This is a genomic window from Roseovarius confluentis, assembly GCF_002917925.1.
Taxonomy (GTDB): Bacteria; Pseudomonadota; Alphaproteobacteria; order Rhodobacterales; family Rhodobacteraceae; genus Roseovarius; species Roseovarius confluentis.
Window position 1 is genome coordinate 1 of record NZ_PPFE01000016.1, and the last position, 57,671, is coordinate 57,671.

General features: G+C 62.0%; 38 protein-coding genes and 2 pseudogenes (1 of these 40 running past the window's edge). 9 read left to right on the top strand and 31 right to left on the bottom strand.

Translation table 11 applies throughout. The annotated features are described in order from the left end of the window. Positions 1-801: 801 nt before the first annotated feature. The 3 genes from C2I35_RS21155 to C2I35_RS21165 are packed head-to-tail and all read right to left on the bottom strand — an operon-like array spanning position 802 to position 4,560. Positions 802-1,374, bottom strand: coding sequence for a hypothetical protein (locus C2I35_RS21155; protein ID WP_146050107.1), 573 nt, complete (start codon positions 1,372-1,374; stop codon positions 802-804). Continuing rightward, positions 1,358-3,376, bottom strand: a complete 2,019-nt coding sequence (locus C2I35_RS21160) for a glycosyltransferase (RefSeq protein ID WP_103765036.1) — start codon at positions 3,374-3,376, stop codon at positions 1,358-1,360. The genes C2I35_RS21155 and C2I35_RS21160 overlap by 17 nt, the downstream gene beginning before the upstream one ends. Further along, on the bottom strand, positions 3,376-4,560 hold the full coding sequence (locus C2I35_RS21165; protein ID WP_146050108.1) for an HlyD family secretion protein: 1,185 nt from the start codon (positions 4,558-4,560) through the stop codon (positions 3,376-3,378). The genes C2I35_RS21160 and C2I35_RS21165 overlap by 1 nt, the downstream gene beginning before the upstream one ends. 275 nt (positions 4,561-4,835) lie before the next feature. Here C2I35_RS21165 and C2I35_RS21170 point away from each other — a divergent pair, with 275 nt between their 5' ends. Continuing rightward, on the top strand, positions 4,836-5,927 hold the full coding sequence (locus tag C2I35_RS21170) for a HAMP domain-containing protein (protein WP_082631019.1): 1,092 nt from the start codon (positions 4,836-4,838) through the stop codon (positions 5,925-5,927). A gap of 287 nt (positions 5,928-6,214) precedes the next feature. Here C2I35_RS21170 and C2I35_RS21175 read toward each other — a convergent pair whose 3' ends face one another. After that, positions 6,215-6,352: a YegP family protein gene (locus tag C2I35_RS21175; protein WP_103765038.1), complete on the bottom strand. Its 138-nt coding sequence runs from the start codon at positions 6,350-6,352 to the stop codon at positions 6,215-6,217. Positions 6,353-6,660: 308 nt separating this feature from the next. Here C2I35_RS21175 and C2I35_RS21180 point away from each other — a divergent pair, with 308 nt between their 5' ends. Together C2I35_RS21180 and C2I35_RS21185 are read left to right on the top strand one after the other, a co-directional pair. Then, positions 6,661-7,854: an efflux RND transporter periplasmic adaptor subunit gene (locus C2I35_RS21180; RefSeq protein ID WP_425442956.1), complete on the top strand. Its 1,194-nt coding sequence runs from the start codon at positions 6,661-6,663 to the stop codon at positions 7,852-7,854. 12 nt (positions 7,855-7,866) lie between these two features. Continuing rightward, the gene (locus tag C2I35_RS21185) at positions 7,867-11,001 is read left to right on the top strand and encodes an efflux RND transporter permease subunit (RefSeq protein WP_103765039.1); all 3,135 of its coding nucleotides are present in this window, start codon (positions 7,867-7,869) and stop codon (positions 10,999-11,001) included. 312 nt (positions 11,002-11,313) lie between these two features. Here the strand turns inward: C2I35_RS21185 and C2I35_RS21195 are convergent. Further along, a pseudogene (locus tag C2I35_RS21195) lies at positions 11,314-11,525 on the bottom strand (ISKra4 family transposase); the annotation flags it as partial. Between the two features lie 487 nt (positions 11,526-12,012). Here C2I35_RS21195 and C2I35_RS21200 point away from each other — a divergent pair. Beyond that, the gene (locus tag C2I35_RS21200) at positions 12,013-13,791 is read left to right on the top strand and encodes a sensor histidine kinase (protein ID WP_103765040.1); all 1,779 of its coding nucleotides are present in this window, start codon (positions 12,013-12,015) and stop codon (positions 13,789-13,791) included. Positions 13,792-13,944: 153 nt separating this feature from the next. Next, positions 13,945-14,466: pseudogene (locus tag C2I35_RS21205) on the top strand (transposase); the annotation flags it as partial. 78 nt (positions 14,467-14,544) lie between these two features. Here C2I35_RS21205 and C2I35_RS21210 read toward each other — a convergent pair. The 12 genes from C2I35_RS21210 to C2I35_RS21270 form a co-directional block, all read right to left on the bottom strand. Next, positions 14,545-18,144 carry a hydantoinase B/oxoprolinase family protein gene (locus C2I35_RS21210; protein ID WP_103765042.1) on the bottom strand — a complete coding sequence of 1,200 codons (3,600 nt, stop codon included), beginning with the start codon at positions 18,142-18,144 and terminating at the stop codon, positions 14,545-14,547. Between the two features lie 93 nt (positions 18,145-18,237). Continuing rightward, entirely contained in the window at positions 18,238-18,993 is a 756-nt protein-coding gene (locus tag C2I35_RS21215; protein ID WP_103765043.1) for a GntR family transcriptional regulator, read from the bottom strand. Next, positions 18,986-20,440 (bottom strand): FAD-binding oxidoreductase, encoded by a 1,455-nt coding sequence (locus C2I35_RS21220; RefSeq protein ID WP_103765044.1) that lies wholly within the window; start codon positions 20,438-20,440, stop codon positions 18,986-18,988. The genes C2I35_RS21215 and C2I35_RS21220 overlap by 8 nt, the downstream gene beginning before the upstream one ends. A gap of 12 nt (positions 20,441-20,452) precedes the next feature. Next, the gene (locus tag C2I35_RS21225; RefSeq protein ID WP_103765077.1) at positions 20,453-21,541 is read right to left on the bottom strand and encodes an ABC transporter ATP-binding protein; all 1,089 of its coding nucleotides are present in this window, start codon (positions 21,539-21,541) and stop codon (positions 20,453-20,455) included. A gap of 17 nt (positions 21,542-21,558) precedes the next feature. Continuing rightward, entirely contained in the window at positions 21,559-22,332 is a 774-nt protein-coding gene (locus C2I35_RS21230; RefSeq protein WP_103765045.1) for an SDR family NAD(P)-dependent oxidoreductase, read from the bottom strand. A 1-nt stretch (position 22,333) separates the two neighbouring features. Continuing rightward, positions 22,334-23,917 carry a class I adenylate-forming enzyme family protein gene (locus C2I35_RS21235; RefSeq protein ID WP_103765046.1) on the bottom strand — a complete coding sequence of 528 codons (1,584 nt, stop codon included), beginning with the start codon at positions 23,915-23,917 and terminating at the stop codon, positions 22,334-22,336. Continuing rightward, entirely contained in the window at positions 23,905-24,972 is a 1,068-nt protein-coding gene (locus C2I35_RS21240; protein ID WP_103765047.1) for a hypothetical protein, read from the bottom strand. Before C2I35_RS21240 ends, C2I35_RS21235 begins: the two co-directional genes overlap by 13 nt. Positions 24,973-24,999: 27 nt before the next feature. Further along, positions 25,000-25,812 carry an ABC transporter permease gene (locus tag C2I35_RS21245; protein ID WP_103765048.1) on the bottom strand — a complete coding sequence of 271 codons (813 nt, stop codon included), beginning with the start codon at positions 25,810-25,812 and terminating at the stop codon, positions 25,000-25,002. Between the two features lie 9 nt (positions 25,813-25,821). After that, positions 25,822-26,640, bottom strand: a complete 819-nt coding sequence (locus C2I35_RS21250; protein WP_103765049.1) for an ABC transporter permease — start codon at positions 26,638-26,640, stop codon at positions 25,822-25,824. Positions 26,641-26,736: 96 nt separating this feature from the next. Further along, on the bottom strand, positions 26,737-27,795 hold the full coding sequence (locus C2I35_RS21255) for a polyamine ABC transporter substrate-binding protein (RefSeq protein ID WP_103765050.1): 1,059 nt from the start codon (positions 27,793-27,795) through the stop codon (positions 26,737-26,739). Positions 27,796-27,826: 31 nt separating this feature from the next. Further along, the gene (dapA, locus tag C2I35_RS21260) at positions 27,827-28,744 is read right to left on the bottom strand and encodes a 4-hydroxy-tetrahydrodipicolinate synthase (RefSeq protein WP_170067272.1); all 918 of its coding nucleotides are present in this window, start codon (positions 28,742-28,744) and stop codon (positions 27,827-27,829) included. A gap of 879 nt (positions 28,745-29,623) precedes the next feature. Next, complete coding sequence (locus tag C2I35_RS21270) at positions 29,624-29,830, bottom strand: hypothetical protein (RefSeq protein WP_103765053.1); 207 nt, start codon at positions 29,828-29,830, stop codon at positions 29,624-29,626. Between the two features lie 186 nt (positions 29,831-30,016). On the opposite strand from C2I35_RS21270, the gene C2I35_RS21275 reads away from it, so the two are divergent. Continuing rightward, a complete protein-coding gene (locus C2I35_RS21275; RefSeq protein WP_103765054.1) occupies positions 30,017-30,307 on the top strand; it encodes a hypothetical protein in 291 nt (96 codons plus the stop codon). Between the two features lie 139 nt (positions 30,308-30,446). Continuing rightward, positions 30,447-33,743, top strand: a complete 3,297-nt coding sequence (locus C2I35_RS21280) for a CapA family protein (RefSeq protein ID WP_103765055.1) — start codon at positions 30,447-30,449, stop codon at positions 33,741-33,743. Here C2I35_RS21280 and C2I35_RS21285 read toward each other — a convergent pair. The 5 genes from C2I35_RS21285 to C2I35_RS21300 all read right to left on the bottom strand — a co-directional run bounded on the left by C2I35_RS21285 (position 33,728) and on the right by C2I35_RS21300 (position 41,250). Further along, positions 33,728-35,170 (bottom strand): UDP-N-acetylmuramoyl-tripeptide--D-alanyl-D-alanine ligase, encoded by a 1,443-nt coding sequence (locus C2I35_RS21285; protein WP_170067273.1) that lies wholly within the window; start codon positions 35,168-35,170, stop codon positions 33,728-33,730. The genes C2I35_RS21280 and C2I35_RS21285 overlap by 16 nt on opposite strands. 106 nt (positions 35,171-35,276) lie before the next feature. Further along, complete coding sequence (locus C2I35_RS22345) at positions 35,277-36,884, bottom strand: hypothetical protein (protein ID WP_211286209.1); 1,608 nt, start codon at positions 36,882-36,884, stop codon at positions 35,277-35,279. A 647-nt stretch (positions 36,885-37,531) separates the two neighbouring features. Further along, complete coding sequence (locus C2I35_RS22245) at positions 37,532-38,569, bottom strand: hypothetical protein (RefSeq protein ID WP_170067274.1); 1,038 nt, start codon at positions 38,567-38,569, stop codon at positions 37,532-37,534. Next, positions 38,554-39,429, bottom strand: coding sequence for a BapA/Bap/LapF family prefix-like domain-containing protein (locus C2I35_RS22250; RefSeq protein ID WP_170067275.1), 876 nt, complete (start codon positions 39,427-39,429; stop codon positions 38,554-38,556). The genes C2I35_RS22245 and C2I35_RS22250 overlap by 16 nt, the downstream gene beginning before the upstream one ends. Positions 39,430-39,678: 249 nt before the next feature. Continuing rightward, positions 39,679-41,250 (bottom strand): BapA prefix-like domain-containing protein, encoded by a 1,572-nt coding sequence (locus C2I35_RS21300; RefSeq protein ID WP_146050109.1) that lies wholly within the window; start codon positions 41,248-41,250, stop codon positions 39,679-39,681. Between the two features lie 295 nt (positions 41,251-41,545). Between C2I35_RS21300 and C2I35_RS21305 the strand changes: the two genes are divergently transcribed. Together C2I35_RS21305 and C2I35_RS21310 are read left to right on the top strand one after the other, a co-directional pair. After that, positions 41,546-43,483: a hybrid sensor histidine kinase/response regulator gene (locus C2I35_RS21305; RefSeq protein ID WP_103765058.1), complete on the top strand. Its 1,938-nt coding sequence runs from the start codon at positions 41,546-41,548 to the stop codon at positions 43,481-43,483. A 172-nt stretch (positions 43,484-43,655) separates the two neighbouring features. After that, positions 43,656-44,312, top strand: a complete 657-nt coding sequence (locus C2I35_RS21310) for a response regulator transcription factor (RefSeq protein ID WP_245890588.1) — start codon at positions 43,656-43,658, stop codon at positions 44,310-44,312. Here C2I35_RS21310 and C2I35_RS21315 read toward each other — a convergent pair. From C2I35_RS21315 to C2I35_RS21355, 9 genes are all read right to left on the bottom strand, one after another. Then, on the bottom strand, positions 44,303-44,770 hold the full coding sequence (locus C2I35_RS21315) for a hypothetical protein (RefSeq protein ID WP_103765060.1): 468 nt from the start codon (positions 44,768-44,770) through the stop codon (positions 44,303-44,305). The genes C2I35_RS21310 and C2I35_RS21315 overlap by 10 nt on opposite strands. Before the next feature lie 717 nt (positions 44,771-45,487). Next, positions 45,488-46,741 carry a BamA/TamA family outer membrane protein gene (locus C2I35_RS21320; RefSeq protein ID WP_170067276.1) on the bottom strand — a complete coding sequence of 418 codons (1,254 nt, stop codon included), beginning with the start codon at positions 46,739-46,741 and terminating at the stop codon, positions 45,488-45,490. 153 nt (positions 46,742-46,894) lie between these two features. Beyond that, positions 46,895-48,067, bottom strand: coding sequence for a beta-barrel domain-containing protein (locus C2I35_RS21325; RefSeq protein WP_103765062.1), 1,173 nt, complete (start codon positions 48,065-48,067; stop codon positions 46,895-46,897). After that, positions 48,064-50,199 (bottom strand): type I secretion system permease/ATPase, encoded by a 2,136-nt coding sequence (locus C2I35_RS21330; protein ID WP_103765063.1) that lies wholly within the window; start codon positions 50,197-50,199, stop codon positions 48,064-48,066. The genes C2I35_RS21325 and C2I35_RS21330 overlap by 4 nt, the downstream gene beginning before the upstream one ends. A 27-nt stretch (positions 50,200-50,226) precedes the next feature. Beyond that, positions 50,227-51,567, bottom strand: a complete 1,341-nt coding sequence (locus tag C2I35_RS21335; RefSeq protein WP_103765064.1) for a TolC family protein — start codon at positions 51,565-51,567, stop codon at positions 50,227-50,229. Between the two features lie 207 nt (positions 51,568-51,774). Then, on the bottom strand, positions 51,775-54,417 hold the full coding sequence (locus C2I35_RS21340) for a hypothetical protein (protein WP_146050110.1): 2,643 nt from the start codon (positions 54,415-54,417) through the stop codon (positions 51,775-51,777). A gap of 381 nt (positions 54,418-54,798) precedes the next feature. After that, on the bottom strand, positions 54,799-56,280 hold the full coding sequence (locus C2I35_RS21345; protein ID WP_103765066.1) for a tripartite tricarboxylate transporter permease: 1,482 nt from the start codon (positions 56,278-56,280) through the stop codon (positions 54,799-54,801). 26 nt (positions 56,281-56,306) lie between these two features. Continuing rightward, positions 56,307-56,822 carry a tripartite tricarboxylate transporter TctB family protein gene (locus tag C2I35_RS21350; protein ID WP_103765067.1) on the bottom strand — a complete coding sequence of 172 codons (516 nt, stop codon included), beginning with the start codon at positions 56,820-56,822 and terminating at the stop codon, positions 56,307-56,309. 95 nt (positions 56,823-56,917) lie between these two features. Beyond that, positions 56,918-57,671 carry the 3' portion of a Bug family tripartite tricarboxylate transporter substrate binding protein gene (locus C2I35_RS21355; RefSeq protein WP_245890589.1) on the bottom strand. Its footprint extends 203 nt past the window's final position, so 754 of the gene's 957 nt are visible here — the last part of the coding sequence; its start codon lies beyond the right edge, outside the window — the gene reads right to left on this strand; its stop codon occupies positions 56,918-56,920.

The following is a 57,671-nucleotide window of genomic DNA, read 5'->3' on the forward strand; positions in this document are numbered from 1 at the left end:
GAAACAGACAATCCGAAAGCGCCGGTTGCAGCACAAAGCCGCGGCCGCCTAAACTCAAACAGAAACCGAACCAGAGCCTCCGTTACCAAAACAAACGACTTGTCCGAAAAACTCTGAAGACGGACAGGACTGGTAAAAGGCCTCGATCCACGCTGAAATTGTGGAGTTTAGTGGGAATATGAAAAAAGAGTTGGATAGAGCTCTATGTAGATCAGGCATTCTTCTATTCGCCAATCTCAAGAAAATCGCTTGCACGAAAATCCATACCCACCTTAGCCGACACTAAAGTTTAATGCAGCGAAAGGCAGTTCTCCACCCCATCCTCGTCGATCGTCCCGTCGCCCCAATTTCTGACACGTATGCAACAAGCTGGCGTTTATCTGCGCTTCAAATGCGTCCCACAAGGTTCCCCGCTGTCCGAAATTTGATACTCCTCGGAAAATACTGACAATACGGTGCACATGAACCTCGCCTCAAAATGCTTCCTGAGGTTCCTGGGCGATCCTCTCGGCCGACAACCAAGATCATTCACGTTGCAGGAAATGGGTATCGCGGCGCGCGGGGCTGGTTCGCCTTGGATTGGAAGCTATCGCGACGCGCCCATCGGTGAGGAATCGTGACGCGGGCGGCTTGAGCGCGTCGGTGGAGACAGTACCACTCTGTCGCCAGTCGAAGTCCAGTCGGAAAGGCGGGAATTTTGCAGTCAAAAATAGTAGGTTCGGCGGAGCGCTGCCGTTCGCTGCTCAGGTCAAGAATGTCGGCTTTGCGGGTTGAGCAACCGGATTGTCACGATCTTTAAACTCAGAAGGTATTGATCGAAATCCCAATAAAACTTTCCTCGGAATCGAGCTTGTAGCCGGCACGGAAACTCGCCTTGGTATTCGGGATCCCGAATGCCACGGCCGCGACCTTGTCGCGGAAGCCGTCGTCGTCCCCGAGATAGCTGAACTCGAAAGTCACATCCGGCTTGTCGAAGCCGATGGCGGCAAGGGCGAAGTAACCTCGATCGATCGTCGTTGCCTCGCCGAGCAGGAAGACGCTGCCGAAACTTGTGGGCTGGTAATGCTCGGCCACGAACCGTATCCCGCCCTTGACCGTTTCGAGCCCCTCAAGCTGGATTGCCGGTCCGGCGCGGAAGGTGACCGGCGTCCCTAGCGAGAACTTGTAACTGGCCGTCAGGTTCAGATCCTCCGGCCCGGTGTAATCGCTGAACACCATGCCGTATGACAGGCGGTCGCGCTCGACCGAGATCACGGCCGTCGTGGTGTCTTCGCCGAGATCCAGTTGATAGAACTCTCCGTCGGCCTGTGCCGCCGGGGCCGCGAACACAAGCATCGCGGCGGCGTAGCGCATGGTCTTATTCCCTGCCGTCAAGTGTTGTTCCTTTCCTGGCTGTCCTGTCCCGGCTGATGCGCGATATGCGCCGCGCCATGTCACCTAGCATGTTCCAGGTGTTCACGACGCTGATACCGGGTGTATTGTCTTCGGTATAGAACCTCATGAAAAGCGCGTCGCGCTGTTCTTCGTCGGGCATCAGTTCCACGCGCATTCCGTCGGCTGTCGGCGCAAGTACGAACACCGACAGTTCACCAACCCCCGGCAGGTCGATCATTCCGTAGGTGCCGGCGTCGAATTGTCCGCCCCGCAACCGTGCGGTGTCCTGCGTCAGGCTGGTCACCCACATGCGCTGTGAAACCTTGCCCGAGGTGAAGGTGACGCGCTCGGGCGTGTCGGCAACATGGCGTTCGCGCCGGGGCAGTTCTACACAGGCGATGATCGTCAGTGCCAGCACGATCATGTTGTAGATCGTCCAGAACAGTATGACCCATTTGCCTTCGCCCGCGTCGTTGAAGGCAAAACGGTCGGTCACGATACCCATCAGAAGCCCGACAATCGTAAGTCCAAGCAGGATGGCGAAAGGGGCCAGCATGTTCCATTGCACCACGATGCGGCTGCGGTCCCCACCCTTGGCCGTCACGCTAAAAGGGTGGCCCCTTGGCTGCACCAGCCCGGTGAACGCCGCGCGGGTGATCGGCAGAGCGCCCAGCAACTGGCTGACATCGGTCAGGATCGGCACCACGTTGCCGCGCGACATCAGGTTGATGGCCATCAGGTTCCAGGCGAAGAAACAGCCGAAATAAGTTATCACATCGGCCGGACTGGCATCCACGACGGTGATGTTCCCGTACCAGTAGAGCAACGGGAAAACCATGGCTGCGACCCGGAAGGGAAATGTCGTGATCCAGTAGAGGCTGGCGTCGATGACGCTCCAGCGGTCGCGCAGGCGCAGCCCGTTATTGCGGAACGGTCCGACCCGGCTGCGCGCGATCTGCATCATTCCCAGGCACCAGCGCGAGCGTTGCGTGACGTATTCCTTCAAGCCTTCCGGGGCGAGCCCCTCGGTCAGCGGCTCGTTGAGATAGGCGGTGTGCCAGCCCGCGTTCTGCAGGCACAGCGTGATCATGTAGTCCTCGGTGATGCTGTCGGTGGGGAAGCCGCCGATATCTTTCAAGGCGTTCAGCCGCATGATCGAGGATGTCCCACAGCAGAAGGCGACGCCCCAGCCATCGCGCGAGGGCTGCATGTCGTCGAAGAAGAAGCGCTGCTCGTCGGGATAGGACCGGCTTATCCCGAGGTTGTGCTGTATAGGATCGGCGTTGAAGAAGTGCTGCGGGGTCTGGACAAGACCCACCGCCGGATCGTGAAAAAGGGCCAGCGTGCGTGAGAGGAATCCGCGATGCGGCACGAAATCGGCATCCAGAACGGCCACGTAATCCGGGGGCGTCTCCCGCGCCCAGAGAACCTGAAGCGTGTGGTTGATGTTGCCGGCCTTTGCGTGCTTGTTGTCGGGGCGCCGCATGTAGGTGACGCCCTCTTTCTCGCAATAATCACGCAACCAGTCGCGGCGTCCGTCATCGAGAACCATGACTTCCTTGGCGGGATGGCGCAGAGCCTTGGAACCAATGATGGTACGTTCAAGCACCTCCAGTTCCTCGTTATATGTCGCGATCAGGATCGCAACCTTCGGCGGCGTGTCCCCCCACCAGCCGGCGTTGCGGTCGGCGTCGGGGCTTCGGTCACGGTGACGCATGAGGATGAAGAAAGCGCTGATCGAACTTACGATTGCCATCAACTCCAGCCCCAGCAGCAGCCCACTTGCCAGGAAATCAATGGTCCAGCCCACCGGGGCGATCGTTTCGGTCGTTCGCCACCATGCGTACCTGATCGCGAAAATGATCGCGATCACGAACAGGAAGATACGGTGATGGGTGTCCTGACGGTCGATGACATACGGCAGAATCAGTGCCAAGCCGAGTATCGGAACCACGTGCACCAGGCTCGCGCCCATATCGCCGAGGTAAAGGTTAGGCAGCATTACTCCCAGAACTTCCACAATATATCGAGTGGGCGGTCATCAAAGAACACGCGGCCCGTTCTGCCTATGCTGCAACCGTCCACCGGATCCGTCCTCAGTTCCGGAACGACGAGCGCTACATCGTAGCGTTGCAGGTGTTCTTCGCTCGGAGCCACCGCCATGCCTTCGTATACAGAGGCCGCGCCGGAGCCCGCGAGGCGGGCGACCGTCCCCTGCATCGCCTCGTCGCCGCCAAGCGGGCGGAACGTCGCGGTGTCGCCGGTGGAAAGCGAATTATAGATGGTTTCCGACACCGACAACGTGACCAGCACCGAGGCGCAGTCGGCGATGTTCATGATAGGATCACCCCGTTGGACGTTCACGCCGTTTGCAGTCAATTCCTGCCAGAGAACGCCGTTGACCGGCGAAGAAAGCGTATCTCCGCGCAGCTTGACGAGACGCGACAACTCCCGCTCTATGCGGATTTCGTAAGCCGTCAGCTGTTCTTCGGTCCGGGCGATATTTGCCTCGACAAGTGTCAACGAGGTCTCTGCTTCGCGCTGCCTCAGTGCCATATTCCATGCCGCGCCTGCGGAGTCGTCAAGATATATCGCGCGCCGCGCTGCGAGCAGTTGCAGAGCCTCCAAACCGGCGAAGTCCTCGATGGCGCCATCCAGAAACGCGCCTGAAAGTTCGAGAAAGCGATCGGGGTCGTTTTCATCGGGCGCCAGCTTGTTCTCGTCGACGGTAAGGCTGCCAGATTCCGAGGGTGGCTGGTCCCGATTTGGCGAGGTGTCTGGATCGGACGGTGCTCCACCTGCGGTGATCTCAAGTTCCCGAGTTCGTGCAGCCGCGTACTTTCCGGCCGTCGATTCGATCCAGCGCAACGCTTCCCGTCGTGCATCGCGTTCGGTTTTGTAGCTTGTCAGATCCGCAGCCAGAAGGTCTCGTTCCAATTGCAGGTCGTTCAGGCGCACCTGGTCGGCCCTCGCATCTTCGACGGAGAAGAGTGTTGAGCCCTCTTTGATAAAAGCACCAGGCGCGCGATCCGGAAGATCAACGTCCCCGGCGACGGGAGCACGCGCGGTCAAGAGAGGCGCGTTAACAAATGCATTCGCGCTGGCCCCGGTCATCTGCTCCACGACAATGACGTAGAGCGCCCCAAACAGGAGAAAAAAACCAATACACAGGCGAAGATACCGCAATGTCGGCCCCTCTTGCAATTACAAGCATAGTTTAACCTTTATACGCACAACCAAATTAACGATACTATGGTGTAGGAAGATTTCGCTCGTCTGTGAGTTGTGTATGCAACTCCATCTTTGCTCCTGTTGTGGAACGAAATTTGGAAAGTTGCACATACTGCTGCCAGAATTCGAAGTTATGCGGCTGTGAAAAGTATCGGGTGGTCGTCTTGGATGTCCGTGGTGAGAGTCAGAGCGCACCCCGTTCATGAGTAAAAGTAAGTGGAATTCGACAAATGGTTAAGCCTGATTTGACAAGTTCCGGCAGGGAAAACGTTCACGCTCCACGACTAGCAACATCTATCTTCGGCTTTGTCATGATTTGCGGCCTGCTGGGCATGGTTGCAATTTGGTGGCCTATACATCAGCACGCGCGAAGCTTCGAAACACGGGTCGAATCCGAGAATGCCATCCGCGGAGTGAAGGCACTTCGGCTCGCGGTTTCCCGGGCGGTTGAACGGGAATGGGAAAGCCTTCAAGCCGTCGCAGGACAGATCGCTCCAATGGAAAACGAAGAGATCCGCGCATTCACCGACGCTGTACTCGTCGCCGGTGGACGTGTCGCCTGGGCTGGGCTCGCCGATCTTTCCGGCACCATCAGAGTCGGCTCCAATGGGAGCCGCGTGGGCACCTCCGTATCAAGCACAGACTGGTATCGACAGGGTCTTCGCGGTCCGTTTTTTGGTGACATAACATCGTCCAACCCCACCGCGGCGCATGAGCAGAACGATGTGTTGAACATTGCCGTGCCAGTCAAATCCGCCGATGGAGATGTTACTGGAGTATATGTATACAGTCTGAAAGCAAGTTGGCTTCAGGATTACGTTCAGGCTGCTGCGGACGACCTTGGCTTGCTGGCTTATGTCGTCGACAAGCGCGGCCGCTCAATCTTTCCGACGCAACAGCAGACCAGCGTGGACCTTACACCAGCCAGTCTCAGTTCCCTTTCTCTCAATATCGAATCCGCACAGGTCGTCGAGGATGCAAACGGCGTGAGAAACATCTACGCCGTTGCGCCCGAGCTCACGGTCGGCAACGCGCCCCCCACTGGCCTCTCTCTGGTTGCGCGCGTTCCGCCGGCTTCTTTCGGTCAGGATGTATCGGACCTGTCGGTCGCAATGTGGATCAGTCTGCTCAGCTTGCTCGGTGTCTTGGGAGCGTTTTCGATCCTGTTCACACGGCATTTCGTGCGCCCGCTGGAGCGCCTGTCCGAGACCGCCCGAGAGATAGCAGATGGCAAGGAACCTTATCCGGAGGAATTCAATTCCAGCCGCGAAAGTGAGCAGCTCTCGCATGCGCTCAGCCGTATTCAGAGCCGATACTATTAGAGCACTGCAATCGCTTGGCACCGGTAGCGGGCACCTTGGCAGGTGATCATTATGATCACCAAGCCGTCATTCGTTGCAAGAGAGGCGAAAATCGGTTTTGGGCCGTTCCTGCCGGTAACGATAATGGCCCTCCTTATCGGTCCCGGCAGCTATCCCCGGAAATTGGGGATAAGCTCCAGTGCCCAGGCAAGCCCACTGTCGAGCCCCAATTTTTGGAACTCTAGGCCGTAATCGACACGGATTTTGTTTCGAAGATTTTCGACAGCTAGAAGCTGAAGTCCCCGACTTCAGCTTGTCTGGTCGTCGACCCGCGCACCGGGTGCATTGGATTTCACTGACGTGATTCCATTTTCGCGTCCCGACGCGCTGCTATAGGATTCGCTGGTTCCAACGACTTGGCCGTTGCTGGCCTTGAGATTGAACATCGGCTTATCCTGTCACACTTGTCGCGTTTGCGGAGTTTACAAGATAGCCGGAGGCACGAAAATGCAGTCAGCCGGAGCGGATCCGGCTTTCGTTGCTGCATTGCTCCTTTGGAGAGGTCACAATTGTCCGTTTCGGAAACAATGGCTCGGCAGCTTAGGCAAGAAGTTCAGTGCCCAATTTATCAGTCGATTAGGCTGAAGTTATCACCATCAGTAATGGTTTCTATGGATACCCCGGAGCGAAGAGGCTATGAGGCATGCAGTGTATATGTAACTTGGCAAGCATCCGCCATCGGGGGTCAAAACGCATGATGAACCGTTCAATCCTAGCCATCGCGACAGTGAGCTTGGGTCTGGCCGTATCGGGCATGTTTGCCGGGCGGGCACTGGCTCAGCAGGCGCAAGAGCCGACGCCGGTCGTGGTTGTCAAGTTACAGGCGCAGACGGTTACGCTGACTTCGACGTTGCCCGGCCGGGTTGCAGCCTCGGCGGAGGCAGAGGTGCGTCCGCAGGTCAACGGAATCATCACGGAGCGGCTGTTTCGGGAGGGGGGCTTTGTCGAGGAGGGCGACGCGCTTTACCGCATCGACTCCGCCACCTATTCCGCCGCGGTCGAACAGGGGCAGGCCGCGGTGACGCAGGCCAGGGTCCAGCTGGATGCGGCGGAGGTCGAGGCCGATCGGCTGGTGGAGTTGCGAGAGCGCAACGTGACGAGCGAGCGGGCCTTTGACGAGGCCAAGGCGGTGCGCGACACCGCGGCGGCTGCGGTCGAGGTGGCCGAGGCGCAGTTGCGGTCGGCCGAGATCGAGCTGGAACGCACCACGATCCGCGCACGCCTTTCGGGCGAGATCGGCCTGGCGCGGACCAGTCCGGGCGCGCTGGTGACGGCCAGCCAGGCCGAGCCCCTGGCGGTTATCCGGGACATCGACCCGGTTTACGTGGACGTGACACAGTCGGCGGCGGATCTGCTGCGGTGGACCCGCGGACAGACCGAGGACCAATTGACCAATGCCGACACGACGGTGCGTCTGACGCTGGCGGACGGATCGGATTTCGATGAGACAGGCACGATCACCGCCGCGGAGCCAAACGTTGACCCGCAGACCGGCGTGGTGGTGCTGCGCATGCAGTTCGACAATCCCGACCGGTTGCTCTTGCCGGGGATGTACGTGCAGGTTGAGATGCCTGTGGGCACCGCCGAGAACGTTCTGTTGGTGCCGCAGGAAGCGGTGCAGCGCGACAGGCGCGGCCGCCCGTTTACCTGGGTGGTGACTGCAGAGAATGTCGTCGAGGAGCGCCAGGTGACCATCCTTCAGGACCGCGGCGCCGACTGGGTGGTCAGCGGTGGGTTGCAGGACGGCGACCGGGTGATCGTCGCCGGGTTCCAGAAGACCGGGGTCGGTGCGACCGTCGCCCCGGAGGAGCGCGAGGCGCCCCAAGCCGAGGCGACCGGCGACGCAAACGAAGACCCCGCCGAGGCGGACGACCAGAAATCCCCATAAGGAACCACTCCCATGGCGCGCTTTTTCATTGATCGCCCGGTGTTTGCCTGGGTTATCGCGATCCTGATCATGGGAATCGGGGTGCTGGCAATCCGGATCCTGCCAATTGCGCAGTATCCGGAAATCGCGCCGCCCTCGGTCACCATCAGTGCGAATTATCCCGGCGCGTCGGCCGAGACGGTCGCCAACACGGTGACGCAGGTGATCGAACAGCAGATGACCGGGCTGGACGGGTTGCGGTATTTCTCGTCCAACTCGACATCGGCGGGCCAGTCGAGCATCACGCTGACCTTCGAGACCGGCACGGATGCCGATATCGCGCAGGTGCAGGTGCAGAACAAGCTGTCGCGCGCCACGCCGCTGCTGCCGGAAACCGTGCAGCGGCAGGGTGTCACGGTCGAGAAATCCTCGGCCGGCTTCCTGATGGTTATCGGGATGATCTCGCGCGCGAACGGGTTCGACCAGGTGGACCTGTCGGATTACATGGTCACCAACCTTGTCGACGAACTGAGCCGGGTCGAGGGAGTCGGGTCGGTCCAGGTCTTCGGCGCGCAATACGCTATGCGGATCTGGCTGGATCCCTCCAAGCTCGCGGCCTTCGAGCTGACGCCTGCAGATGTTGTGAACGCCGTGTCGGCACAAAACGCCCAGATCTCGGCGGGGGCGTTTGGCTCGCGGCCGACGGTCGAGGGGCAGCAGCTGAATGCCACGATCACCGCGCAGTCGCTTCTGAACTCGCCCGAGGACTTCCGGCAGATCGTCCTGCGGGCCGAGACTGATGGCGGGCTGGTGCTTTTGGACGATGTGGCGCGTGTGGAGATCGGCGCGGAGAACTATGCCACCATCGCGCGCTTCAATCAGGATCCGGCGGCGGGCCTTGCTGTCAGCCTAGCACCTGGGGCCAACGCGCTGGACACCGCCGAGGCCGTGAAGGCGCGGATGGCCGAATTCGCGGAGTTCTTTCCCGAAGGCGTGGAATACGTCATTCCCTACGACACCACGCCCTTCGTGCTGATCTCGATCGAGGAGGTCATCAAGACCCTGTTCGAGGCGATCATCCTGGTCTTCCTGGTGATGTTCCTCTTCATGCAGAACCTGCGCGCGACGCTTATTCCGACGCTGGCGGTGCCGGTGGTTCTACTGGGCACGTTTGGCGTTCTTGCGGCGGCCGGCTTCACGATCAACACGCTGACGATGCTGGCCATGGTACTGGCGATCGGACTGCTGGTCGACGACGCGATCGTCGTGGTCGAGAATGTCGAGCGGATCATGGAGGAAGAAGGCTTGCCCCCTCGCGAGGCGACCTACAAATCCATGGGCCAGATCACCGGTGCGCTGATCGGGATTGCACTGGTGCTGTCGGCGGTGTTCGTGCCGATGGCGTTCTTTCCGGGCTCGACCGGCGTGATCTACAAGCAGTTCGCGATAACGATCGTGTCGGCGATGGCGCTGTCGGTGGTGGTCGCGCTGACCCTGACGCCCGCGCTGTGTGCGACGATCCTCAAACACAAAGATCGCGACAAGAAGAAAGGCGCCTTTGGTTGGTTCAACCGCGGGTTCGATGCGGTCCTGAGCCGGTATTCCGGCACGGTCGCCTGGAGCGTCAAACGTCCGTTCCGGGTGGGGCTGGTTTATCTTGCGCTGGCCGTAGCGATGGCGTTTCTGTTCACACGCACGCCGACCGCGTTTCTGCCGGACGAGGACCAGGGCATCCTGTTCACTCTGATCCAGACACCGACCGGCGCAACGGCCGAGCGGACGCTAGACGTGCTGGAACAGGTCGAGGACTATTATCTGACCCAGGAGACCGACACGGTGAAATCCATGTTCGGAGTGGTCGGGTTCAGCTTTGCTGGCCAGGGCCAGAACATGGGCATCGCCTTTGTCCAGTTGAAGGACTGGGACGAACGCAAATCGCCCGGGCAAAGCGTGCAGGCCCTTGCCGGGCGCGCCTTCGGGGCGCTGAGCGGAATACGCGACGCGATGGTGTTTCCCATTGTGCCGCCCTCGGTGATCGAGCTTGGTAACGTGTCGGGGTTTGACGTCTATCTTCAGGCGCGTGGGGGGCAAACCCACGAGGAATTGCTTCAGGCGAGAAACCAGTTGCTGGGGCTGGCGGCGCAAAGCGAACTGATCGCGTCGGCCCGGCCCAACGGGCTGGAGGACGCGTCACAGTTCAATCTGGATATCGACTGGCGCAAGGCGGGCGCGATGGGCGTGACGGCCAACGACGTGGGCCAGTTGCTGACGGTGGCCTGGGCCGGATCCTACGTGAACGACTTTATCGACCAAGGCCGGATCAAGCGTGTCTACGTGCAGGGCGACGCGCCAGATCGTTCGATCCCGTCGGACATCGACAAGTGGCGGGTCCGCAATGCTAGTGGCGGTCTGGTGCCGTTCTCGAATTTCGCAAAAGGCTCGTGGAACTACGGGCCGCAGGGCCTCTATCGCTTCAACGGCATCCCCTCGATGCAATTGCAGGGCGCGCCGGCCCCCGGCGTGTCCACCGGTGCCGCAATGGCCGAGATGGAGCGGCTGGCTGAACAATTGCCGCCGGGCTTCGCGCTGTCGTGGACCGGGCTGTCCCTAGAGGAACGGCAATCGGGCAACCAGGCACCGCTACTATATGCGCTATCGCTTGCGGCGGTGTTCCTGTCGCTTGCGGCCTTGTATGAAAGCTGGTCAATCCCATTCGCAGTCATGCTGGCCATGCCGATTGGCGTGGTAGGAGCATTGTCGGCGGCCTATTTCGGTGGATTTGACAACGGCGTCTTCTTCCAGGTTGGGTTGCTGACGGTGATCGGCCTGACCGGCAAGAACGCGATCCTGATCGTGGAGTTTGCGCGCGACAGGCACGTGGCGGGTGAGCGTGTCATCGACGCGGTGGTGGAGGCGGCAAGGCAACGCTTTCGTCCGATCATCATGACCTCGATGGCGTTCTCGCTTGGGGTGCTGCCTCTGGTGCTGAGTTCCGGCGCCGGGTCGGGCGGGCGCAACGCGATTGGTTCGGGCGTTCTGGGCGGGACGATATCCGGCACGGTTCTTGGGGTCATTTTCGTGCCGCTGTTCTTCGTGATCGTGACCAGATTGTTCAGGTTCGGACGCGGTACACCGAAAGGGTCCTTACGTGACAAGGGCACCGGTTGATGCCTGCTGGCGGCCGGTTTGCACGCAAAGCTGACGTGGGCTGTGAACGGTAGGTAGCAGCCGAAGGGCGCGGGGCGGATTTGTCAGGTTGTTTTGCCTCCGCGAATTGTTTCGCAAGGGCGAGGGTTCTATACAGTCAGTTTGCTTGTGTATTCGCTCCAGAGTGCGAAGGCATCGCTGCGAGCGTGGCGATATGATCTTGCGGAAAGACGGTGGCGTTCGGGCGAAACAGGGCGGCGGTTTGATCATGGACGGACAGGAAGCGTTGCACCTGACCGAATGTCGCTGGGGAGTGGAAGGACCTGGAGATAAAGCGGCTCGGAGATGCCCTTCGTCAAGCCTTCCGTCCAAGACCGCGGCTCTGACCGTTGCCACCGGATGTGCGCCCTGCGGGGACCAAAGCACCCGGCGTTTTTTGGCCATGCGAGCGTTGGCTATCTCATTGACCAAACCCCAGCACGCGATGTCGAAACCGCCTTTCCTCTTCGACGTCGTAGATTGTAATCGACGAGCGCCACACGGTTGTATTGCACGTGCAACAGTTCGGCCATGCGCTTTCGGTGAATGCGCCAGTCGATGCAGGTGCCAAGGTCACGCAAGATCAGTCGTTGTGACAGTAGAGGTTCCAGGCGGCCTACAGTCAGGCGCGTCAGCAGACCGGACAGACGCAGTCGCCTGCTCAGGGCCACGGCGATGCGAAATCCTTGGCCGTAGGCTTGAAGCAATCGGTCAAGTTGATTCGCTCCATACGAATTACCGGCAGGACCTTGCCTTGCGATGGGACCGATTGCCTCCGCATGTCGAAATATCCACAACTCACGCGGAACCTCGCATGGATCCTTAGTCGTAAGTAACTGCATTTTCGCAAATCTTTGATATTAACGGAAACGTAACGCGAATGACGTCATTTCGACCCACTTCACGTGCGCTGATTCAAAAGGCCACCTTGACGCCGTATTATAGGCAAATTCAAATGATTTATCTCTGTAGTATCTTGCAGTTGGGGGATTCATGACTTGCTTTGAAGGAGCATTCTCAAGCCCGGTCTTTCTAGTGGCCGCGGCGGTGATCGCACTTGCTGCCTTGACCATGATTTGGACCCTGAAATCGCAGGATTTCAACGGAAAGCGTTTCTACGCGCTCACCTTCATCGGTGTCATGTGGACTCTTCTCAGCGTTGGTCTCGAAGCTGCGTCAGCGACTTATGCCTGCAATATGCAATGGGCGACGGTCGCTTGGCTGGGGCACGGATTGGTGACCACCTCGTGGTGTTACTTTGTCTTCAATTACGTCGGAAACGCCGATTGGGTCCGCACACGTCGCGCAACTGCGCTTCTGCTTGGCACTACGCTGGGAATATTCGCCCTGGTCGCCACAAATTCGTTGCACCATCTCGTCTATACCGAGGACACGATGCTTCCGGTCGGCAGCAATCAGATCGAATACGTTCACGGGCCGGGCTTCTACACGATCATCGCCTTACTCTACACCTTCGTCATGGCCACCTTCGTTTGCCTGATAAGGGGTGTTGTCCGCGCCAAGCGGAGCGCCTGGCCACTGCTGAGCATGCTGACCGCCATCACCTTGTCCCCGCTGGTCGTGAACGCCGCCTACATCGGTCTGGACTTCACCTTCTTCGGTCTCGACCCCACCGCCTTCATGTTCTCGCTGGGCGTGCTGGCGTTCTCCTGGATGCTGCTGGTGAGCAAAACCATGGACATGGCCGCAATCGGTCAGTCGGTCCTCTTCGATACGAGCAGCGAACCGGTCGTCCTGATCGACCGCAAGCGAAACATCGTGCTGATGAACGCCGCTGCCCGCAAGCGCGGGCTGAGCCATGGCAACAATCAAGTGCTGCGCGACCTCTTCGACGGGCATGATGACTTGGCCACTGCGGCCGATGGCTCTCATCTGCGCATTGGCGACCAGGCCTACGAACCTCGAATACAGAAGGTCCGTAACCCTCTGAACCCATCCGCCGAAATTCTGGGATGGAGCGTGACCCTGGTCGACGTCACCGATCGCATGGCGATTAACGCGTCGTTGCAGGAGGCCCTCAGGACCGCCGACGCCGCCAATCGCGCCAAGGACGAGTTCGTCTCTGTGGTCAGCCACGAGATGCGCACGCCGCTGACTTCTCTTAAAGGCGGTCTTGCGATCGCCCTTAGCGGTCGTGTCGGCGAGATGAGCGACCAGATGCGCTCTTTGCTGGAAATTTCCCACCGCAACGGTATTCGCCTCTCGCGCCTGATCGACCAGATTCTCCTGGCGCAGAAGATGGACATCGGAGCGCTTCAACTCGAGGAAGACGCTGTCGATCTCGATCGCCTGCTCACAGACAGCATCGAGGAAAACCGCGTCTTCGCCTCAGAGCGCAAGATAACGCTTGTGAAGAAGTCCACTGTCTCGCACGCGTTAGTTCAGGGCGATGCCTTCGCCATTCGCCAGATCATCGACAACCTTCTGTCCAACGCCATCAAGTTCTCGCATGAGAACGGCACTGTCGAAGGCACGTTGCATATGACTAACGGCAAGCTGCGCTTGTCGATCAAGGATGCCGGCCACGGCATTCCTGAGGGGATGGAAGACCGCGTTTTCGGGCGCTTCGAACAGGTCGCCAACCAGAGCCAGCATTCGACGCAAGGCTCGGGCCTAGGCTTGCACATTTCCAAACGGCTGGCCTGTCAGATGCAAGGCGACTTGACCTATGAAAGCGCCATGGGCGTTGGCACGAATTTTCATCTGGAGTTCACCGCGATGGAGCAGAATGAAGACCGTTTGGCTGGCTAGCGCGTGCGATTTATACGTTTGAAGCAATGGTTTCATATTTGTGAATATCTAATCTTATAATGTCCTAGAACCGCGATACAGGTTAGGCCATACGGTCACTCTGAAGCTTGAAGCTTGTAGCTGCCTACCTGAATGACAAACAGCCACAGCTGATGGTTCTATCTCAGCACCGTCCTCGATGATTACAGCCGATACGACGTGGCATGGCGACTGTGTACCACCTTGAGAGCAGACGATGTGACCGCCACTCTCGAGGAGGCCTTAGCGGCCTCGGGATGTGACCGGGCAACGGTGGCGTACCGGCCGAGGCGGCTCAGCGATAACGGCAGCAGTTACATCTCTGGCGATCTCGCGAAATGGCTCGAGGAACAGCGCATGGATCACGTCCGCGGTGCGCCGAACCACCCGCAAACCCAAGGCAAGATCGAGCGCTGGCACCAGACCCTGAAGAACCGCATCCTGCTGGAAAACCATTATCTGCCTGGGGCGCTCGAGCAGGCGATCGGTGACTTCATCGAGCACTACAACAACCAGCGCTACCACGAGAGCCTAGGCAACCTGACCCCGGCCGATGTCTACTGCGGCCGGGCAAAAACCATCCTCGCACGACGAAAGGAGATCAAGGCAAAGACAATCTGGAAACGCCGCTTGCTGCACCGACAGACAGCGGCATAGACTGAAACCACAACGAGCCAGATCCTCCGCTACCGATTAGGCCGCCCTGTTCCAAATCATCTGACGACGGACAGGCTCTCACTTTGACTTGCATGGCCCGAAGCCACCTCCCCCCGGTGTTTCCAGAATGAAGATATCGCCCACGGCCATCTCTCTGGAATCATTTCCCAAAAGCGCCTCTTCGGTACCGTCGGCGCGGATCACCCGGTTTTGGCCCGGCAGGCCATCGGCCCCACCGGCAAGGCCAAAGGGTGCGGTTTGTCGGTGCGAGGAGAGAACCGTCGCCGTCATCGGCTCGAGGAAGTGCATCTTGCGCACCACACCTTCACCACCGGGGAACAGACCTGCCCCGCCGGATCCTGCGCGGAGACCAAAATGCTCCAGCCGAACCGGGTAGCGGTCTTCCAGAACCTCAGGGTCGGTCATGCGGGTGTTGGTCATGTGCGAATGCACTCCGCTTGCGCCTACGAAGCCATCGCCGGCGCCAGTGCCGCCGCAGATGGTTTCGTAGTTCTGGTGCGCGTCATTGCCGTAGACGAAGTTGTTCATCGTCCCTTGCGAGCCCGCGACCACACCCAGCGCGCCATAGAGCGTTTCGGTGATGGACTGGCTGACTTCCGTATTTCCGGCGATCACCGCGGCCGGGTAGACCGGATTGATCATCGAGCCGTCGGGCACCGTCATCTCGATCGGTTTCAGGCAGCCTTCGTTCAGCGGGATGTCAGAGCCGACAAGCGTGCGGAAGACGTACAGAACAGCGGCGCGGCAGATCGCCAGAGGCGCGTTGTAGTTGCCCGGATCCTGCTTGGACGTGCCGGTAAAATCCACCTTGGCCGAGCGGCTGGCATGGTCGATGGAGATGCTAACAGCGATCTGCGCGCCGGAATCCAGAGTGTATGTGAATTGACTGTCCTTGAGCACGTCGATCACCCGGCGCACACATTCCTCGGCATTGTCCTGCACGTGGCCCATATAGGCATGCACCACGTCCTTGCCAAACTGATCGACGATGCGCAGCAGCTCCCGCACGCCGGTCGCGTTGGCCGCGATCTGGGCGGACAGGTCGGCGATGTTCTGGTCGATATTGCGGCACGGGTACGGGCCGGAGGCCAGAAGCTGGCGCGTGGCCGTTTCCTGGAAGGCGCCGCCTTGCACCACGAAGAAATTGTCGATCAGAACGCCTTCCTCGTCGATATGGCTGCTGTCCGGCGGGGCGGAGCCCGGCGTCTTGCCACCGATATCTGCATGGTGCCCGCGAGAGGCCACCACGAAGAGGATATTCTCCCCCGCCGTGTCGAAGACCGGGGTGATGATCGTGACATCCGGCAGGTGGGTGCCGCCGTTGAACGGGTTGTTCATCATCACAACGTCGCCGGGCTTCAGCTTGCCCTCGTTCTGGCGCAGCACGGTAGCCACGCTTTCGCCCATGGAGCCAAGATGCACCGGCACGTGCGGCGCGTTGGCCACCAGCCCGCCTTCGGGATCGAAGATCGCACAGGAGAAATCCAGCCGCTCCTTGATGTTCACCGAATAGGCGGTATTGGCGAGCGTCGCGCCCATCTGCTCGGCAATATTCATGAAGAGGTTGTTGAACACTTCAAGCATCAGCGGATCGACCTGCGTGCCGATCGCCTCCGACCGGGTAAGGGCGATGACGCGGCGCAGCATCAGGTTGCCGTCGGCCATCGCCTCCGCTTGCCAGCCATGTTCGACGACGTTGGTGCCGGTCGGCTCGGTGATGATCGCCGGACCGTCGACGGTGGCGCCGGGGGCGATATTGGCCCGGTCCACGATCGGCACGGTGCGACGGCTGCCTTGGGTGTACATCTGCGCCTCGGTCATACAGTGACCGCTCGGCTCCATGCCGCCCGCCTCGGGCACCGCACCGGCTGCGCCGATAGCCTCCACCGTCAGCAGCTCGATAATCAGATCGGCGCCGGTCGGGGTGTAGCCAAAGCGCTGCTTATGCGCCTCGTGGAAAGACGCAGTCATGATCTCGGCACCGTCGAAGGGCACCTCGATGGTCTGGTGCGCGCCGGAGGTGCGGATATGCGCCATGCGCTTCACCTCGACGATCGACGCGTCGATCCCCTGTGAGATCACCTCGCCCCGCGCATCCTCCCCCAACGCGGCCAGCGCGGTCTCGGCGGCGCAAGTGGCATCGATCGGCTCACCAAATTGCTGCTCGCGCAGGGCGCGCACATCGGCAAGGCCCATGCCGAAGGCCGAAAGGACACCGGCGAAGGGGTGAACGAAGATCTTCTCGACCCCCAGCACGTCGGCCACCAGACAGGCATGTTGCCCGCCCGCGCCGCCGAAGCAGTTAATCGTGTACTGGCTGACATCATAGCCACGCTGGACCGAGATCTTCTTGATCGCGTTGGCCATATTCTCCACCGCGATGCGCAGGTAACCCTCGGCCAGCTCTTCCGGTGTCTTGGCCGGCTGGCCGCTTTCCTCGGCGATCTGCTGCGACAGGGCGAGGAACTTCTCGCGCACCACATCCACGTCCAGCGGCTCGTTCGCCTCCGGCCCGAAAACATGCGGGAAGGCGTCAGGCTGCAGCTTGCCCAGCATGACGTTGCAATCGGTCACCGTCAGCGGACCGCCTCGGCGGTAGCTGGCCGGGCCGGGATTGGCCCCGGCGCTTTCCGGGCCGGCCTGCATACGGCCATTGCGATAGCTCAGGATGGAGCCACCACCAGCGGCGACCGTGTGAATACTCATCATCGGAGCGCGCATCCGCACGCCGGCCACTTCCGTCTCGAAGGAGCGTTCATATTCGCCCGCATAGTGGCACACATCGGTAGAGGTGCCGCCCATGTCGAAGCCGATCAGCTTGTCCTGCCCCGCCATCTCGGCGGTGCGGACCATGCCCACGACGCCGCCCGCCGGACCGGACAGGATCGCGTCCTTGCCCTGAAACAGCCGCGCATCGGTCAGCCCGCCATTCGACTGCATGAACATCAGCGCCTTGCAGGCCCCGCTATCGGCGTCGAGCGCATCGCTCACCTGCTCCACGTAGCGGCGCAGGATCGGGGAGAGATAGGCATCCACCACGGCGGTATCGCCCCGGCCCACCAGTTTGATGAGAGAGCTGACCTTGTGGCTCAGAGAGATCTGTTCGAAGCCGACTTCCTCGGCGATGCGGCCGACCAGCTGCTCGTGCTCGGGGAAGCGGTAGGAATGCATGAAGGCCACGGCCAGCGCGCGCACGCCGCTGTCATAGACTTTCTGCAGCTCGGTCCGGATTAGGACCGGATCCGGCGCGGCGATCTTCTCGCCCCGGGCGCCGACACGCTCGTTCACCTCGATGACGGCATCATACAGCAGTTCCGGCAACACGATGTTGAGATCGAACAGGCGCGGGCGGTTCTGGTAGCCGATGCGCAGCACGTCGCGCATCCCTTTGGTGGTGACGAAAACGGTGCGGTCGCCCTTGCGCTCCAGCAGCGCGTTTGTGGCCACGGTCGTGCCCATGCGGACCGTCTCGATCGTGTCCTGCGGGATGGCGTCACCCTCGCCCAACTCAAGCAGTTGCCGGATGCCGTACACGGCAGCGTCCTGGTAGCGTTCCGGGTTCTCGGACAGCAGCTTGTGGGTCTTGAAGTCGCCTTCGGGTGAACGCGCAACGATGTCGGTGAAAGTACCACCGCGATCAACCCAGAACTGCCACATTTCCTATATTCCTTCTTGGTTCTTGCAGCGCCCTCCCGGGAGGGGATCCGGACGCCTGGTTTAAGTCGATCCGCTGTCGCGGAGTTCGGGCGGTCAGCCGTTCCGGTCAGATGTTGCGGCCTCAAGCGGGAAGGCGTCGAAGGCGTCGCTGTTGTGACCGAAGACGGCCTGCTGAAGCCGGGTGCGTGACAGGCGCTGGTGTTCCACAGCCAGATGGTCGGCGAGGTCGGAATCGCGGTCGCGGATCGCCTCGAACATGCTGTGGTGCTGCTTGCTGGTCTCGGTGAGGTGCTGTTCGAGCGATTTCTGCTCTTCCGAGCGGCGCTCTAGGTCGATCCGGTTGGAGAAACAGGCTTGGTGCAGGCGGCTCGCCGTCAGCAGCATCCGCTCGTAGAAGTTGGAGAAATACTCGTTCCGGCCCGCCTCTGCGATGGCCATGTGGAATTCGAGGTTCACGTCCTGCCGCTGGATGCCGGTGCCGTTCGGGCACAGCTCGTCGAATTTCAGCATTTGCACGCGGATCTTCTCCAGATCCGCCTCGGTGCGGTTCTTCGCGGCGGCGCTGTTGACCACGCGACTCGACAGCAAAAGCGCGTCGAAGATCGAGGACAGATTGTCGAAGTTAAGCGGCGCCACCAGCGCCACGCGCCCGTCGCGGACCACAAGTCCTTCGGAGATCAGGTGGATGAACGCCTCTCGGATCGGCGTGCGCGACACGGAATAGCGCGCGGCAATCGCGGCCTCGTCCAGCACGCTGCCTGGTTTGAGGTTGAGGCGCAGGATGTCCTCGCGCAGGCCGCTATAGACCTTTTCACCCCCCCGGTTCGATTTGCCCTTGGTCTCATTCATTTTCGATCTCCCCGCCTAAAGCATTTTCATCAATGGAAAATTTCAGCATCCGGCCCGGGTTCGCAATCCCGAGCGGGTCGAATGCCGCCTTCATGTCGCGCATCATGCGCAAGGACGAGGAGGACTTGTACCGCTCCATGTCGCCGGTGTGGATCGAGCCCACGCCATGCTCTGCGCTGAAGGTGCCGCCAAGGCCCACGGCAATGTCGTAGAACATGTGGCCGACATGATCGCGCACGGCTTCCTGCGCGGTCTGCGCGGCCCATGCCTCATGCGTGAACATAGCGATGTAATGCAGGTTGCCGTCGCCGATATGGCCCACGACCACCGGAACCGCGTCCGGATAGGCCTCCGCCAGCTCGGCCTCGGCCTGTTTGATGTACTGGTCCAGCTTGCCGATCGGCACCGCAATGTCATGGGTCAGGCCCATGCCGGCATGCATGTTGCACTCGGTCACCGAATGGCGCACGCCCCATATCTCGCCCCGCTGGCGCTCGTTTTCGGCCAGGATCGCATCGGTCAGAGCGCCGCTTTCCAGCTCCGGCATGAGCAGGGTTTCAAGGATATCGCGATACTCCGCCTCGGTGCTGCGCCCGCCGACCTCTACGATCAGGTACCAGGGCGCCTGCCGCATACGCAGAGCGCCTTCGGCTCGGAACTCTCGGACGATCTCCATCTCGCTATCCGACAGAAGCTCCAGCGCGGAAATCTCGCCGGGCAGCGCGCCGCGCAGATCGCGCGCGATGTAAAGGGCCGTGTCGATATCCCGGATCGCCAGCGCCGCCGTGGTCATGCCGCGGGGCCGGGCGAAAAGCTTCAGCGCGGCGCCGGTGATGATGCCGATCGTTCCTTCGGAGCCGATGAAGAGATGCTTGAGGTCAAAGCCGGAATTGTCCTTCCGGACGGTCTTGATCGCGTCGATGATGGTGCCGTCGGGCAGCACCACCTCCAGCCCCAGTACCAGGTCGCGCATCACGCCATAGCGCACGGCGGCGGTGCCGCCCGCATTGGTCGCTATATTGCCGCCGATCTGGCAGGAGCCTTCAGCCCCGAGGCGGAGCGGGAAGAGCCGGTCTACATCCGCCGCGGCCTGCTGAACATTGGCAAGGATGCAGCCTGCGTCGACGACCATGCTGTCATCGTCGGGATTGATCTCCCGCAAGCGGTTCATGCGGGACAGGTTCAGCACGATGGAGCCGCCCTGCCCGTCCGGCACCGAGCCGCCGCAGACGCTGGTATTGCCGCCCTGCGGGAAGACCCGGATGCGGTTGGCGTGGCAATAGGCCATCACCTCCGACACGGCTTGTGTGGTTGACGGAAACACGACGCACTCCGCCTGGCCGGTATGGCGCTTGCGCCAGTCGATCAGGTGCGGCGCCATGTCCAGAGCCGCAGTCAGAACGGTGACATCCTTGATATGCCCCAGGGTGCTTGCGTGATCCGTCATGATTTCAATCCGTTACTTGTCGAGAATGACCGTGTTTTCCGGCAGCCAGCCCACGGTGACCTCATCCCCGATTGCCGCCCGCGTGGTGGAGGTTTCGGAAATCGTGGCCACGAGCATCTCCATCCCGCCCGCAGCCTGAACCGTGAGACGCGTGGTGCTGCCGACAAAGGCGATTTCGGTCACCTTGCCAGTGATCCTGTTCTCGGTCGATGCCGCATCCGCGGCCCCAGCATGCACGAGGTGCAGGCGTTCCGGGCGGACCATGGCGGCAAGACGCGTGCCGGCGGCCTGCGCGAAGGTCGGCACGTGGATCACGTCGCCGCTGTCGATCTTCAGAGTGTTGCCGTCCTGCGCGGTGCCTTCCATCATGTTGGATTCACCGATGAACCCGGCCACGTATTTGCTGTTCGGCTCGAAATAAAGCTCGTCCGGGGTGCCGAGCTGGGCGATCTCACCCACATTCATCAGGCAGACCCGGTCGGAAAGGTTCAGCGCCTCTTCCTGGTCGTGGGTCACATAGATGAAGGTGGTGCCCATCTCCTGGTGAAGGCGCTTGATCTCGCCCTGCATCTGCTCGCGAAGCTTCTTGTCGAGCGCGCCCAGCGGTTCGTCCATCATGATGATCTCGGGCGAGTAGACGATGCAGCGCGCGATGCCGACCCGCTGCTGCTGCCCCCCAGAAAGCTGGCGCGGCTTGCGGTCCTCGAAGCCTTTCAGACCGACACGCTCAATGGATTCCATCACCCGCGTCTTGATCTCCGCCGAGGGCACGCGGCGGGTGCGCAGCGGATAGGCCACGTTGTCGAACACGGTCATATGCGGCATGAGCGCGTAGTTCTGGAACACCATGCCGATGCCCCGGTCGCGCGGCGGCACATTGGTCAGGTCGCGACCGTCCAGCATGATCTTGCCAGAGCTGGGCGCGATGGCGCCAGCGATCAGGTTTAGAAGCGTACTCTTGCCGGAGCCGGACGGCCCCAGCAGGGTCAGGAATTCGCCCTGCCGCACCGCGAGATCGGTGGGTTGCAGGGCCACGGCATTCCCGAAGGACTTGGAAAGCCCTTCAAGGGAAATGCTGATCGGCGCTTGGCTGTCGGTCATGGTTGGCCCTTTCACGGTCAGTCTTTTACCGGCACGGTATAGGCAAGCCGCAGGCGGCCACCGTCCACATACATCGTCTGTCCGGTCATGTAGCTGGCATCGTCGGAGGCAAGGAACACGCAGGCCCGGCCGATTTCCCGCGCGGTTCCGAGCCGGCCCATCGGGGTCCGGGCAAGGATGCCCTTCATCGCCGAGGGATCGGTGCTGAAGATCTTGCTGAGCAGCTCGGTTTCGATCGAGCCGGGGCCGACGCCGTTCACCCGGATGCCATGCGGCGCAAGGCCGAGCGACATAACGGATGTGAGCTGGTTGATGCCGCCCTTCGACACCGCGTAGGGCACGATGGTGGGGCTGCAAACCTCTGCGTTGATCGAGCTCATGTTGACGATTGAGCCCTTCACTTCATGGGCGACCATCCAGCGCGCGGCGGCCTGCCCCACAAGGAACGCGCCCTTGAGGTTGACGGCCATGACGCGGTCGAAATCCTCTTCCTCGATTTCGAGGATGGTGGCGTTGTGGTTGATCCCGCTGTTGCACACGGCGATGTCGATCGACCCGAAGGCCTTTTCCGTGGCAGCGATCAGCGCTGCTACATCTATGGATTTTGTCACGTCGCAATGGGTGTAGCCGCAGACATCCGTGCCCAGCTCTTCCGCCAAGGCCTGGCCTTTTTCATCCTGGATATCCGCGATCATCACGCGGGCGCCCTCTGCCACGTATTCGCGCGCGATACCTTCGCCGATACCCTGCGCCGCGCCGGTCACGATGGCGGTCTTGCCTTCAAGCTTCATGTCAGCTCCTTTCGGTGTTCTTGGTGCAAGCCGTGTCGAAATCGCCGGCCTCCTGTGTTTGCGGAAGCAAGTGCTTCTGAATCCGCTGTGTCGGTGTCTTCGGGAAGCTGTCCACCACGGCCCAGAACCGCGGCACCTGGAAGGCGGCCATCTGGCCCTTGCACCACTCGGCAATCGCCGGGATGTCCAGATCCGCCGGATCGGCGGGCAGCACGTAGACCTTCAGCTCCTCGTCGCCCATGTCGTCCTTGACGCCAATCACGGCCGTCTCGGACACCTGCGGGTGATCGTTGATCGCCATCTCCACCTGCGCGGAAGAGATATTCTCCCCCCGGCGACGGATGCTGTGCTTCTTGCGGCCCTTGAAGCTGATATAGCCGTCCGCATTGCGCACCCCGAAATCACCGGTCAGGAACCAGTCGCCCCGGCGCGCCTCGGCGGTGGCCGCGTCGTTGTTGTAATAGCCCACGGTCAACACGCCCGGCTCCCGCTCGCGCACGCAGATCTCGCCAGTCTCGCCATCTACGCAGGGGGTGCCATCCTCGGCCATCACCTCGACGTCGAAAAAATCTGCTGCCTTGCCGACAGAGCCGACCGGTCCGCCGATATTGATGGTCGAGAAGCTGGAGGTTTCGGTCATGCCATAGCCCTCACGGATTTCCACCGCGTAGCGGCGCGCGAAATCTTCCCACACTTCAACGGGGCATCCCCCGCCCCATGCAATGCGCGCGCCATGGGTCTTGTCGATCTCGGCCTCGGGCTGCTTGAGCAGAAGCTGCAGCATGCCACCCACGAAATGCACATGGGTCGCGCCGCATTCCTTCACCTCGTGCCAGAAGCGCGAAGCGCTGAAGCGGGGCACCATGTGGAGCCGCACGGGCACCATCAGCGCCATGACCAGCACCTCGGTGCCGAAGACATGGTAGATCGGATCCCAGAAATGCAGCACATCGCTCTGCTGCACATCCGACAGCCAAGCAGAGCTGAGCGCGCTGGCCTGCACCATCCGATCGGACATCTGCACGCCCTTGGGCATGCCGGTCGTGCCGGAGGTGTAGAGGATGATCCGCAGGTCGGACCAATGCCGCGCCGCGCCGGTGAAGTCGGCGATTTTGGCGCCGTAAGTGGCGCCATCGGAGAAGGCGAACTCCCCCGCCCCGTCGCGCCACAACACGCGGGGCGCCTCTGCCTCGGCCAGGGCTTCTTCGTACATGCGATCGGCGATCAGCAGCGCCGCTTGTGAATGGGAGAGCTGGTAGCTCAGACTCTTGCCGCGCAGCGCCACGTTGATCGGCACAAGCACCGCGCCCATCTTCGCCAGTGCGAAGAAGGTGATGACATGGTCCGGGTGATGGCTGAGCATCACGCCCACGCGGTCACCGGATTTGATCCCCGCGCCTGCAAGCCGGCCGGCCATCTCCCCCGCCGCGGCGTCAAGGCCGGCATAGGTCAGCTGGCCGTCATCCCACGACAGGTAGACATGGTCCGGATTGTCCCGCGCCGCCGTCTCGAGGAGGGACGCAACCGTCTCCTCCTCGTCGAAGTACGGTGGTCCCGCATGTTGTGCGAGGGTTACCAAAGCCATTTCCCTTCATCCGTCACGGTCCAGCGCTCGATGCAGGTGGTCTCGTCGAACTCCCGCGTGATGGAGCAATGGCCATTGCGCTGGCGCACCACCATCTTGGCGAATTCGAACACCGCCTCGCGCAGCGCCGGATCGGGCTGGTCGGTGAAGGGCACGAGGCCGTCGAGCACCACAGTGGCCGACCTCTCGCCAGTCTCGACGGAGACATCGTTGCGGAAGGCGGTGAAGATCGTCGCGAAGAGCTTGACGATGCTTTCCGGGTCATTGTCCTCGCAGCCGGTCTTGGCGGCGAGATCACCGGAGAACTGAGCGCCAAGCATGCGCATCGCCATCGAGATGACGTAAGACGCGCTGTGCACGCCGAGCAGTTCGTACAGGATCGAGACGACGTGGCGCACGTAGTCGGTGCTGTAGTTGTAGCCACCTTTCAGAACGCGGGCTTCACTCCACAGCTCGGGGTTCAGCTTGGGCGCGGTCTCCGGGTCGAATTCCGGCGAGGTTTCCACATGCTCGACACAAAAGCGCTCTTCGGGGCTCAGGTCGTGATCATATTCGTAGAAGTAGCCCTCGTCATAGGGATGGCCGTCCGCCACGAACTTGGTGGCCACCCATCCAAGGCGCGGGCAATCCAGCAACTCGCCATTGCGCGGGTGCCAGGTCGACAGGATCGTGCGGCGCACCGCGGGCGGCACGGCAAGGGCCGCGATCCCGGGATAGGAGCCCCAGGGCGCCATGTAGCGGATCCAAGCCTTGCGATCACTCTCGACCACAATCTGCATGTTCAGGCCGCCGATCGAGTTGGAGTGATAATGATAGAGGGCCGCGGTCACCGCCGGCGGGTTGTCCTTGATCTCCAGCTTGTCGAGCGCCTCGATGAACCGTTCCTTCTGCTCTGACGACAGCAGGCGGCGCCAGATCTGGACCAGCGTATCCTCGCCCTTCTCGCGGTAGCACATGGCGGTGATGCCGGACACCATCATCCATGCGACGCCACCTGCCAGAGCGGTTCGTTCGCTCAGCTCCGCGAAGGTTTCGTCTTTCTTGACCTGTTTCATCAATACAGTCCTTTTGGTTCAGAGAGTTTAGCCAGCCATCGGCGTCGATTTGCGCAGCCCCGCCACGATGAGCGAGACGACCAGCGACATGGCCGTAAGAAGAGTGGAGACTGCCGCGATCACCGGGGAAATCTCCCAGCGAATCGAGCTGAACATCTTCACCGGCAGGGTCACCGTGTCCGAGCCGGACAGGAACCATGCGATCACCACCTCGTCGAAGGAAATCAGGAAGGCGAAGAGACCGGCCGCGATCAGCGACGGAACGAGTTGCGGGAGCACCACGGTAAAGAACATCCGCATGGCGCTGGCCCCCATCAGCTGGGCGCCGAATTCCAGGTTGCGGTCCAGCTTCTGGATGCCGGCGATGATCATGACCATCACGTAAGGTGTGGTGTAGATCACGTGGCCCAGCACCAGTGCGAAAGTGCTGCCGGTGATCCGCAGATAGGAAAAGTAGAGATACAGTCCCAGCGCCGTCACGATGGTCGGCACGACAAGCGAGCTCATCATCAGGCCGGAGATCAGGCTTTTGCCCGGGAAGTTGTAGCGCGCGACCCCGTAGGCGGCGGGCACGGCCGTCAGCAGCACCACGATGGTGGTGATGACCGAGACCTTGGCGCTCATCAGCACCGGGTCTGTCCAGTCGGAGGAGGAGAAGAAGATCCGGAACAGTTCCACCGAGAATTCCTCTGGCGGGAAATTCAGATCGCCCGGAGGGCCGAAAGCGATGGGCACCACGACGAAAATCGGCGCGAGCAGGAAGAGATAGCCGAGGGTGGCCAGCAACGTGCCGAACCTGCTCAGGCGCGCTTGGATTGGATCCTTGATTTTCTCAGACATGATCGGTCCTCACAGGGCGGCGCGGCGGTTGCGGGCATAGACGGTCCCGACGACGATCAGGGTCATCCCGAGCAGGATCATCCCGATGGCGGCAGCCGTGTTCCAGTCCAGGGCTTCGCGGGTGTAGAAATCCACCAGGTTCGACAGCATCGCGTCACGCGGGCCACCAAGCAGGGCGGGAATGATGAAGAAGGACAGCGCCATCACGAAGACGCTGGCCAACGCGGCGATGATGCCGGGCACGCTCATCGGCAGGGTCACGGTCCAGAAGATCCGCGCCGGGCGCGCCCCCATGATCGAGGCGGAGCGATAGACCGCAGGGTCGATCGCCAGCAGGCTAGCCAGAACCGGGAATACGACGAAGGGCGTGAGGTAGTTGGTCATGCCGATCAGCACGCCGGTGCGGTTCAGCAGCAGCGACATGGACAGCTGCCCGCCGCTGATCGCGTCCAGCGCCGAATTGATGATGCCTGTGCGGCCAAGGATGATCGTGAAGGCGTAGCACTTGACAAGAACGCTGGTCCAGAACGGCAGCAACACCAGAATGAGCAGGAAGGCCCGGCGCTTCGCGGGCTGGCGCGCAAGGTGTAGCGCGATCACGTAGCCAATCAGCAGGCTCAGCGCGCTGGAGGAGACTGCGATGACCATCGTGGTCGACAGCGTGCGGTGGAACAGCGTGCTCTTAATGATCGAGATATAGGACCCCAGCGAAAAGTCCGGCCCCTCGACCGAGGTGTAGAAGATGTAGAGCAACGGCAACGCCGAGATGCAGATCGCAATGATCGCTGCCGGCGTTACGAAGATCGACGCTTGGCGGAAGTCGCGCATGACGGATCATTCCCCTGCTTCAAGAGGTTACGGACAGATCGAAAAATTCGAGGCCACGGGAACGGTCGGCGGGCGAGGCCGCCGACCGCGAGCGGGTCAGATAAGGACCCACTCCTTGAAGCGCCGGGAAACTTCTTCGAAATTATCGGCCCACCAAGCGTCGTTCAGGACAAGGTGGTCCGGGTCGCTGAGATCGGGCAGCCAGGACTGGCTGTCTTCCGTGAGCATGGGAACAGCAGACTTGGAGACCGGCGCATTGCCGAGAAGTTCCATCGTCGCCGCCTGAATTTCGGGGCGCATGGCGAATTCGAGGAACCGCATCGCGTTTTCCTTGTTCGGCGCGCCTTTCACGACGGCAAGATATTCAAGACCGTTCAGGGTCTGGTCAAAGGAGAACTGGATGTTGCCGCTTTCGCTTTGCGCGCCGGTGGTGCGCACGCGGCTGGCATAGGTGTAGCTGAAATCGACCTCGCCGGTGCGCAGCAGCGCGATGGTCTGCGGCGTGGCGCTGACCCAGGAGGCGACTTGCGATTTGATCTCGTCCAGCTTGGCAAAGGCGCGCTCCACGTCCAGCGGGTAGACATCGGCCGGGGCCACGCCATCGGCCAGCAGCGCCGCTTCCAGCGTTTCGCTCGGACGGTCGCGGAAGGTGCGCAGGCCGGGGAATTTCTCAAGGTCGAAATACTCGGCAAAGGTAGTCGGGTGCTCGCCCTCGCCGAAGCGGTCCGCATCCCATGCGATGCCGCCGGCCCAAGTGTAGAAGGGCATCAGCGTCTCGGTCGGCGCGAGGGTCATGTCGTCCACGTCAAGCATCGACTCGTCGAGCGGCTCCCAATAGCCTTCCTTCTCGCCGGAGGCGCCCATGGCGCCCGGTGCGTCGAACACGTCCCATTCCACGTTGCCGGTCATGACCTGCGCCTTGACCTTGGCAAGGTCCGGCGTATCGACGATGTTCACTTCGATGCCGGTTTCGGCGGTGAAGGGCTCGATCACGCCTTTCACGACGGAGTCGCGATATGCGCCGCCCCAGGTCACGAAGGTCATCGAGTTGGACTGCGCCAGCGCAGAGCCCGGGCGAATGATCATCGGCGCGGCAACCGCGCCGGTCAGGCCCGCAAGCACCTTGCGGCGCGACAGAGTGACGTGTTTCTTCATCTTTGGTTAGCTCCCAGTTGGCAAGTGAAGGTTAGTTCTGGTTTGCTGCCGATTTTTCCTTTTCCAGGATCGCAGGCAGGGCGAGTTTCAGGGCTTCGACAACCTCTGGGCTGGCGGAGCGGAGGGGGGGCAGACAGCCGCCATGCGAAAGGCCCATTAGCTCTAGCGCGGCCTTGATCGGCCCCGGGTTATGTTCCCGGTACAGCATCGAGATGAAGGGCATGATCTCCTGGTGGAGGGCCAGCGCTTCGGCGTTCTTGCCGTCGGCGCAGAGCTTGTAGACCTTGTTCCAAAGGTTCGGGATGATGCAGGAGCCGGCCAGCATGCCGCCCCTCGCGCCCATCGCCATATGCAGCGGGAAGACATCTTCCTGCCCGGTCAGGATGCTGACCCGGTCCCCCACCAGCTCCACCGTCTGCATCTGGTAGCGCGTGTCGAGGCTGCAGGCCTTCATCGCGGTTACGCGAGTCTCGTCGGCCAGGCGCACCACGGTCTCCAGCGACAGCTGGATGCCGGTGCGATAGGGGATTTCATAGAGCATCAGAGGCAGGTCGACACTGTCGGAGACGCGCTTGAAATAGTCGACGAAGCCCTGCTCGGTCGGGCGTGCGTAATATGGCGTCACCAGCATCAGCATGTCGGCGCCGGCGGCGGCGTATTCTGCGGCCTCTTCCAGCGTGTCGCCAAGCCCCGGCGACAGAAGCCCCGGGATGACAGGCACCCGACCCGCGACCGCCTCTAGCGTTGCATCCAGCATCCCACGCTTTTGCCGCCGGCTGAGGGCCGTTGCCTCACCCGTACCGCCGATGGGCGCAATGCCTGCGGTATTTGCGGCAATCAGGTTCTCGATCATATCGCTGACAGCGGTGCGGTCAATGCCACCCTCTGCGTCGATAGGCGTGGGTGTGGCACTAACGATGCCTTCGATTTTGTTGACGGTACTGGTCAAGTCGCAGGATCCGGGTATTGAATGCATTTTCAGTATACGCATTGCACACTCAAACGTATTTTAGGTCAATACCCAAGGTGCACTAAAATTTTTTATGAATACATTTCAGGGTCGTAAAGGTGAAGTGTTGGTGGAATAGGGGTCGGTTATTTGGGCCTAAACGGGCCCAAAAGGAGCTGAATGAGGCGGATTGCCCGGAACATTTGGGGCATGAAGCGACTCACTTCGCCAATCAGGGGGGGGATCAGGGGCAGGCGACGCTCTGTCCCTAAAACGTGACAGCAGCGCAAACGGCCGGTCAAATGGCCACTCGCGCCCCCGCTTTTCGTCAGGTCGCGTTTATTCCTCGACTGTCAGCATGGTCTTGATGGCGCGGCGCTCATACATCGCGCAATATACTGCCGGCACCTCGGCAATCAGTAGGGTCATGTCAAATACCTTGCCTAGTTGGATGTGCCATCCAAAAGCCGCTGCATTCGACCGGGCGGTGAGGTCATGCGTGGAAGTATTTTGATCCCACCTGATTGCAACGGTCCGGTTGGGTCGGGTTTGGTGATCACGATTACTGGCGTATTTCCGGCTTCTCTGAGCGGCCTGGTACATCGTCGCCGCGAGCTCCGATGGATTTCCGCTCGCTTCTCCCTCATCGGCTCCAAGGCATAGGCATCGGCCTTACTGGTCTACAAAGGAGGTTTAAGAAGCAGCGGATCGTACCCTTCATCATCTCCTGCCAAGCCCCTTGCCGCCGGCTCTGCCCACAACGGTCTAGTACCTGATCCGCCACATCCTGAAGCGTCCTTGTTGCGTCACTTCTCGGATCAGGCCTCTCTCTTCCATCCAGGTTGATCTGCCCCCATCGGGTGGTCCGGGTTTCCGCCCTTAGTACCAGCTGGAATCCGCAATCGAAGAAAGACTTCCGAAGCGCGAATCCCGATCCTTCCAGTACCCAATCCTCTCGACCAGCTTCTCGACGATCTCGAGCACCCGGGCGACCTGTTGCAAGTCTTCTTCCATGCAAACGCGCACTTCGGCGTCATCCTCAGCTTCGATATGCTTCAGCAGCTCGTCGCGCTCTTCTTCAAACATCTGCGACAGGCACTCGGGTCTCTTCTTTTGATTTCACAAAAAGCGGCGCAGCCCCGCGGATTAGGCTCGGTTCGAGAAGTATACCTGTCTTCGCTTGCGGCTGGCCCTTGAAGGGAAAACATTTGTATGTTACGCATATACTTAATATTATAAGCTACATACCATTGATAATAAACGTGGGAAGCTATGGCGGCACTTGAACGGCACGACAGCATCGAACACCATAGATCGGGTCCTGGCGGCGCAGAGCGCGAGAGTGGGAACATCATAGGCATCATCCTCATAAGCATGATCTGCGGAACGACGGCCGCGATCACCGCGTTCCTTTTCGGCGCTAGTCTGTGGACCATGCTGCTCCTCTATTCGCTGGTTGGCTCAGCTTCAGGGCTGCTCGTGCCGGCGGTCCAAATGATACGTTCCTCCGCAAAGCGCAAAGATGCTTCCGGCTTGGTCCTGCGCCGGCCCGAAGGATATTGATATCCAGCATCGCATCACATGCGCGGGTGGGTCCGAGCGGCATCCGGTCGCAGGGCGCAGCCTGCTGCGCGGTAAGGCTGCCACGGTTCCATAGCGCAAGCTTGCCCTGATCAACGGCCATGCGGTATTTTGGATCATCATGAAAAACGCACACGCGCCCTTCGAGAGCCTCGGCATCAAGGATCTCGTTCCGCCCATCGCAGCCCATCCCGAGGCCCCCCTGTCATCCCTTCTGCCACAGGCACGGTCAGCGCTGACCTACGCGCTAGCCTCGGCCGAACAGGATGCGCCCCTGCGCGTATTCTTTTCGATCTGCGACGGCAAAACCCGCGCCCGAGTCGTGCATGTCGACGGTCCGGATTCCGAAACGATCTGGCGCCGGTTCGACGAGTGGCGCAGCGCCTGGCCCGAACCGGATCCGCAAGTCCGCTGGCTGCGTATCGATTGGGTGACCCGCACCTGGAACCTGACATGGGAGCAGTGCCAGCTCGCCATCCGGAGCAGCAAGCGCAATTATTTTCGCTACGGCATCGCTCTCGACCCCGACTTTCGCCAGGCATTCCTCGAACAGGAACTGAACGCCAACGCCATGCTCTACCTCGGCAAGGACCGGCACGAGGGCGGACTGAATGCGAAAAACACGCAGATCTACGGTCAGCGTCGCTTCGGCCGGGGCTTTCACCTGCCCGAGGCACCGACCGATCCGGTGCGCCTCTTCGCCACCGATGCCTTTCTTCTTCAGCCGGACCGGCCCCCGGTGCCCTTGCACGGGTTCAGCGGCGGCACCGAGGGCCGCGACACCGGGCGCCGCCAGGTCGATCCGCTTGACGCGGCCACGGTCGAGAACATGGTGGACCAGTCCAGCCGATTCCTCGCGGCCCAGGTGGATCCGGAAGGCCAGTTCGTCTACGGCGTCCACCCCTGCTTCGACCGTGAGATAAAGTCCTACAACACCCTGCGCCACGCCAGCACAGTCTATGCCATGCTCGAAGCGTGGCAGGTCACCCGCGACGCCGGGCTCAAGGCCGCGATCGACCGCGCCCTGCGCCTGCTGACCGAGGGGCTCATCCGGCAATACACCGTCCCGGGTGGCGAACGCGTGGCCTATCTCCTCGACGTTAACAACGAGGTGAAACTGGGCGGCAGCGCGGTCTGCCTTCTCGCCCTCGTCACCTATACCGAACTCACCGGCGACGAACGCCACCTGCCGCTTCTGGAACAACTGGCGCAGGGCATCGCGCTCATGCAGGACCCGGACTCCGGGCAGCTGTCGCATGTGCTCCATGCCGAAGACCTGTCCGTCAAGGAACGCTTCCGCATCATCTATTACGACGGTGAAGCCGCCTTCGGCCTGATGCGCCTTTACGGCCTGACGAAGGACCCGCGCTGGCTGGCTCTCGTGGAAAAGGCCTTCGACTACTTCATCGCGCAGGAACACTGGCGCACCAACGATCACTGGCTCGGCTACTGCGTCAACGAACTAACGCTCTACCGCCCGGAAGAGCGTTATTTCCGCTTCGGTCTGCAAAACGTCGCCACCCATCTCGACTTCGTCATCGACAGGATCACGACCTTCCCGACGCTGCTGGAACTGATGATGGCGGCACACAAGATGATCCTCCGGCTGGAGCAGAGCGAGGCGCACCGACACCTTCTCAAGCATCTCGACCGTGACAAGTTCTACCGCGCGCTGGAGACCCGGGCGCGCTACATGCTGAACGGGTTCTTCTGGCCTGAAACGGCGATGTATTTCCGCAATCCGCAACGCATTCTGGGGAGCTTCTTCATCCGCCATCACGCGTTCCGGGTCCGCATCGACGACGTGGAACATTACCTCTCCGGCTTCGTGGCCTATCTCCGCCACTACCTGCACCGCGAAGTGGCACCGACGCTCCCGTCGCCCGCCCCGGCCCCGGCGCGGGATCTGCCGCGGCCTGCCGACGCGGTGCTGGCCTGCGGCGGTGCGGTCAACCTCAGCCGGCGCCAGCACATGCGTACGGCCCAGCTCGGGGCACAAAATGTCCTCGACATCCCCGAATTACGGGCCGCCGACCTTGCGGTCGTGAACCTGGACTGCGTCGTCAGCACCCTTGGCAAGCAAGGCACCGACAAGGGCGAGGACGGTCCTTTCTACTGTCGCGCCCGCCCCGAGTTGCTGCGTGTCCTGACCGCCGCCGGTGTCGATGCCGTCACCGTGGCCAACGCCCATAGCGGCGATTACGGGCCGACCGCCCTGCAACAGCAGCACGAAATTCTCGACGCGCTCGGAATCGCCAGCACAGGCAGCGGCGCAGACCGACAAGACGCTTTCAACCCCGTCGTCTGCCGCGCGGGCGACATGCGCGTGGCCCTTCTCAGCGTGGACACGACCCAGCATCGCTTCGCCGCCGGCGATGATGGCTTCGGCACCGCCTACCTGTCACCCACGGATCCCCGGGCATGGCGCCGCGTGATGGCGGAACGGATCGCGGCAGCCCGCAACGAGGCCGATATCGTCCTCGTTGCGGTGCATTGGGCCGCGCGAAGCACTCCTACCCGGGACAGCGACATTCGCACACTGTCCCACGCCCTTGTCGATGTCGGCGCCGACGGTGTGCTCGGCACGACCGGCCCGCATCTCCACGGGATCGAACTCTATCACGGGAAACCGATCATCCACGGCACCGGCTCCCTGCTGTCGGACACCCCGCGCGCGTGGTTCCGACCCGGCGGGCTATTCCGCCTGGGCCTGTGCAAGACCGGGATCACTTGGGTCGAATACGTGCCCGTTGGTATCGGCGACGGCTTCAGCCAGCGTCTCGACGGCGAAGCGGCAACTCGGGCAATCGACAGCTTCGATGGCGCCTGTCAGGCGCTGGGTACAACGCTCACCCGCACCGCGGAACAGGCCTTCGTCCAGCTCGCCCCCTCGGCACCGCGTTCCGTCAGCACCGCTGCACCAGCCATCAGGCCCTCCGACCGCTACCGTCACGACCTCCTGGCCCGTTACACGCCCGATGCCGCCTTGGGACAGGCAGGCTTCGTTCCCGGCGATGCCCGCATCGCACCGGTGACGCTGAACGGGCTTCAGCTTCTGGGAATGAGGGTAAAACCCCCAGTAATCACCGGCCGCCAGATGCTCTGGATAGAAACCTGGTGGTCAAGCCCGAAACCTGTCCCCGAAGATCTTCGACTCAGCGTTCTCGCCATCCCGCTTGGATCACGGCACGCGGCCGAATGGGGCAAAGGGACCGATCACGATCCCTGCGACTGGATGCAGCCCACCACCCGCTGGCAGCCGGGAGCGATCTACTATGACCATTGCGGCCTGCGCCCGCCCGCTCTGGAACATATCGCGCCCGGAGCGCTACAGCTCGAACTGAGAGTCCTCGGCCGCAGACCCAACACAGAGTGCTATCTCTTTCCGCGGCCCATCCCGGTTCAGTTACCGGCCTGAACACGGGCGTACGTCGCATCGGCGCCTGACGGCACATCCGCAGACGTCTCGCACGTGTATTCGTTCAGCAGGGTGGTCACCACGCGATTGAGTCCAGTTGCGTTCGAGCCCTTGACCATGACGACGTCATCCGCCCGCACCTCTGACTCAAGAATATTCAGAAGGTCCTCTGGTCCATCCAGCGCCTGGTGGCCGGACAGCTTATCGATGCCTTCGAACTCCGGGCCCAGCGTATAGATACGGTCCAGCTTTAGCTGGCCCAGATAGGCCACCAGCTTGGCGTGCTCCTGCGCGCTGACATCGCCCAGCTCCGCCATCGCCCCCAGCACCGCAATCCTCCGGCCCTGTGTGGGCGTATTGCGCAGGTGGATCAATGCCGCCCGCATCGACGCCGGATTGGCGTTGTAGGAATGGTTCAGCAGCACGCAAGCCCCGGACTGCACCGGCAGTCGATGCACCTCGCCTCTTCCGCTGGTGACACGAAAACTCGCGAAACGCTCCGCCAGTTGGTCCAGCGGCAGGCCCAGGGCGTGATACACCGCGCAAGTCGCCATGAAATTCTCCAGCATGTGCGGCCCGTGCCGCAGACATTGCGCCAGTTGCAGGCGCCTGTCGTCCACGCCGATCGTCGCCACGCCACGCCGCGCGTCGAACCCCAGCAACACGACGTGGTCCTGTGCCCGTCGTCCGTAGTGGATCACCTCCAGCCCCTTCTTGCGGGCAACCTTCTGCAGATACGCACCCTCGTGCATTCCGCTGTTGAGAATCACCGGGGCACCGCGGCGCATCCCGTCAAAGATCCGCGCCTTGCGTTCGGCAATCGTGCGCAGGTTCTGATGATAGAGGACGTGTGCCAGCTGGATATTGGTAAACACCGCGACGTCAGGCCGTGCCAGTTTGGAATTGTCCGCCATGCCACCGATTGCAAGCTCCAGCACCACGAACCGGTCGCGCTCCGACGCACAGCCCAGGTTCCAGGCCACGCCTCGCGGTCGGTTCCCGCTCTCACGCGTGGCGTAGACCGGACCGAACGCCCGCAGCGCATGGGCGGTCAGATCCGTGGTTGATGTCTTGCCCGAACTGCCCGTGATCGCCACGACCGGCGCCGTGATCCGGCCACGCGCATCTTTCGCCATCCGCATCAGCGCCGTCATCGGGTCGGGCACTTTCAGGATCGCCTCCGCCTCAAACGCCGCCGGCACCTCACCTGAAACGACCACCAGCCGCGGGCGCACATTTTCGCGTGCCAGCGTCTCCTGCGTAATGCCGAATGCCATCTCGCCGGTTCTAAGGAAAACGATATCGCCAGGTCGGTAGGTCGGGAAATAGGTCGAAATACCCGAAACGACGCGTTGTTCGTTCTCGACGTGCACCCAGGCCGAGTCGGGCAGGATCGAGGCGACCTTGCTCAATATCCAGTCAGGCATGCAGGCGTCTCCCTTCCCCGGAAAGCAGCATGACAGTTGCGCGCGCATGGGCCGAAGGCCCTCCGGCCCCGGGCAACATCTGCTCCGGGGCCGGGGTCGGGTCGGACTACATCGCCGTGTCGTCGGTTCCGCCGGTCAGCCCGTCCAGCAGCCCGCCATCCAGCAGGCCGTCAGTCAGACCGCCAAGAACACCACCGCCGCTCGACGGGTCGCCGTCGGTGATCAGCACAAGGTCTGTCGCATCCGCTAGCAAGCCCTGGTCGCCGATCACATCGCCCAGCACCCCGTCATTGCCAGTCACGTCGCCAAGGACACCGCTGTTGCCGGTGACATCGCCAAGCAAACCGCCGTCCGACACCACGTCATCCAGCAGTCCGGCATCCGAGCCCGTCAGCCCCGACAGCAGACCATCAAGCGGGCTGGTTTCGCCGCCCAGCACACCATCCAGAGGGCTGCCGTCGCCGCCGAGGAGACCGTCCAGAGGACTGCCTTCGCCGCCCAGCAGACCATCCGTCAGACCACCCAGCAGGCCGGCTTCACCGGTCAGCCCATCCAGCAATCCACCGTCGCCGCCAAGCAGGCCGTCAAGCGGGCTGCCTTCGCCGCCGAGAAGACCGCCCAGCAGACCTTCGTCGCCGGTCAGGCCCTCCAGCAGACCGCCCTCACCGCCCAGCAGGCCATCCAGAAGGCCGCCACCACCGGTACCGTCGTCCGGCGTGCCGCTTTCGCCCAGCGCGCCGGTGCCGGTCAGGTCACCGACCAGACCGCCCGAGCCGGTCACGTCGCCCAGGGCCCCGTCGTTCAGCAGGAGGTCACCCAGCAGGCCGTCGGATCCGGTGACATCGCCCAGAACGCCGTTGTTGCCCGTCAGGTCTCCCAGCAGGCCGCCATCGGACACCACGCCGTCCAGAAGGCCGGTATCGTCGCCCTGAACACCATCCCCCAGGATCGGCTGCCCCAGAAGTTCGTTGCCAAGGTCGCCAAGCGCGCCGTCTGCACCAACCAGGTCACCAAGCAGCCCTTGCGAGCCGGTGACGTCGCCGAGGAGACCATCATCGTCGGTCACGCCGGCCAGCAACCCGCCAGCGCCGATCAGCGGATCGAGCAACCCTTGAACATCGGCATCAGCGTCCGCGTCCGCGTCTGCGTCTGCGTCTGCATCCGCGTCGGCATCCGCATCGGCATCAGCGTCGGCGTCGGCGTCCGCATCGGCGTCAGCATCTGCATCGGCATCTGCATCGGCATCTGCATCTGCATCGGCGTCTGCATCAGCATCCGCATCGGCATCCGCATCGGCGTCGGCATCCGCATCGGCGTCAGCATCCGCATCGGCGTCAGCATCGGCGTCCGCGTCTGCGTCAGCGTCCGCATCTGTATCATCCACCGGCGAACTGCCGCCGCCGCTCGCGGCCACCGCGGCAAGACCCAGGCCACCAAGCACGGCCGCCGCGACCCCCTCTTCAGAAAAGCCGGCGCCAAGCCCGCCCTCTTCCGTCGGGTCGCCATCGACAACCGGACCGTTGCCGTAAACGATGCTGTGCAGCGACCCGTTTTCGGTCGGAACGTAGTAGTCCTTGACCGTCACCATGTCGCCATTGCCGAAGTCGATGACCAGGTCATCGCCCATCCGTACATATTTCTCCTGGCCGGTCTGATCCACATTCAGGAAAACACGGGGCTCGTCCGGAGACGCTTGAATTGTCTTGTTAGCCATCTTCTCTCACACTCCCATTTATCAGCGGCCCAATATGGGCCTCACCCTCACCCAGAGCTTATGGATGTATTTCAACGCTATAAGCATGTTGTCAATATTTTAGTATGTATTTAATAACCTTTCGTATGGTTAAATATTAATCACCGAATGCTTCTGTCGCAGTCTCGTCACAGTCCCAGCCATCCGTTTGCGCCTGAACCTCCATGTTGTCAGATCCCGCAAGCCTTTGGTATGTAATGCTTTTGCCGTTCCGCTCAGGACTGCAGGCCGAACCACGTAGACCGACAACGCCCCCGAAGGCCCCACCGCATCTCTCCATCGGAATGAATTTCCGCCCTATTTCTCTGGACTTGAGCGATCATTCGCACAACACTGCCACGTATCACTCACTTGGTAATTCCCTTCTTTCGATGGAGAGAGGCGGACCATGCTAGGTGAGTGGTGGTGGGGGGTGGCACAATCCGCCTCTCTGCTGGGGCGCCTCCAGTACGGGGCGTCCCAGCGCTCGAAGAAGGCTTTCAGGGGGCCTCCTCCTACGCCTTCCTGTCAGCCAGGTCAGCGATTCCGGGTTCTCGTCTGCGCGTATCCACGCCCCTTTCGGATTGCTTCCGGGCGGCAGATCCGCCCGGAAGCTTGACCTTCCGGTCCTAGACCGGTGTATCGTCGCCGCCGCCGGTCAGCCCGTCCAGCAGGCCGCCATCCAGCAGGCCGTCAGTCAGGCCGCCCAGCACGTCACCGCCGCCCGACGGATCGCCGTCGGTGATCAGCACCACGTCCGTGGCCTCGGCCACCAGCCCTTCGTCGCCGATCACATCGCCCAGCACGCCGTCATTGCCGGTCACGTCGCCGAGGACACCGCTGTTGCCGGTGACGTCGCCCAGCAGACCGCCGTCCGACACCACGTCATCCAGCAGCCCGGTATCCGGACCAGTTAGCCCCGACAGCACTCCATCCAGCGGGCTGCTTTCTCCTCCAAGCAAGCCATCCAGCGGGCTGCCTTCGCCGCCCAGCAAGCCATCCAGCGGACTGCCTTCGCCGCCCAGCAGACCATCCGTCAGACCACCCAGCAGGCCGGCTTCACCGGTCAGACCATCCAGCAATCCACCGTCGCCGCCCAGCAGGCCGTCAAGCGGGCTGCCTTCGCCGCCAAGAAGACCATCGAGGGGACTTCCCTCGCCGCCGAGCAGACCACCCAGCAGGCCCTCGTCGCCGGTCAGCCCGTCCAGCAAGCCGCCGTTGTCGCCAAGAAGACCACCCAGCAGGCCGTCGTCGCCTCCCATGCCGTCATCCGGCATACCGTCCTCGCCCAGCGAACCGGTGCCGATCAGGTCGCCGACCAGCCCGTCCGAGCCGGTCACGTCGCCCAGGGCCCCGTCGTTCAGCAGGAGGTCACCCAGCAGGCCGTCGGATCCGGTGACATCGCCCAGAATGCCGTTGTCGCCGGTCACGTCGCCCAGCAGGCCGCCATCCGAGACCACGCCATCCAGAAGGCCGGTATCGTCGCCCTGAACACCATCCCCCAGGATCGGCTGACCGAACAGGTCGTTGCCAAGGTCGCCAAGCGCGCCGTCTGCACCAACCAGGTCACCAAGCAACCCTTGCGAGCCGGTGACGTCGCCGAGGAGACCATCATCGTCGGTCACGCCGGCCAGCAATCCGCCAGCACCGATCAGCGGATCGAGCAACCCTTGAACATCCGCGTCTGCATCGGCGTCTGCATCGGCGTCTGCGTCAGCATCGGCGTCAGCATCGGCGTCTGCGTCAGCATCGGCGTCTGCGTCCGCGTCGGCATCAGCATCAGCATCAGCATCTGCGTCAGCATCCGCATCCGCGTCTGCATCGGCGTCTGCATCGGCGTCTGCGTCAGCATCGGCGTCTGCATCGGCGTCTGCGTCAGCATCGGCATCAGCATCCGCATCTGCGTCAGCATCCGCATCTGCGTCAGCATCGGCATCTGCGTCAGCGTCAGCATCGGCGTCCGCGTCAGCATCGGCATCAGCGTCCGCATCTGCATCTGCGTCAGCATCGGCGTCCGCGTCAGCATCGGCATCAGCGTCCGCATCTGCATCTGCGTCTGCGTCAGCATCTGCATCGGCGTCTGCGTCAGCATCCGCATCAGCGTCTGCGTCTGCGTCAGCATCTGCATCGGCGTCCGCATCCGCGTCTGCGTCTGTATCATCAACAGGCGCGCTGCTGCCGCCGCTTGAGGCCACCGCCGCAAGGCCCAGGCCACCGAGCACGGCCGCGGCAATACCTTCTTCCCACCGAGCACGGCCGCGGCAATACCTTCTTCCGAAAAGCCAGCACCAAGGCCTCCGCCTTCGGTGGGGTCGCCATCGACGACCGGGCCATTGTTATACACGATACTATGCAGCGATCCGCTCTGGGTCTCGACATAATAATCCTTGACCGTCACCGTGTCTCCGGTGCCCAAGTCGATGACAAGATCGTTGCCGGACCGCGTATAGACTTCCTGCCCAGTCTGATCGACATCCAGAAAGACGCGCACCTCGGTCGGGGACGCTTGAATTGTTCTATTCGCCATATTCTCCACTCCTATTTAACCCCCCTCGCACAGGCCCCTGAAATATACAGCCTTAAGTATGTGCGAAAGTCTTAAGTATGTATCAGACGACCTTAAGCACTAAAAGTCAAGCCATGACCGCGCCATCAAAGGTAATTTTCCAGCGCCCGCTGCCGAAGCCCCGGACAGGCCGGGTCGGTTTCAGTCCCCCGGAATAAGGAACGCCCCACCAAAAGGCGGGGCGTCAAGGTGCCGATCCGGCAAGGCGGATCAGATGAGGGAGTCTTCTCCTCCGAGAAGACCGCCGAGCAAGCCGTCATCTCCTCCCAGCAGGCCATCGGTCAATCCCCCGAGCAGGCCGCCGGAGCCCGATGGATCTCCGTCCGTCAGCAGAACGAGATCGGTCGCTTCCGCCACGACCCCTTCGTCGCCGATCACTTCACCGAGAACACCGTCGTTTCCAGTCACATCACCCAGCACGCCACTGTTCCCGGTCACGTCGCCCAACAGGCCGCCATCGGCAAGTGCCGGATCGAGCAATCCGTCGCCCTCGCCACCGAGCAATCCCCCGGTCAGGCCGCCGAGCAGACCATCATCACCTGTGACGCCACTCAACAGGCCGTCGCCCCCGGTCACGCCGCCTAACAGGCCCTCGTCGCCGCCAAGCAGGCCACCCAGCAGCCCCTCGTCGCCAGTCACGCCGCCCAGCAGGCCATCGTCGCCGCCAAGCAGTCCACCCAGCAGCCCCTCGTCGCCAGTCACGCCGCCCAGCAGGCCATCGTCGCCGCCAAGCAGTCCACCCAGCAGCCCCTCGTCGCCAGTCACGCCGCCCAGCAGACCCTCGTCTCCGGTCACGGCACCCAGCAACCCATCGTCGCCAAGCAGCCCACCGACAAGACCGTCCTCGCCCAGCAGGCCGCCTGCCAAGCCGTCAGTGCCCAGAAGACCGCCCACGGGGCCGTCGCCCCCCAGCAATCCGCCTGCAAGGCCGTCTTCGGCCAACAGGCCACCGACAAGGCCGTCTTCCGTCAGCAAGCCGCCGACCAGTCCGTCCTCCGTCAGCAGGCTACCCACAAGACCGTCCGGTTCGACAAGGCCAGAGGTCAGTCCCGTCGTCCCGAGCAGCCCGCCCAGAAGGGATTCGTCCCCCAGCAATCCGTCCGTCACGCTGTCCAGCGGGTCGTCCGACATCGAACCGTCACCGATCAGTCCCGCGCCCAGCAGGGAACCAACAAGACCGTCACTGCCGGTGACCGCACTCAGCAGGCCGTCGTCGCCGACAAGCGTGCCCAGCAAACCTTCCGAGCCGGTGATCGCGCCTAGCCCGCCCTCGTTGCCAGTGATTGCGCCAAGAATACCATCGTCGGCAATAACTGAATCGAGCACACCGGTCGTTTGCTCCGGCTCGGGATCTGGATCAGGGCCGGGATCGGGATCAGGGTCCGGATCGGGGTCAGGGTCCGGATCAGGGTCCGGATCGGGATCGAGCGCCACGCCGCCGTCGCTGTCGTCCAGGTGCGACGCCAGGGCAATACCCCCGATTCCCGCCCCGGCCGCCAGCCCTGCCCCGAGACCGTTCATCCCGAAACCCTCGCCTAGGCCTGCAACGGCTTCCTCGCCCATCACGCCTTCAACGCCACTATAGCTGCCGTCCGCGTAAATAAGGCGATGCGCCTCTCCGTTCGCGGCGCCGCCGTAGAACTCACTGACGCGGATGGTGTCTCCATTCGTCAGTTCGACCATCAGGTCGTCGCCGGACCGCGTGAATCGGCTTACGCTGTCTTTGTTGACCGAAATTTGAACGTTCACGGCGTCACCCGCCATCTGTCCACTCGTCGCCATATCTTACATCCTTTTAAAAAGGCCCCCTGAGGCCAGAATCACAAACTTAGGATTGCCCCCACGGCAATTTAACTATCAAAGGTATGTATTAGATAAAACCTTTTGTCTAGTTTTTATATCCTTCAGCGTTGCACCTTTGCCAGTTTCCGAAGAACCTCACCAAAAAGTAGGCGCACATGTTTCTCGGCGCTGGCCTTTCGGCAAGATTGCACGCGACAGATCCGGCGGCTCCGCATAAGGTCGCAGTGCCTTCGATCCGCCATTTCAACTATCGTACCGGGATGAAAGCACGCGCATGACGTCCGACACGCCCAGGTCATCCAGCAAGCCGGTGTTCGGCATGCGACCGGTGATCCAGACAATCGCGCGCATGATCGCCACGGACCGCCGCGCGTCTCTGCTGGCCAGCGACAGCGGCAAGGTCCTCCTCGCCAACCCGCCCGCGCAACGGCTCGGCCTCAACCAGGCGGCCCTGCGGGAGAAGTTCGATTGGCCTACTCTGTGCACGCAGGCCTACCGCGCCGGCAGCACTGCAGCCTCCCTTTCGCTCGGCACGATGGAGCTCGAAGGAGAGGTGGTGCATATTTCCCTCGGCGCGCGCGACGGCTACCTTCTGCGCCTGGCCGAGAACGACCACGAGGCGTCTTGGCTGCGCAATCGCTCCCGCTCGGCCACCCTGCTGCGCGTCGCGCACGACCTGCGCACGCCAATTCAGTCGCTCGTGGCAACCGCTGAAAAGATGATCGAGACCGAGCACGCAACCGAAGCGGAAAGGAAGCAGGACCGCGATCAGTTGAGGCACTCTTCAGAGGTCGCTCTCGACCACATCAGCAACGTTCTCGGCGTCATTCGCGGAGACCAGAGCCTGGCGGGAATCCGCCCTGACGAGACCTTCAACATCACCGAGGAACTCAGGTCGATGCTCGTGGTGATCGGCCCGATCGCCCGGCAACGCGGCCTTGAACTGAAACTGCGACTCGACCCGCACGAGGATATCTGGGTCCACGGGCCGGTGCAGTTCGTGCGCGCCCTGTTCCAGAACGTGATCGACAACGCGGCCAAGCACGGCGGCACCGAGGTCGAGATCAGCCTGACCTGCCGTGCCCTGCCCTCGACCGACGGCACGGACGACAGCCTCAGGATATCCCTGACCGTCAAGGACCTTGGCGGCGGCCTTCCCGAAGACCAGAAGGCGCGTCTGTTCAAGGCCGTGGGTCAGACCAGGTCCCTGGGCGGTAGCGCCGCCAACCCGCCCGATCGACCTTCGGCCGGCCTGAACGTGCTGGCCCATGCCCTACGTCAGCTCGGCGAAAAGCTTGACCTCGAAGACCGCCACGTCCGGGACGACCCGGACGGCGCGGTGACCGGCACCGTGATCGAGGTCACGTTTCCTATGCTGAGGGGCAAAAGGGAGATCCCCCCCGAAGCATCGGCACACCAAGCAGGGACCGAAGACAGGGAATTGTCCGGCATCGGCATCATCCTCGTCGAGGACAGCCCCTCGAGCCGTGACTGGATCGGACAGGTCCTCAGAATCGCGGGCGCCCGGGTCTGGGCGGCCGGGAACGGGGCCGAGGCGCTGTCGCTGCTGGACTGTCCGGACGTTCGGGACAAACTGAACCTCATCATCACCGACATGACCTTGCCCTATATGACCGGTGTCGAATTCGCACATCGCGCCCGTAAAGAGATCAGCGTGCCCTGGACCGGCCCGATCATCGCCCTGACCGCGCATGTCGGCCAGAAGATCGTCGATGCCTGTCACGCCGGCGGCATCGAGAAGGTCCTCGAGAAGCCCGTACGCCCCGCGATCCTGCGCGAAGTCATCCTGAATGTGATCGACTCCAATCGCGCGGATGGCGCCGACGCGGCACCCGCGGCCCTTACGTCCGCCAGCGCACCGCAGGAGCAGCCAATCCCGCTCAACAGCTACATCGTCAACGACCTGCTAGAGCAATTCGGGAAGTCCGGAGCCATCTCCTTCATGCAACGCGCCCTCAACGAGGCTTCCGATGTTCTGTCCCGCCTGCGCGACGACGGCATCGGCCCGGATACGGGCCGCATGTTACACGCGGCCACCGGAGCGTGTACGCTGACCGGACTTTCGATGGTCGAGGCCGCACTGCGGGCCTTGGAGCTAGCGCTGGAGAATCAGCAATCAACTGAACCGGGCATCGGTCAGCTAGAATCCGCGATCGTGGAGACGAAAGCCGCTCTTGAAAGACTTGATTGAGAGTCTTCTGCATTCCAGAGTCTCAAAAAGCGCACACTTCCGCGCGTATCGTATTTGTGACATGATTTTCTTTATGAAGCCTTAGTTCATTGCATGTAAACGTCGCCGCCATCGCGCCCGGTGGCGCATCAGTGATGCCGAAAGGCGAGTAACAGCGTAGAGGAAAAAGCACGTGACGACAGCTGCATCATCTGGAAGTTTCCAGACGTCGATCATTCGTGTGTTAATAGCCGATGACCATGCATTGGTGCTCGAAATGTTCGAGCATTTCTTTTCCAACTTGCCCGGTTTCGAGGTCACCACGGCCCCCGATCTCGATACGGCCCTTTCGATCATCGATAGTGAAGATCCGTTTGATCTGGTCCTCGTGGACCTCAACATGCCCGGGATGGACGGCACCGAGGGTCTTGCCCGGGCGATGGAAGCGAATGGCGGTCGCCCGACCGGCCTTCTCACCAGTGACCCGGCGGCACAGGTAATCTCGGAAATTCTTCAGATGGGCAGCTCCGGCGTGATTCTTAAGACCGCCTCGCTCAAGGACTTGGCCAACGAGATCCGCTTCATGGCCGCGGGGGGCCGATATGTTCCGGTCGAACTGATCGACCAGCAGCGGCTCAAGTCGCGCGGCACCACCAAGGCCCCGCTGTCGGATCGCGAGATGGACGTTCTCGGCCTTCTGACCGAAGGTCGCCCGAACCGCGAGATCGCCGAGGCGCTGTCGCTGGCCGAGGCGACGGTCAAGATGCACGTCAAATCAATCTGCACCAAGCTGGGCGCCAGCAACCGGACGCAGGCGGTCATCGTGGCGCGCGACATGAATTACATCTGACGTCCGTCGGCGGCCGCGCGCGGGCGGCTTGTGTCCGGCGTCTGCAACGCGCCGGCGATTGCCCCGGCATCCGGGGCCGCCGGCAACGTCCGGTCGCACAGCCCAAGCGACACCAGCACCGAGTCGCCCTCGGACATCTCGCTTTCGACCGCGACGATGCGGATATCCGGATAGATGCGGCGGATCTGCAGGCAAATGTCGGCGGCATCATCGGGAAAGCCGAAGAAATCTTCGTCTACGATCAACACGTCCAGCGGCGCCTGGCACTTTCTCAAAAGGCCCATCGCGCGGTCCGAATCCTCCCCGCGCAAAAGCCACATCCGAAACCCCTGCCCGGGCCGGCTCAGCTCGTAGGGCAGATGGTCCCAGTCGAGAAAGGCCAGGACCCGCCGCTCCTCCTGCTGGGGCTTTCCGGCGACGGGTATCGCGGTTTCCATTTCAAAATTGTGCAGCAGCATGAAACATCCCCTCCGAAATTCTCTGTCACGAACCCCACGCGAGGTCTTTGACCGCTCCGGAACCAACCCGGGAAATCCAGTCGACGGATGTTGATGTCGGCCTGTTCTTTCGATCAGTACACGCAGAAATGGCAGCATCCGGGTTCACACGCAGCAGCCCGATGACATCCGCGCGCAGGCAGCACGCGCTCTCCATCTCGACTTCGGTGCGGTGAAAAATGCGGTCAGCAAGACTGGGTGCCGAAGAGGGCCCATATTTCGCCCGAGCGGATCGAAGCCATTTCATCCTAATATCAACATCCCTGAGGCTTCGGATCGAACCGAAACCAGATAAAAATTATTCCCGGCGTCTTGTAAAAACGGCAGCTTTTCAAACACCACGGACTACATACTTTTTACACCATGGACGTACTTTTGCCTAGTTAATTTATTGATAATACATTCTTTAGTATATATCACTTAAGATGCCGGTCGCATTCCAGCGTGCAATCCCCTTGTATAAAAGGGTTCGGATACTGCCGTAAATCCAGGCACCTCGTGTGCCGTCCAAAGCGCTGAGCGCCCCGGCAAACGGGACGGCCCGGCGCGTTCCTGCATGCGGACACGCTGACAACGTCTTGAAACTCAGGATGATTCGCACGCCAGACTACGGCTGCATGCCTTGCCCCGGACAGACAGTTTCCGTCCTTGTATCTCACCGCCGCCGCTGTCCCGTAATCAGAACCTCGTGGTCAGGCTCAGACCAAACAATTGTTCCTTGTCGCCCGGCTCCTTCTCGACCGGTACGGCGACGAACACCGACACCGGCGTCTCACCCACTTCGAAAGAGACCGACATCCCCACGGAACTGCGTTGATGAAAACTGTCATCGATCGAGCCGCCAAGCGTGTCGTCAAGATCCCAGACCCCACCGGTCTGCCAGAACACTCCCCCGACCAGCGGCGCCTCGAACACGTCCTCCAGGTTTCGCTGCAATTCAATGGTCGATAAAAGGTAATTCTGCCCGCCCAGTGCAGCCCCCTGGTCGCGCGGGCCGATCCCCCGGGGCGCAAAACCGCGGAACCCGTTGGCGCCGGAGGCGAACCGGTCGATCGCCCGGGTCGGATTGCTGCCCAGGCTCGAAACCTTCCCCGCGTCCAGGCCGAAGACAAGACGCATCTTCGATGTCAACGGCACGTAGGACCGCGTTTCAAGCCTGAAATCCGACAGACGGTCGCTGGTGCCGATGTTCCAGAAGTAGTGATCCACTCCCACGCTGTACTCCATGGAAGACCAGCCGGTCTCTTCCGCGGTCAGCGAACTGTGCTCCAGTCCCAGCCGCAGGTACGGCGCCTCGATGCCCGACGTCCGTTCTTTCAGCAACAGCGCGCTGGTCGCCGGCGCCACGTCGTAAAGCCGGTGATCCCGGTACCCCAGCCCGGCCTCGAGCCGCGTCGTGTCGTTCGGCGTCCAGGCCAAATAGGCTTCCGCCTGATAGGTTTCCTGCGAAAACGCGTTGTCGTCATAGGACGTGTCTTCCCAGCCCGCCTTGAAACCCAGGTCGATGGAATCACCGAAGACGTCCGCACGATAAAGCCGTCCCAGCACGCGCCTGACATCCTCGTTCACTTCCAGGCGGGCCGAGCCGTAAGTGTCGGGAAAGAGATTGTACCGCTCAAAGAACAGGCCGGCGATCAGACCGTCATCGGATGCATATGCGATTGATCCCTCGATCCGTCCGGGACGCGTGTTCAATTCCTCGACTTGGATCACCAGCGTGTCCCCCTCGGGGATCAGCGCGACACTCTCGAACACGCCCGTCGACATCAGGCATTCCTCGATCGCCCGCAACTCAAGCTCCAGGTAAGGCACGTTCGGAACTGCGCCGCAGGTATCCTTTATGTCCTGTTCCGGGATGAATTCCGCACCGCGCACCTCGACCGTGTCAAACGTCCGGACCGATTGCGCAAAGGCCGCCGGTGTCAGCGACATCAAAAAAGCGAAGAAAACGGCAAAACATAGGCGTGCCCCCGGACATCGCCGGGAAGAACTGGTTTCTGGCGGCAGCATATTCGTCTTTCTTTTCAGTAAGCCATCACGCGGCGGCTCCCCTGCCGCACGCTTCGGCCTGCCCCCTCCGGGCGTCTATCTCAGCCTAGCACGGGTCAGCGGCCGCGTCAGGTAACTCAGGATGGAACGCTTCCCGCTTTCGATATCGACCTGCGCGACCATCCCCGGACGGATGGCGTACTCCTCGCCGAAGCTCTCCAGGAAGCTGCTCTCGGTCCGCACCATCACCCGGTAGAAATCCTGCATCCCCTGCGCGGTTTCCTCCTCGACCGTATCCTCGGAAATCTGTTCGACAACACCAAGCAGGTCGCCATACGTCGCGAAATCATACGCCGTGATCTTGACGCTCGCCGGCATCCCTGGCGCGACAAAGGCCACGTCCTGCGGCTTGACCTTGGTCTCGATCAGCAGTTGATCGTCGGTCGGGGTGATTTCCATGATCGGCTCGCCCGGCTGTACGACGCCGCCCAGCGTGGTGATCTTGATGTTGTTCACCCGCCCCGACACCGGCGACTTGATTTCCGTCCGCTGGAACTCGTCGCGCTTCTGGATCAGGTCCTGCCGCAAGGTCGTCAGCTTGGCGCGCCGCGTGGCAAGGTCCTTGTAGGCTTCCTGCACATAGGCATTGCGCACCTCGTTGATCTTCCCGTCCAGCTCGGCCTTCTGCTGGCGCAACTGCAACAGGTCGATCTGGCTGACCGAGCCGCCAGCCGCCAGCGGGCTGGTGATGTCGATCTGACTCTGGACCGTCTCGCGCTCCTGCTCCAGCGACGCCAGCGAGGCATCCAGCTTCTTGCGCCGCGCTTCAAACAGGCGCAATTCGGTGGCTTCGGTCTCACTCGGGTTCGGTCCGAAATCCAGTTCTGGCACTTCCAGAACCTCCGATTCCAACCGCTTGACCTCTGCCGTCAGCGCGGTGATCTCGGCCTGGGTCGAATTGAAGGCCGTCTCCGACCGCGTCGGATCAAGCCGCGCGATCAGCTGCCCCTCCTCCACCATGTCGCCTTCGCTGACATGCAGCTCCGACAGGATACCGCCCTCCAGACTCTGGATCGACTGCAAGCGCCGCAAGGGAACCACGCGTCCATCGCCGCGCGTAATCTCGTTGATTTCGGCCATCGCCGCCCAAGCCACGGCGATGATCAGCGAAAGAACGACCGTGCGGATCACCCAGCGCGCCCGCCGTAGCGTCTGGCGACGATAGGTGCCGTCCAGGTGGCTCGTGGTTTCCAGGTCCGCGTGGCTCATGTCACTGCCTGCACCGGTTTCTTCTGTGCCGTGTTGGCGCGTGCCGCGTTCAAGATCTCCAACAGGTCACCGTCACGCGCGACCCTTCCGTCCTTGAGAACCAGCGCCCGTTCCGTAAGCCCCAGAAGCTCGCGCTTGTGCGTGGCGATGATCGTCGTGCGCCCCTTCAACCACTCCTTCAGATAGCTGATCACTTTCGCCTCGGTCACGTGGTCGAAGGCAGAGGTCGGCTCGTCCAGCAAGACCAGCTTGGGATCCTGCAGCAGCACGCGGGCCAGCCCGATGGACTGCCGCTGGCCGCCCGAGACATTCGCGTTGCTCTGGATCTGCAGGTCGAGACCCCGCACATGTTGCCGGACAAAGGTGCCAAGCCCTACCGCGTCCAGCGCCTCGAGCAGTTCCTCGTCCGAATGCAGCCCGTGGTCGAGCAGCAGGTTCTCCCGCAACGTCCCCTGAAACAGCGCGACGCTCTGCGGCAGGTAACCGATCTGGCGCCGGCGATCGATCGGGTCGACCTGGCTCAGCGCAAGGTTGTCGACCAGGACGCTCCCTGCCTGCGGATCTGTCAGACCGGCCAGCAGTCTCAGCAGCGTGGATTTCCCCGCCCCGTTTCCGCCCAGCATTGCAATGCGCTCGCCCGCGTCGATCTTCAGTTCGGGAATGGCCAGCACGGGCGGCGCCTGCGGATCGTGGCGGAACACCACATCCTGGATGTGGTACTCGCCCCTCATGTCCGTGGCGCGTACGAAATGACGGTCCGTTGGCCGTTCGACCGGCAACGCCATGATCTCGTTCAGACCTTCCATCGCCGCGCGCACCTGCTGCCATTTCGCCAGCAGGCCTGCGACCTGCCCCATCGGGGACATCGCGCGGGTGGACAACAGCGTGCAGGCGATCAGGCTGCCCACGGTCAGTTCGCCGGCGCTGATCAGGTAGACGCCGACAATCACCACACCGGCATAGGCCAACCGCTGCACCGTGCTGACCAGCTGCGTCATCAGCGCGGTCAGGTTGCGGGTCTTGACCGCCGTGGTCGCCATGGTCGCCGTCAGCTGCGCGTGCGACCGCTGCAGCCGGCCCTCGGCCCGGGCCGCCTTGACCGTCTCCAGATTCGAGATCGTCTCCAGCAGCAGGCCGTTCAGCGCCGCCGCCTCCCTGGTGTTCTCGCGCGAGGCGTTTGCCAGTTTCTTCTGCATCAGCAGCCCCGGCAGCACGGTCAGGATCACGCCCGCCAACACAACCAGTGCGATGGGTCCGCCGATGAACCAGATCACGCCAAGAAAGATGATCACGAAGGGCAGGTCGCAGATCGCCGTGACGGTGTTCGAGGTAAAGAACTCCCGCACCGTGCCGAAATCCCGCACCTGGTTGGCAAACACCCCGGTCGAGGCAGGCTGGTTGATCAGCCGCATATTCGCGACCTTGTCAAATAGCTGCGCCGACAAACGCAGGTCCAGGTCCCGTCCTGACACGTCCACCAGCGATGACCGCATCAGGCGCAGAACCAGCTCCAGAACGATGGCGATCCCGACACCGCTGGCCAGGATCCAAAGCGTATCCATCGCGTTGTTCGGCACCACGCGGTCATAAACCTGCATCGAGAACAGCGCCGTGGCCACCGCAAGGATATTTGCCGCCATCGAGGCGATCATCACGTCGCGATAGATCCACCAGTTTTCCCAGACCGGGCCCAGCAACCAGTGCCCGCGCCCTTCTTTCTTGCCATCCAGGCGGCCCGACACGATGTCGATGGGTTTCGAGATCAGGACCCTGTCGTCGCGCAACCGGTCCAGTTCCTCGGCGGTCCAGACGGCCCTGCCACCACCGGATTCCGGAAGTATGACCTTGGCCCGACCCTCGTTGTAGGCCTCCACGATGACCGTGCGGCCGTTCTTCAGGAAAACCAGGACCGGAAAGCTGTGCTCCGGCAGTGACTGCAGCGGCTCTCGGGTCGTCCGGCAGCTCATGTTTGCCCGCCTCAGAGCCAGCGGGGCAAGGTCCGCGGACAGCTGGCTGCCTGCCTCCCGCGGAAGTCCCTCCGTCAGCTGTGCCGAAGAGGTGGTAACGCCCTGGATCCGGCACAGCTGCAGCAGCCCCAGTACAAGCGGATCGTGCATTTCCACGTCAGTCATCGCGTTCTTCCCTGATTGTTCTGCCCGTCATCTTGCAACCGTGCCCGCCGACAGCATCGTGCCAAGGACACCAAGCTCCTTGGCGGACTCGTACTCGGTCCTCTTTCTCTCGTCATAGGTATCGATCTCGTCGATCTGCGCGTCGTAAAGGTCACGCCCCGTGGTCAGCAGATCCAGGATCTCCCGCTGTCCCGCGATGAACTGCTCTTCGTACGAGGCCAGAACCTTTTCCGATTCCACCAACTGCGCTGCCTTCGAGCGTTCGCTCGTCCGCAGCAGCTGCAGCCGCTCCAGCGCGGTCGTCGTAGTGTTCAGCAACTCGCGCTCCACCCCGCGCATCGAAGCCTTTGCACCTTCCAGCTCCAGCCGCGCGCTCTGGATTTGTCGCTGACCGAAGCCGCGCGAATTCAGATCGACCCCGGCCGAGATTCCAAGCGCGGTCTGCGTATCTCCGCCATTCAGGTCCGCGCGCCCCTGCGCCTGCAGGTTGATAGTGGGAAAGCGCTGCGCCTTCGCGGTATCGATTCCCGCCTCGGCCTCGGCCACCTCGGCCCGGGCCGCAGTGTATTCCGGCGCGATCCGGATGGCGGCCCGGATCTTCTCGACCGTCCCGTAGTGCTGCGCAAACCCGATCGATGGCGGCGTGCGCACATCGCCCAGCGGCCGGCCCACCAGATATTCCAGCTGCGCCAGCGCAATCTGCCGGTTCGCCATGAGCTGCGACATCTGCTCTTCCGCCCGCGCGATCTCCAACCGGGCGCGCGCGACCTCGCTGTTATCGCCGACACCGCCCCTGGCACGGTCCTGCGCCTGCCCCGCCAGGCGACGGGAAAAGCTCATGTATTCGCGAGTATAGGCAATCTTGCGATCCAGCACCTCGACATCAAGGAAATAGCCCGCGATCTCGAAGGACAGGTCCTCGACCGCCATCTTCAGGTCCGCCATCGCCTGCACCCGCACCTGCGAGGCCTGCTCGATCTCCGCCTTCGTCTTTCCCCAGTCGAAAAGCAGCTGCGTGACGCTCAGCACCAGGCCGGGCCCGTCGCTGGCGGTCGTGCTGGTTTCACCGGACAGACTGATCGCAGGAAAATACGCGTCGCGCGCGGCATCGATATCCACGCTCTTTATCGCAACCTCCTGCCGCAGCGCCTCGACGCCCGGATCCGTCTGCGCAGCCAGCAGAACCGCCTCCTGCAACGACATCTGCGCCCGCGCCGGGCTGGCAATGGCAAGAATGAAAAGGAAAGACAGGGCAATGGCCGCAACCGGCCAGTTCAATGCATCGAAGACCGCCACCGCGGAAAAGCCCCGGTCATTGCTTTCAAAAGCACCCACCCTACGAAATAACAGCTCGCGCTGCTTGCTCATACCAAAACACCACTAGCGCCGACCCCTGCAAAAAGGACGGCACCTCCCTGAAATTCAACCCCCACACTCAGCCACGTTACACGATTCAACCGCAAAAGAAAGATCTCCTACAGCCGAAAGAACTACAAATAACAATTAGCACCAAATTGGATGTAGCGCACCATACTTTTAAGTCTCAATAGAACAGAGCCCGTTGGTTGTGTTCTATCAGACGCTGTCGTCTTGGCCCGAGAACAGGTCATCCAGAAGCGTACTGTCCGCATTCATGCCACCGGCAGCGTCGGCGAACAGGCCGCCCATATCGGCCAGCAGACCGCCAACCTGCGAAACCCCGCCATCGGCATCCGCATCGCCCAGCAGGGCCCCGATCACGTCGCCGTCCCCGCCGGTGACATCCGCGCTCGCAGGCCCGAGTATCTCGCTCAGAAGGTCGTCGACCTCGCCATCAGCCAACAAGTCACCGCCCGTCCCAACCAGCGTGCCGGTCAGGCTGCTGTCACCGACAAGGCCGGCAAAAAGGTCGTCAAAGCCATCGATCTCGCTGTCGGGGACCTCGACACCGAACGTGTCGTCGTCCCCAAGGAGCCCGGCCAGGACATCATCCATCCCGTCGAGCGAAATGTTCCCGCCAATCTGCGTCAGGTTATCGGGCAGATCCGCGATAACATCGTCACCCGCTCCGACAAGGCTGTCGAGAAAGCCATCATCTCCCGACTCTTCCGCAATGTCCTGCGGTACGTCCGTGTCAGCGTCAGAAACCGTGTCCGGTCCGGGCTGGGGATCAGTAGCACCCGCGCTCGCGTCCAGCACGTCAGATGCACCAGCCTCCGCCGAGGCGTCATCCGCGCTGTCGCCTTCCCCGGCGCCAGACGCGGCAACATCATCCGCACCTTCATCGATGACACCATCATCGCCGATATCGGCGTTATCGCCATCGGCTCCACTGTCAGCAACCAAGCCGGACAAGCTGCCAAGCAGCCCTGCGCTCCCGGTCAGCGACCCCAGAAGACCACTGGCACCCGTACCGGACTCGTTATCATCCGAAGGCGCGGCATCATCGTCGCCGCCACCTGCGGACACAGCATCACCATCGGAATCGTCTTGTCCGTCGTCGTCGCCATCCGTATCCGAGCCGTCGGCCAACTGGGCATCGGACGTATCTGCGCCATCATCGCCGCCCGCTCCCAACAAGCCGCCCACCAGGCCGTCTTCGCCCAGTACGCTGCCCAGCAGACCACCGGAACCGTCACCAGTTGAATCTGCGTCGTCACTGCCATCCGCACCCGCACCGCCAGACCCAGACGCCGACCCGCCACCAGACTCGTCTGCGCCATCATCGCCGCCCGCACCCAGCAGGCCACCAACCAGACCTTCGTTGCCAAGCACGCCATCCAGCAAGCCGTCGGAACCGGAGCCGTCGCCGGACCCGTCATCGCCACCGCCGGATCCCAGCACACCGCCCAGCAGGCCATCATCGCCAAGCACGCCGCCCAGCAAGCCGTCGGAGCCGGAGCCGTCGCCGGACCCGTCATCGCCACCGCCAGATCCCAGCACACCGCCCAGCAGGCCATCATCTCCAAGCACGCCACCCAGCAAGCCGTCGGAGCCGGAGCCGTCGCCAGACCCGTCATCGCCACCGCCGGATCCCAGCACACCGCCCAGCAGGCCATCATCGCCAAGCACGCCACCCAGCAAGCCGTCGGAGCCAGAGCCGTCGCCGGACGACCCATCGTCGCCACCACCGCCCAGCCCAAGCAGCCCGCCCAGCGCGCCGTCCTCTCCAAGCACCGACCCGAGCAACCCGTCTGACCCAAGCAGGTCGCCCACCACAGGAATATCTCCGACGATCTCATCCACAAGGCCGTCGTCACCGATCAGGTCCTCGACGAGGCCCGGAACGACCCCGTCCTCGCCCAGCAGGTCATCGACCGCGCCATCGCCGAGCACCGGGCTCAGGATACTGTCCAGCACGCCCTCATCCCCGACCAGCGGGTCCAGCAGGTCGTCCACGACCCCGTCTTCGCCAAGGATATCCGCGACCAGTCCCTCGTCGCCGAGCACGATATCGATGGCGCCTCCAAGGTAGCCGTCCTCGCCCAGCAGGTCTTCCAGCACGTCGAGGTCCAGCAGGCCACCCTCGCCGACAACGGTACCGATCACATCGTCAATGACACTTCCTTCGCCAAGCAGGCTGTCCAGGATACCGCCTTCACCGGCAATCGCGCCCAACAAGCTGTCAACGACTCCGTCCTCGCCTAGAACCGGGTCAAGCACCGGATCGAGGACCGACCCCAACAGGCCGTCCTCCTCGTCCGTTGGTTCGATCTCGACATAAACGTCCGGCGGCTCGGTGGGGGCCTGAGCGCGCGGGATACCGGACTCTTCTTCGTCGCCTTCCGCCAGCATGGCAGCGGCGGACTCGGCGGCCTCGCCGGCATCCTCGATCTCTGACGTGCGGCCCGAAGCGGCGACAGGTCCGGACGGCGGAAGCTCGGCAACCTCGACCGGCGGTTCCGACTCCGGCTCCTCCACGATCTCTCCTGAAGACGCCTGCGCCATCACTTGCAAATCGGGCGCTTCGGGTACGGTCTCGACATCCTCGACCATGATGTTCTGACGTTCCTCGGTGCGGACCGCCTCGTCCGGCACCACGGCCTCGCCACTTTCGGTGGTACGCGCCTCGGCCCGGCCGCTCTGCAGGACCAGACCCATGCCAATGGCGCTGGCCGCGGCCCCGTTCAGGCTGGACAGAGGCCCCTGCCGATAGGACTCGGGCACACTCACCGAGAAAGACGGCGTACCGTTCTCTCCGACGCGCTCAACCGATTCGTGCTTACCCTTTTTCGCCACCACGCCCTCAGGCCTCCGAGTGATCCCGCACCGCCTGCAGGCACTTACCTGCAGGCGTCACAAGGAACATTATACAAAAGCAGATAGAACTACTACACACTACACCACTTGGCAGTATACAGCGAAATGCAGTGGAGAAAAGCATAATTTAGTATGTTGGATACATCCATTAGGTAAATTCGGCCCCCGACAAGCTCTGAACCACCACATTGCCGGCCAAGGGAAATGCTCGAGCACTTAACCTATTCGACTCTAAGTTATTGTTTTAATTTTGAATTTTTGACGCGCATCCATCGCCACCAACTGCGATATACATACTTTAGCATATAAATTACACTTAGGTCCGTGGTCGGGCTCGCTTGGTGACCCCTACCTGCACGATCAGCTCTTCGGTTTTCTGAACTGCCCGTAGAAGCCATAGATCAGGGACAACAGGCTGAAGGTCAGCAAAACCGCTGTGATCGGACGACTGATCATATCGATCACATTGTAATCGGTAAGCAACAGCCCCTGTCGCAGGCTCTTCTCGGCGATGGGGCCCATGACCAGACCGATTATCAGCGGCGCAATGGGATAGCCGAAGCGCCGCAGGCCAAAGCCCACCGCCCCGAAGACCAGCATGATCGCGACATTCCCAACGTTGTTTTCCAACGCGAAGACGCCGGTCATGCACAACACCACGATCGCCGGACCGACAAGCGTGTAGGGAAGATCGAGAATGCGTGCAAAATACCGGGCCGCGCGCAAGCCGAAAACCAGCATCAGGATATTGGCGAAGAACATGCCGATGAATACCGAATAGACGAGATCCCGGTTCTCGGTCATCATAAGCGGTCCGGGGATGATCCCGTGGATTGTCAGCCCGCCAAGCATCACCGCGGTCGTGGCACTGCCCGGGATGCCAAGCGCCAGCAGAGGGATCATCGAACCGCCGACAGCCGAGTTGTTGGCGCTTTCGGGGGCCGCGATTCCCTCAGGTTCGCCGGTGCCGAAGGCGCGGGGGTTCTTCGACCAGCGAACAGCCTCGGAATAGCTGATGAAAGCGGCGGTGGTCGCTCCCACGCCCGGCAGCGCACCCACGGCCGTGCCGATGGCCGACGACCGCAGAAGCGTAAACTTCATCCGCATGAACTCGGACAAGCTGGGCAACTCGGTCGAAACATTCTTGATCACCTGCCCCTCGGTATTGCCCTCGGAATAGCGCTGCAGCACCTCGGCCATGGCGAAGATACCGATGATTGCTGGAACAAAGCTGATACCCGAAAGCAGCGTGGCGCTGCCGAAGGTGAAGCGCTCTGTCCCGGTGATGGGGTCCAGCCCGACCGTGGCGAGCGCCAGACCGGCCAGACCGGCGATCAGCGCCTTTGTCGTCGAACCCGAACCGATCGAGGAGATGGCCGTCACCCCCAGGATGGCCAGCGCGAAATATTCCGGCGGGCCAAAGCTGAGCGCTGCGCGGGCAAGTGGCGGTGCGGCGAACATCAGCACCGTCGTGCCCAGAAGCCCGCCGATTGCCGAGGCGGCGAGAGCCAGGCCCAGGGCCCGACCCGCCTGCCCCTTACGCGCCATCGGGTAGCCATCTAGCGCAGTGCAAGCAGCCTCCGGGCTGCCCGGCGTGTTGAACAGAATCGCCGAAATGGAGCCCCCGAAGGTCGATCCAACATAGACGCCGCCCAGAAGCAAAAGTCCCTCGATCGGCTCGAAGACAAACGTGAACGGGATCAGCAGCGCGACACCGACGATCCCGGTCAGGCCGGGGATCGATCCGAAGGCAATTCCCCAGATCACCGCGAAGATGATCATGACGAAAGAAATTGGCGACCCCAGCATGTACAGCAGAGCGTCCGAGAAACCTTCAAGCATGGTACGTCCTTTCAGTTACCCGGCGCTCAGAACAGATAACTGCTGAGGCTATAGAAAAACCCGGTTCCGCGCGGCAGCGGCAGCGACAGTCCGTAGGAAAAAAAGCCGATGAGCACGGCCGTGAAGACAGGCGGAAAGATCAGCTTCACCATCCGGTTGCGATAGGGCAGCAGCGGCAGCGCACAATAGAGGAAGGCAAGCGTTGCGATGGCAAAGCCCACGATCTGCAACGCCCAGAAATACGCGAGTATGAGTGCGGCCATCAGGGCGGTCAGAAGCACCTGCGCCGGGGCGCGGCTGTCGGCCGCGCTGATGGCCTCGGCGCCCTCCGCGGTGCGGGCGCGCCACAGGCGAAGCCCCAGTTGCGCGATCTGCAGCAGGCAGAGCAACGCGATGCCGCCCAGCACCCATTGCGGCCAGGTGCGCGCATCGACCGGGCGCGGCACGCCGATGAGGCGGATGGCTTGCGTAGCGCTCAGAAGGTAGAGCGTGCCCACGAGCATCCCTACAGTTACGGCGAGCTCCGTAAACGTCTCTTTCATGGTTCCTCACTGTCCGAAAGACACCTGCCGGTCAGGCAGCGGCAATCATTGACTGCCGCTGCCATGTTTTTCCTCTGCGTCCGGCGCAAGCCAGGTCAGATCTGGCCCAGCGACTTCAGCACTTCGGTATATACCTGGACCTCGTTTTCCAGGAACTCCTGGAACGCCTCGGGACCAATCAACTCCGAGCGATATTGAAGGCCGCTCTGCTCTTCGATCTTCTTGTAGCTGTCGGCATCGACAGCCTCCTCGAAGATGCTGTAGAGTTTCTCGGCCTTTTCCGGTGCCGCCTCGGATGCAATGGCGACACCGCGCCAGCGACCCAGGGTCACGTCATAGCCCAGTTCCTCAGCCGTGGGCACGTCCGGCAACACTGGCAGACGCTCCTCGGAAAAGACGACCAGCGGGACAAGTTCATTCGACTCAAGCGCGCCGCGGACAGGGCCGTATTCCTCGTAAAGCACGTCGATATGACCGCCCAGCACCGCCGCCATCGCTTCGGATGACTTCTCGAACGGGATCAGAGTCAGTTCAGCGCCGGTGGTCGTGTTCCACAGGCCGGCCAGCATCGCGTCAAAGCCGGCAGCGCCGGTGACGCCCAGTTTCAGGTCGCCCGGATTGTCCTTGAGATGCGCAATCAGGTCCTCGATGTTCTGATATTCGCTATCCGGGGCCACATAGAACAACCCTTGGTCGTACTGGATGCGTGCGACGGGCTGGTATTTCGACAGGTCGATCCGGCCGAGCGCGTGATTGATGACCTGCTCCGGGCCGATCGCCATCAGGCTGCTACCATCGCCCGGGCGCTGTTCGAAATTGACCGAGGCCGGGATCCCTGCCCCGCCCGAA

Excerpts from the sequence above, each read along its gene's own strand:
- C2I35_RS21280 (WP_103765055.1), top strand. The coding sequence starts at position 30,447 with ATGAAAAACGCACACGCGCCCTTCGAGAGCCTCGGCATCAAGGATCTC.
- C2I35_RS21185 (WP_103765039.1), top strand. The coding sequence starts at position 7,867 with ATGGCGCGCTTTTTCATTGATCGCCCGGTGTTTGCCTGGGTTATCGCG.
- C2I35_RS21330 (WP_103765063.1), bottom strand. The coding sequence starts at position 50,199 with ATGACTGACGTGGAAATGCACGATCCGCTTGTACTGGGGCTGCTGCAG.
- C2I35_RS21180 (WP_425442956.1), top strand. The coding sequence starts at position 6,661 with ATGATGAACCGTTCAATCCTAGCCATCGCGACAGTGAGCTTGGGTCTG.
- C2I35_RS21255 (WP_103765050.1), bottom strand. The coding sequence starts at position 27,795 with ATGAAGAAACACGTCACTCTGTCGCGCCGCAAGGTGCTTGCGGGCCTG.
- C2I35_RS21240 (WP_103765047.1), bottom strand. The coding sequence starts at position 24,972 with ATGAAACAGGTCAAGAAAGACGAAACCTTCGCGGAGCTGAGCGAACGA.
- C2I35_RS21350 (WP_103765067.1), bottom strand. The coding sequence starts at position 56,822 with ATGAAAGAGACGTTTACGGAGCTCGCCGTAACTGTAGGGATGCTCGTG.
- C2I35_RS21315 (WP_103765060.1), bottom strand. The coding sequence starts at position 44,770 with ATGCTGCTGCACAATTTTGAAATGGAAACCGCGATACCCGTCGCCGGA.
- C2I35_RS21230 (WP_103765045.1), bottom strand. The coding sequence starts at position 22,332 with ATGAAGCTTGAAGGCAAGACCGCCATCGTGACCGGCGCGGCGCAGGGT.
- C2I35_RS21160 (WP_103765036.1), bottom strand. The coding sequence starts at position 3,376 with ATGCTGCCTAACCTTTACCTCGGCGATATGGGCGCGAGCCTGGTGCAC.
- C2I35_RS21305 (WP_103765058.1), top strand. The coding sequence starts at position 41,546 with ATGACGTCCGACACGCCCAGGTCATCCAGCAAGCCGGTGTTCGGCATG.
- C2I35_RS21225 (WP_103765077.1), bottom strand. The coding sequence starts at position 21,541 with ATGACCGACAGCCAAGCGCCGATCAGCATTTCCCTTGAAGGGCTTTCC.
- C2I35_RS21170 (WP_082631019.1), top strand. The coding sequence starts at position 4,836 with ATGGTTAAGCCTGATTTGACAAGTTCCGGCAGGGAAAACGTTCACGCT.
- C2I35_RS21285 (WP_170067273.1), bottom strand. The coding sequence starts at position 35,170 with ATGCCTGACTGGATATTGAGCAAGGTCGCCTCGATCCTGCCCGACTCG.
- C2I35_RS22250 (WP_170067275.1), bottom strand. The coding sequence starts at position 39,429 with ATGGCGAATAGAACAATTCAAGCGTCCCCGACCGAGGTGCGCGTCTTT.
- C2I35_RS21275 (WP_103765054.1), top strand. The coding sequence starts at position 30,017 with ATGGCGGCACTTGAACGGCACGACAGCATCGAACACCATAGATCGGGT.
- C2I35_RS22345 (WP_211286209.1), bottom strand. The coding sequence starts at position 36,884 with ATGGCTAACAAGACAATTCAAGCGTCTCCGGACGAGCCCCGTGTTTTC.
- C2I35_RS21300 (WP_146050109.1), bottom strand. The coding sequence starts at position 41,250 with ATGGCGACGAGTGGACAGATGGCGGGTGACGCCGTGAACGTTCAAATT.
- C2I35_RS21210 (WP_103765042.1), bottom strand. The coding sequence starts at position 18,144 with ATGTGGCAGTTCTGGGTTGATCGCGGTGGTACTTTCACCGACATCGTT.
- C2I35_RS21320 (WP_170067276.1), bottom strand. The coding sequence starts at position 46,741 with ATGTCGCTGACACCGGCGGCCTTTGCGCAATCGGTCCGGACGTTTGAC.
- C2I35_RS21325 (WP_103765062.1), bottom strand. The coding sequence starts at position 48,067 with ATGAGCCACGCGGACCTGGAAACCACGAGCCACCTGGACGGCACCTAT.
- C2I35_RS21335 (WP_103765064.1), bottom strand. The coding sequence starts at position 51,567 with ATGAGCAAGCAGCGCGAGCTGTTATTTCGTAGGGTGGGTGCTTTTGAA.
- C2I35_RS21345 (WP_103765066.1), bottom strand. The coding sequence starts at position 56,280 with ATGCTTGAAGGTTTCTCGGACGCTCTGCTGTACATGCTGGGGTCGCCA.
- C2I35_RS21270 (WP_103765053.1), bottom strand. The coding sequence starts at position 29,830 with ATGTTTGAAGAAGAGCGCGACGAGCTGCTGAAGCATATCGAAGCTGAG.
- C2I35_RS21175 (WP_103765038.1), bottom strand. The coding sequence starts at position 6,352 with ATGTTCAATCTCAAGGCCAGCAACGGCCAAGTCGTTGGAACCAGCGAA.
- C2I35_RS21200 (WP_103765040.1), top strand. The coding sequence starts at position 12,013 with ATGACTTGCTTTGAAGGAGCATTCTCAAGCCCGGTCTTTCTAGTGGCC.
- C2I35_RS21215 (WP_103765043.1), bottom strand. The coding sequence starts at position 18,993 with ATGAATGAGACCAAGGGCAAATCGAACCGGGGGGGTGAAAAGGTCTAT.
- C2I35_RS21250 (WP_103765049.1), bottom strand. The coding sequence starts at position 26,640 with ATGCGCGACTTCCGCCAAGCGTCGATCTTCGTAACGCCGGCAGCGATC.
- C2I35_RS21235 (WP_103765046.1), bottom strand. The coding sequence starts at position 23,917 with ATGGCTTTGGTAACCCTCGCACAACATGCGGGACCACCGTACTTCGAC.
- C2I35_RS21245 (WP_103765048.1), bottom strand. The coding sequence starts at position 25,812 with ATGTCTGAGAAAATCAAGGATCCAATCCAAGCGCGCCTGAGCAGGTTC.
- C2I35_RS21220 (WP_103765044.1), bottom strand. The coding sequence starts at position 20,440 with ATGACGGATCACGCAAGCACCCTGGGGCATATCAAGGATGTCACCGTT.